Origin of the sequence: Escherichia sp. KTE159, assembly GCF_000408805.1 — a bacterium.
Taxonomy (GTDB): domain Bacteria; phylum Pseudomonadota; class Gammaproteobacteria; order Enterobacterales; family Enterobacteriaceae; genus Escherichia; species Escherichia marmotae.
Window position 1 is genome coordinate 471,898 of record NZ_KE137292.1, and the last position, 57,671, is coordinate 529,568.

A 57,671-nucleotide genomic window follows, 5' to 3' on the forward strand; every position below is an offset into this window, starting at 1 on the left:
TAGGGGGGCTGTATCGTCGAGAATGCGCCCCGGCAAATTGGCTGCTAATGCATGTTCTTAATACACTGAAATTGCAGAACATGAAATTTTGCTGGCATTTCGCGCATTATTATCCTCGGATGAGGAACGATTTAAGCAGTCCACCTGGCAGCGATTCATTCATCAATTAAATCATTGCTCAATGGAATAGATTGATAAGTTACGCTGGTTGCTGTGCAGGATAACCATGAATGCTGCCTATTTATCTTTCGAGTATGTAGTGTTATTAGCAGAAAGAGTGCGGTGGTTGCAGGAGGAAAATGCCGGGATAATAGACGAAAAAGAACTGGAATCCTTTTTATATGCCATTGCCAGGGGTAATGTTTTTAACTTCCAGACCATCCTGTATTTACCCGTTGCATTCTCCATTTAGTTGGCTGATAAAAATCTTAATGTGCGGGAAGCTCTGCAAGTAATTCTTCCGCATTTTTATAATGTTGTTCCGCTGCCAGTTTCAACCATTTGCGGGCTTCATAATTATTGACGTTTATGCCTGTGCCGTTTCTGTAGATCAAACCCAATGTGTATTGTGCATGAACATACCCTTGTTTAGCGGCTTCTTTATACCAGAGAATTGCTTTACGGGTATCGGGTTTGACTCCCAGCCCTTTCAGGTAGATCCACCCTAGTTTGCTCTGCGCGCGCGGATTTTCCTGTTCCGCCGATTGCTCATACCAGTACCTCGCCATTGCATAATCCAGCGGTTTACCATTACTACCATGAAGATAAAATTCGCCAAGGCGATATTGCGATGTTGAGTGACCATGAATGGCGGAAAGTTCCGTTGCTGCCGTGGTAAACGGAAGGCTGCCCGGTGCGCTTAAATAATCAAAGACATAATTCGCCATAGCTTTATCGCGCAAGGTCGTTTTCTTAGGTTGGCTAATACAAGTGATTGCCGCAACTATAAATATTGTGAATATAAAATATATTTTTTTGTTCATTTATCAATGCTTCGATTTTCTTTTTATTTTGAAAGCGTCAAGTTTATACTCATCATTAATAAAAAAGTAGTCAGTTAATGTACTTAAAGGATTGTTAATAAATGGATAAGGATGAACAACACCTTCTATTTGCGCTTTCTACGCCAATGGAAATTCTTAATCAGGGATGCAAGCCTGCACACGACTCGCCAAAAATGTATACCGGAATAAAAGAATTTGATCTCTCATCATCCTGGGGAATAAATAATCGTGATGATTTAATTCAGACTATTTACCAAATGACTGATGATGGCCACGCGAATAATTTAGCTGGTTTATATTTGGCATGGCATCGCTCTTCCCCTGATGAGTGGAAAGCATTAATTGCTGGTGGCCCCGAACGCGGGTTGATTTATACCCAATTCGTTGCCCAAACCGCTATGTGCTGTGGGGAAGGGGGAATCAAAGCCTGGGATTATGTTCGGATGGGGTTTTTGTCGCGCGTCGGTGTACTCAATAATTGGCTGACAGAAGACGAAAGTTTATGGCTGCAATCGCGCGTTTATGTTCGGGCACACTATTACTATCACAGTTGGATGCACTATTTTTCCGCCTATTCGTTAGGGCGTCTCTACTGGCAATCCTCCCAGTGTGAAGACAACGCTTCGCTACACGAGGCGCTAACCCTGTACAAATACGATAGTGCCGGAAGCCGAATGTTTGAAGAACTGGTGGCAGGAAGCGATCGTTTCTATGCCACGCTTCCCTGGCGGCCATTAACTGTTCAGCCTGAATGCCCGGCAACGCTTAAGGATGTGAGCGACCTATGAAAACATGTTGGCAAATTCTCGAAATCGAAAGCACAACGCAAATTGATATTATCCGTCAGGCTTATCTTGCTCGCTTACCGTTGTGTCATCCCGAAACCGATCCGCAAGGGTTTAAAGCATTACGTCAGGCCTATGAAGAAGCGCTGCGACTGGCGGTAAATTCTGTAGAAGAATCAGTTGATGAAAAGAGCAGCACCGCAGTTGAACATGAAGCACTGAGCGCATTCAGGGCATTACTGAATTCAGAAAGTGAACGTTTTCAGCCCTCCGCCTGGCAGAAATTTATTCAGCAATTAAATAACTACAATATGGAAGAGGTGGATCAATTACGCTGGTCGCTGTGCGCAATCGCCATAGAAGCGCGATACCTTTCATTAAATTGCGCTTCTTTGCTGGCCGGGCGTTTGAACTGGCATTCATTTAGTGACAGCGAAGGAATGGATGAAGAAGAGCGGGAGGCTTTTCTTGAGGCTATTCAGGCTGGGGATTGTTTCGATTTTCTTAGCCTTCTGGAATACCCCGTCGCGTTACAAAACCAGACTATTGAGTATTACTTCGCGCTGGAACGCTGCTGTCGTTACCATCCTGACTATGTTACTGCGTTTTTAGCGATGGAGGGTCCGTGGTTCATTCCTGATGATGCGAAGTTACATCGCAAACTGTTGCGCTGGTACAGCTCGGTGCAAACAGGTATGGCGGAACTCATTCCTGTGGCTCAACAGTGGCAAGCGGAAGAACCAGAAAGCGAAGATGCCCGTTATTACCAGTGTGCACAACGGTTGTACAGCGGCGAGGGGGAAAGCCTGCTTGCCGATCTCTGTGCATACTGGGAGAGTCATTCATCGACGCAAGCGGATAATTTGTTGTTGCAGTGGAGTGCGCAACATTGCCCGGATTATTTCGCGCTGTTAGTGATGGTTATCGAAGCGCAGAGCATGGTTGATGCACAAGGTAAGCCGCTGAAATATGTTCCAGGCGAGAGCGCCCGAACACGGCTTTTGTGGGCGCAAATATTACATAGCGGTAAATTATCGTCTTTAGGGCAATCATTTATTGAATCGCTGTTTTATAAGCGCAAAGCATGGGCGTGGTGGAAATCAAAAGTCGGTAGCGAGACAGAGCAAGATTCACCGTTACTGAATCTGTATCAGGTAGCGGAACAGGTTGTGCTGGAAGCGTTTCCGAAACAAGAGAAGCTGGCCCGCCTGAAGGCGCGGCTGGAATGCGGAGAAGCACATCCGTTAGAAGCGATTATCACTCGTATGCTGTTGACAAAAGTGAAGCTGGAGCCGGTGGATGAAGATGTCGATGAGCCAATACCTGAAAAACATGAAGAGAAGAATGATGAGATTGAAAAACCACAGAGCATTATCAGCATTATCAAAATCAGCTTAACGGTGCTGGTGATAGGTTATGCACTCGGCAAAATTGCGATGTTGTTCAGTTAGATGTGAGGCTAACGCATCCTATCCTTCAATGTCGGATGCGATGCTAACGCATCTTATTCGACCTACGGGTAGGCCGGATAAGGCGTTTACGCCGCATCCGGCAGCCGTGCTTAAGGGATCTCAATGGCCAGATAATCGCTCGCCCGCCGACGAACTTCATCGACGCGCGCTATGTCGTTTGACTGCAATGCCGCATCAAAATCGGCAATCACCCGGCCAATCTCTTCTCTTTCATCGCCCAGCGCTCGTGCCCATAACTCTTCCAGTTTGGCTTTAAAAGTTCGGTTAATAAGCATATCGCGCGGATAAATTTTTAATGCCGATAACCGCGCCCGACTCTCTTCTATTTGCTGCGCATTTAACGTCACCGGGCTGTGATTAATCACTCTGGACTTTACGTTACCATCTTCCAGAAGCACGTCAACTTCAAGCAATCCGTTGATATCATAGCTAAAACGAATATCGATAGACTGGTAAGCGCCGGTTTTTTTCAGCGGCACATCGAAGGACTCCACCAGAATATTGTTCTTAACTTTGTGGTTTTCCCCCTGGTAGACATTAACCGTAATTGAATCCTGCTCCGGGTGCATGGTCGAGTAAGTTTCTACACGCGATACAGGTACAGTCGTGTTTCGTTCAATAATCGGTGAGAAAATGCCGGAAACCCCCTGACGGTTTACTTCTACGCCCAAAGAGTAAGGGCAGATATCGGTGAGGATCACTTCTTCAATATCTTCACTGCGTAAGCGGCAGGCGGCCTGGATTGCTGCGCCCAATGCGACAATGGTGCTCGGATCGTAGCTTTGATACGGCAACTTGCCAAACAGACGTACCGCAATTCGCTGTACTAATGGCATTTGCGAAGCGCCACCAACCAGCACCAGACTGTCGATTTGACTCGGTTTCAAACGTGCATCGCGCAATGCCTGTTCGATAGGCACACGCAAGCGGTTGAGTAGCGGTAACCACAAATCTTCCAGTTCGTTCTCGTAAAATTCGCACTCCCGCGTTTCTTCCTGGTACTGCCAGTGAATGTGCAGCGGTAATTGATTGCCACATTTTGCCGCTTCTACACAGACATACAGCGCCGCCAGTTCACTTTCGTTGAGCGTGTTTTTAGCCACTGCGGCGCGTTTTAACACTTCATCCACCAGCATATGAGTAAAATCTTCGCCACCAAGGAAGTTGTCGCCAGCGGAGGCGTGAACTTCAATCACCGGCGTGGCGTATTCGAGCACCGTGACGTCAAACGTGCCGCCTCCGAGATCAAAAACCAGCGAGCGGGTGTTTTGTTGCGTATGCAGGCCATACGCCATCGCGGCTGCTGTGGGTTCATTAATTAAGCGTACTGCATTTAACCCGGCTAACTCCGCTGCTAAACGGGTATGCTTGCGTTGTTCATCGCTGAAATAAGCCGGAACGGAGATCACCACATCTTTAATCGGACGTTGCAGAAATTCTTCGGCATCTTCTTTTAATGAGCGTAATACCAAAGAGGATAGTTCTGGCGCGTTAAATGTGTCGCTGCCTAACCGCCAGTTGGTATTACTGCCCATTGCGCGTTTAAATAACGCTGCGGTTTTATCCGGATGCGAAGTGCGCCGTGATACAGCCGGTTTTCCGACCAGAATATGATTATTTTCATCCATGCTAATTATGGATGGTGTTAAATATTCACCGAATTTATTTGGAATTAATTGTGCGGCACCGCCTTTCCAGACGGCAATTAAACTATTGGTAGTACCGAGATCGATACCAATGGCGAGTTCTGCATTATCCATTGCATTTATATCTTGAAGGAAAAAGAGAGAGTCAGAGTAAGATCACCCCATTTTCACGTGGTGATCTTAATCAATGACGTGTATTAAGCGTAAAATTTCAGACGATCGGCCAGTAAATCAACAAAGCCCTGACGATCCACATCGACCATTATGGTGGTATTTGGTTTATTACCAGTGAGATAGTAATAATCAACAACCGTCATACCCTGAGTATATTTCCCTTGTGTTTCGACACCAACCCAGCGTTCAACGGTGGTAAACAGTTCAGGTTTTAGCAGCCAGGCGATGGTGCATGGGTCATGCAACGGTGCGCCGACAAAGCCCCATTTTTCGTCTTTGTGATATTCGAGGAAGAAATCCAGCAGTTCGGCAACGATGGTTGAAACAGGGTTACCAATAGCGCGGAAACGCTCGGTATCCTCAACGTGAATTTGCGCTTTGTGGGTGACATCCAGACCAGCCATCACCACCGGAATCCCTGACTGGAAGACAATTTCCGCCGCTTCCGGGTCAACGTAAATATTAAATTCTGCCGCTGGCGTCCAGTTACCGAGTCCCATCGCGCCGCCCATAATCACAATTTGAGCGATTTTGTTATGCAGCTCCGGGTGGCTGTTGAGCAACAACGCAACGTTAGTTTGTGGTCCGGTGGAAACTATCGTGACGGGTTCAGCACTTTCGCGCAGCGTTTTCGCCATCAGCTCCACCGCCGTGCAATTTTGCGGCGCAAACGCCGGTTCCGGCAATGCCGGGCCGTCCAGGCCGCTTTCGCCGTGCACATTGTCCGCGATAATCAAGTCACGCATTAACGGTTTTACTGCGCCACCAGCCACCGGAATATCGGTGCGATTAAGTAGGGTCAGCATACGCAGAACATTACGTAATGTTTTATCGGGCGTCTGGTTTCCGGCGGAGGATGTGATGGCTTTGACATCAAGCTCTGGTGAGGCGAGGGCGAGAACTATTGCGATAGCGTCATCATGACCTGGGTCGCAATCTAACAGAATTGGCAGTGCCATTGTTGCTCCTTGTTGTGTGCTTCTTTGCGACAAGGGTAACGCCGGGATGTAACAGATACGAGAGGCGAAACGATAAAGCGTGAGATGGCGCGCACTTGAGTATGCGCGCCTGACTTATTAGTGCAGTATTTTCGCGAGGAAGTCTTTTGCGCGGTCTGATTTCGGATCATCAAAGAACGCGTCTTTTGGCGAGTCTTCGACAATTTTACCTTCATCCATAAAGATCACCCGATTTGCTACTTTACGGGCAAAGCCCATTTCGTGGGTGACCACCATCATAGTCATTCCTTCATTCGCCAGCTCCACCATCACATCCAGCACTTCGTTGATCATCTCCGGATCCAGTGCCGATGTCGGTTCGTCGAACAGCATCGCAATAGGATCCATACATAATGCGCGGGCAATCGCTACACGCTGCTGCTGACCACCGGAAAGCTGCGCCGGAAACTTATTGGCATGCGCAGAAAGTCCCACGCGTTCCAGCAGTTTCAGGGCCTTTTCGCGGGCGGGCGCTTTATCGCGTTTAAGCACTTTTACCTGCGCCAGGGTCAGGTTTTCGATAATCGACAGATGGGGAAACAACTCAAAATGCTGGAACACCATTCCGACGCGGGAACGCAGCTTTGCCAGATCGGTTTTCTTATCGTTAACCACGATGCCATCAACGGTGATTTCACCTTGCTGCACCGGTTCGAGGCCGTTGACGGTTTTAATCAGTGTCGATTTACCGGAGCCGGACGGGCCGCAAACCACCACCACTTCGCCTTTTTTTACTTCGGTTGAGCAGTCGGTCAGCACCTGAAAGTGACCATACCATTTTGAAACATTTTTCAGGGTAATCATTATGCTGTCCTTCTTTTCAAGTAGCTGACCAACAACGATGCGCTAAGGCTAATGATGAAATAAACAAATCCGGCAAACAGGATCATCTCCACCTGCGTACCATCACGTTCACCAATGGTTGAGGCGGTACGGAAGAAATCGGCCAGAGATAACACATACACCAGCGAGGTATCCTGAAACAGGACGATGCCCTGAGTGAGCAGCAGCGGCACCATCGCACGGAACGCCTGCGGCAGAATAATCAGTTTCATCGACTGCCAGTGGGTCATTCCTAACGCCAGCGCAGCGCTCGACTGACCACGAGAAATACTTTGAATACCGGCGCGGATAATCTCGGAATAGTAGGCCGCTTCAAACATCGAAAATGCCACCATTGCAGAAATTAAGCGGATATCGGTTTTGGGTGATAATCCCAGCACGTTTTGCAGAAAACCCGGCACGATCAGGTAAAACCACAACAGAACCATCACTAACGGTATTGAACGGAACACGTTGACGTAGGCTTTGGCAAACCACGCCACGGGTGCAAAGCTGGACAGGCGCATTACCGCCAGCATCGTGCCCCACAAAATACCAATCACGACTGCCGTGATGGTGATTTTCAGGGTGATCACCAGCCCATCCAGCAGATACGGCAGGGAAGGAACGATTGAACTCCAGTCAAACTCGTACATTATTTGCCTCCCATGTTGCCGGGCAGGCGAACTTTACGTTCGACCAGCGTCATCACCAGCATAATAACGGCGTTAATCAGCACATACGCCAGCGTGATGGCGGTAAACGATTCCCAGGCGTGGGCGGAGTAATCGAGCAATTTTCCGGCCTGTGCTGCCATATCTACCAGACCAATGGTTGAGGCGATGGCGGAGTTTTTCACCAGGTTCATCATCTCAGAGGTCATCGGTGGGACGATAACACGATAGGCGTTAGGTAACAGAACATAGCGGTAGGCTTGCGGCAGCGTCAGCCCCATCGCCAGTGCGGCATTCTTCTGCCCTCGTGGCAGCGACTGGATCGCGGCGCGTACCTGTTCGCAAACACGAGCGGCAGTAAACAGCCCCAGGCAGAGCATGGAAGAAAGGAAAAACTGAATATTGGGATCCAGCTCCGCCTTAAACCACATGCCGATTTTTTCCGGCAGTAGTTCTGGGATCACCAGATACCAGGTAAAGAATTGCACAATCAGTGGCACGTTGCGGAACAGTTCGACATACAACGTGCCCAGACCGGAGAGAAAACGGTTTGGAACGGTACGTAAAATGCCGAATAACGAGCCGACGAGGAAAGCGATAATCCAGGCGCAGATCGACAGAGCGATAGTGACCTGAAAGCCGCTCCAGATCCAGCCGAGATAGGTGGTGTTGCCGAACGGGGCTTGTTGTAAAAAAATACCCCAGTTCCAGTCTATAGACATAAATCTACTCCAGAAAAAAAAGGGTAGCAGCGTTAACTGCTACCCTCGAAGATTGTTACCCAGCGTATTGCGGTTTTCAGGCCCGATGGGGAACGACCATCAGGCGTATAGTCTGTCCGTGCTACGTAACAATCGAGAGGGCTGAACTTTCCGCCCCTGGTTCTTGTAATTAGTTCAGTGCTTTGTCATTAGGTTCTTTGAACAGTGCTTTCATTTCGTCCGACAACTCGAAATTCATGTTCAGGTTTTTCGGTGGAATGGGGTTTTTGAACCACTTATCAAACCATTTTTCCGCTTCACCGGAGGTCTGCACCTGGGCGATGGTGTCATCCATCAGCTTTTTGAATTGCGGATCATCTTTGCGCAGCATGCAGCCGTAAGCTTCCTGAGACTGCGGTTTGCCGACGATTTCCCAGTTATCAGGCTTCTTCGCTTTCGCACGTTCACCGGCCAGCAGGGCGTCATCCATCATAAAGGCAACGGCACGACCGCTTTCCAGCGTGCGGAAAGAGTCACCATGGTCTTTGGCGCTGATGATGCGCATATTCATCTTCTGATCTTCATTCAGTTTGTTGAGCAGAACTTCAGAAGTGGTGCCGGAAGTGACTACTACGGCTTTGTCTTTCAGATCAGCAAAATCTTTAACATCGCCGCCTTTTTTGGTCAGCAGGCGCGTACCGACCACGAAAATGGTGTCAGAGAAAGCCGCTTGTTTCTGGCGTTCGAGGTTGTTGGTGGTAGAACCACATTCAAAATCGAAAGTGCCGTTTTGCAGCAGCGGAATACGGTTTTGTGAGGTGATCGGGATCAGTTTCACCTGCAGATCCGGTTTGTTGAGTTTCTTTTTCACTGCCTCGACAATGGCGTTGGAATAATCCTGAGAGTAACCCACCACTTTTTGCTGGTTGTCGTAATAAGAGAAAGGCACCGAAGATTCGCGGTGACCGACGACAATCACGCCGTTTTTGGCGATTTTGTCCAGCGTACTGCCTGCAGTCGGGGCAGTGTCTTCTGCCTGTGCCAGACCTGCGGAAAGCGCCAGGGCCAGGATTGCTGTGGCAGATTTACGTAATTGCATATCCAACTCCTTTATCTTCTGCGTTAAGAACGCATGGATACCCGTTGTGAGTGTTTGTGTTGTTATCATCTGCGACTTTATTGTGCAGTGTTGTGCTTGTTAGGTAACATTTAGTTTGTATAAATGTAAAGATATTGATGTTTTATTGTTTGTTTTTGCGAGATGCACCGCACCATTCCGAAGCAAAATTCTCAAAATGCACTCTTTTGGTGCTATCGGTGGATTGCTATGGTGCAACCTGGTTGTACCGACACCGGTTCAAGGTTTGCCTTGTATAACAAAGCAATAGATGTGCCAAAGTTGGATAGGGGAATTTTGTCATCCGGATAACGCATTGACGCCGCATCCGGTGAGCGTGCCGAAATACGTAATGTATTCCGGCACAATTAGAAGGGATTATTTACGTCGCTGACGGAGACTCATCAACACAGAGGCAAAACCAAACAGTGCCGTCAGCACCCACAGCGGCCAGTTGCCGGTACGTGCGTACGGTGTGAGTCCGGTAGTCGGCGTCACGTTAGTGGTTAATACTTCGCGGGTGAATTGCGGGATCATCGCCTGAACCTCACCCTGTGGGCCAATCACCGCCGTAATGCCGTTGTTGGTGCTACGCAGCAGCGGGCGCGCCAGTTCCAGCGCACGCATTCGCGCCATCTGGAAGTGCTGCCACGGGCCAATAGACTTACCAAACCATGCATCGTTGGAGATAGTCAGCAGATAGTCGGTATCCGGACGGAAGTTATCGCGCACCTGCTCGCCAAGAATGATCTCGTAGCAAATGGCTGCGGTAAGCTGAATACCATTCACGGACAGCGGCGGCTGGATATAAGGCCCGCGGCTGAATGACGACATCGGCAGATCAAAGAACGGCGCTAACGGACGCAGAATCGACTCCAGCGGGACAAACTCGCCAAACGGCACCAGATGGTTTTTGTTATAGCGATTGGTCGATTCATAGCTGTAAGGTGCACCTTTACCCAGCGTGATGATGGTGTTGTAGGTATCGTAGCGGTTCAGCTTATTGAGGCGCGCGTCGACAATCCCGGTGATCAGCGAGCTACCTTTTTCACGCAGCACGCCATCCAGCTCTTTGAGGAATGGTTGCTGATTCATTTCCAGATCGGTAATTGCTGACTCTGGCCAGATAATCAACGACGATTTACCCATCAGCGGTGCTGTCGCGTTGTAGTAAATCTTCAGCGTATTAAGAAGCTGGCTTTCATCCCACTTCAGTGATTGTGGAATATCACCCTGAACCATTGAAACCTGAATGGTTTTCTCCGGTTGCGGGGTAAACCACTGGATGTAACGCAGAGGGAAGGGGAGTGCAAACAGCACAACGGCCACCACCAGCGGACGCCAGTTGCGTTTGACCAGCGCCAGCGCCAGCAGACCACTAACCATCATCAGCAGGAAGTTAATGGCTTCCACGCCCATTATCGGTGCCAGCCCTTTTAACGGCCCGTCAATCTGGCTATAGCCGAACTGCAACCACGGAAAGCCAGTTAGCACCCAACCGCGCAGAAACTCGGTGACTTGCCAGAGGGCAGGGGCGGCAATCGTCACGCGCAGCCAGGTGGTTTTCGGCCACAGCCGCGCCAGAACACCAGCAAACAGCCCGGTATACAGCGAAAGATACGCCGCCAGCAGCACCACCAGGAAGATGTTTACCGGGCCTGGCATCCCGCCAAAGGTCGCGATGCTGACATATACCCAGTTAATACCGGTGCCAAACAGGCCAAATCCCCAGCAGAAGCCGATAGCGGCAGACTGAAGTGGGCGGCGGTTAAAGGTCAGAGCCTGAAGCCCCATCAGCGAAACAATCGCCGCAGGCCAGACGTCATAAGGGGAGAAGGCCAGCGTTCCGCAGGCACCGAATAATAACGCCAGCAGCAGGCGAATGCGCTGGCGTTCAAGTAATGAGGCAAAAGCCATGTAGTTATCTATCCAGTTTCGGTTTTATTCATCCAGCTTCGGCTGGGGTGAGTCATCCGGGATTTTGACATGAACCTGAATAATACGCCGACTGTCGGCCATCGCCACTTTGAACTGGTAACCGTCGATGTCGATGGTTTCGCCACGCGCCGGAAGATGCCCAAACGCCTGCATCACCAGACCACCGATGGTATCGACCTCTTCATCGCTAAAGTGGGTGCCGAACGCTTCGTTGAAATCTTCGATGGAAGCCAGCGCACGCACGGTCCAGGTGTGACGGCTAAGTTGACGGAAGTCGATATCATCTTCTTCGTCATACTCGTCTTCAATCTCACCAACAATCAGTTCCAGGATGTCTTCAATGGTCACCAGACCGGAAACACCGCCGAATTCGTCAATGACGATCGCCATGTGGTATCGCTGAGAGCGAAACTCTTTCAGCATCCGGTCTACGCGCTTACTTTCAGGAACGACAACCGCCTGACGTAACACTTTGTCCATGCTGAAGGCTTCAGCATCGCTGCGCATAAACGGCAGCAAGTCTTTCGCCATCAGAATCCCTTCAATGTGATCTTTATCCTCGCTGATCACCGGGAAACGCGAGTGGGCAGACTCGATGATGACATCAAGGCATTCATCCAGCGTCTGGTTGCGTTTCAGAGTAATCATCTGGGAGCGCGGGATCATGATGTCGCGAACGCGTTGGTCTGCGATGTCCATTACCCCTTCGAGCATATCGCGCGTATCTTCGTCGATAAGGTCGTTCTGCCCGGAATCACGGATCAGCGCCAGCAGTTCGTCACGGTTTTTCGGTTCACCGTGGAAAAGTTGGCTGAGTAACAGGGAGAAAAATCCCTTCTTGTTGCTTATCGTGTCACTACTGTGTGAATTGTCGTCGCTCATGGCGTCGTATGGGTTCTCATGTTAGTTAATCAAAACACCGTCGTTACTTACCAACGGCGGGGACGTCTGCCAGTCAAATGCCCGGCAAATTATTCTTTCTCGGCAATGTACGGATCCTCATAGCCCAGAGCAAGCATAATCTCTGTTTCGAGGGCTTCCATCTCTTCTGCTTCGTCATCTTCGATGTGATCGTAACCTAACAAATGCAGACTGCCGTGCACCACCATATGCGCCCAGTGCGCCTCCAGTGGTTTACCTTGTTCCTGCGCTTCTTTCTCAACCACCTGACGGCAGATAACCAGATCGCCCAGCAGCGACATCTCCATGCCAGGCGGCACTTCAAATGGGAAGGAAAGCACGTTGGTCGGCTTATCTTTACCGCGATAGGTCAGATTCAGACTGTGGCTTTCGGCGGTATCGACCAGGCGAATAGTCACTTCTGATTCTTCCTGAAACTGCGGGATCACCGCATTCAGCCATGTCTGAAACTGGCTCTCTTCCGGTAGCCCGGAATTATCTTCACAGGCCAGTTGTAAATCGAGGATCACCTGACTCATTTTTGTTCCTGTTCTTCACGCTTGCGCTCTGCCGCCAGCGCCGCTTTACGTTTTTGTTCGGCTTCTTCCCAGGCTTCATAGGCGTTAACGATACGCGCCACTACCGGGTGACGAACAACGTCTTCGCTGTGGAAGAAGTTAAAGCTGATCTCTTCGACATCGGCCAGCACTTCGATGGCGTGGCGCAGACCCGATTTGGTATTACGCGGCAGGTCGATCTGCGTGACGTCGCCGGTGATAACCGCTTTTGAGTTAAAACCGATACGGGTCAGGAACATCTTCATCTGTTCGATGGTGGTGTTCTGGCTCTCATCAAGAATGATAAATGCGTCGTTCAGTGTTCGACCACGCATATAGGCCAGCGGCGCGACTTCAATAACGTTGCGCTCAATCAGTTTCTCGACTTTTTCAAAGCCAAGCATTTCGAACAGCGCGTCGTATAGCGGGCGCAGATACGGGTCTACTTTCTGGCTTAAATCGCCGGGCAGAAAACCTAATTTTTCACCAGCTTCTACTGCCGGACGGGTCAGCAGAATACGACGGATTTCCTGACGTTCCAGCGCATCAACCGCCGCAGCCACAGCCAGGTAGGTTTTACCCGTACCCGCCGGACCCACGCCGAAGGTGATGTCATGGTCAAGAATATGGGCGATGTACTGCGCCTGGTTCGGTGTGCGTGGTTTAATGACCCCGCGTTTGGTCTTGATATTGACCGCTTTGCCGTACTCCGGCACGCTTTCCGCACTTTGTTCCAGCACTCGCGCTTCTTTAATCGCAAGGTGGATCTGCTCCGGTTCGATATCCTGGATCTGACCGCGCATTGGGGCAGTATCGACATACAGGCTGCGCAGAATGTCTGCCGCGGCAGTGACGCAAATCGGACGACCGGTCAGTTTAAAGTGGTTATCGCGGCGATTGATTTCGATGCCGAGACGGCGTTCGAGTTGCTTGATGTTGTCATCAAACGGGCCGCACAGGCTCAACAGACGCGCGTTGTCTGCTGGCTCCAGGGTGATTTCGCGAGTGTCTATGTTCAAACCGTTCCTCTTATTTGTATGCCGCCGGAAGCTGAACATTCACCGGCCTATAAGGAAATTATTCACGCCACAGGAAAAAGGCGCAAGCATTGCGATAAAAATGGGGATAAAGAGAGAAAAAACAAGGCCCACCGGAACGGCGGGCCTGAGAATTACGGCTGATAATAACCCACGCCAAGGTCGTTTTCTTTGCGGGTACGGGCAATCACTGATTCCGGAGCCTCTGCCACGCGCAGACCCATTTCCTCTTCGGTACGTACCACTTTACCGCGCAGGGAGTTCGGGTAAACGTCGGTAATTTCCACATCGACGAATTTACCGATCATATCCGGCGTGCCTTCGAAATTGACCACGCGGTTATTTTCGGTACGCCCGGAAAGTTCCATGATGTTCTTACGCGAAGTACCTTCCACCAGAATACGCTGGGTGGTGCCGAGCATCCGGCGGCTCCATGCCATCGCTTGCTGATTGATACGTTCTTGCAGAATATACAGACGCTGCTTCTTCTCTTCTTCCGGAACATCATCAACCATATCGGCGGCTGGTGTACCCGGACGTGCGGAGAAGATGAAGCTATAGCTCATGTCGAAATTGACGTCGGCAATCAGCTTCATGGTTTTCTCAAAGTCTTCGGTGGTTTCGCCAGGGAAGCCAACGATGAAGTCAGAACTGATCTGAATATCCGGACGCGCCGCACGCAATTTACGGATGATCGCCTTGTATTCCAGCGCCGTGTGGGTACGGCCCATCAGGTTGAGGATGCGATCGGAACCGCTCTGTACCGGCAGGTGCAGGAAACTCACCAGTTCTGGCGTATCGCGATAAACCTCGATGATATCGTCGGTAAATTCGATCGGATGGCTGGTGGTAAAGCGAATACGATCGATCCCGTCGATAGCGGCAACCAGACGCAGCAGATCGGCAAACGAGCCGGTGGTGCCGTCGTAGTTCTCACCGCGCCAGGCGTTCACGTTCTGACCGAGCAGATTGACTTCACGCACGCCCTGAGCGGCAAGCTGGGCAATCTCAAACAGAATATCGTCGGATGGACGGCTTACCTCTTCACCACGGGTGTAAGGCACCACGCAGTAGGTGCAATATTTATTGCAACCTTCCATGATGGAGACAAACGCGGTTGGTCCTTCGGCGCGCGGTTCTGGCAGACGGTCAAACTTCTCGATTTCCGGGAAGCTGATATCTACGACCGGGCTGCGGTTTCCGCGCACGGAGTTGATCATCTCCGGCAGACGGTGCAGCGTTTGCGGCCCAAAAATAATATCGACGTAGTGGGCGCGTTGACGAATGTGGTCGCCTTCCTGCGAAGCCACGCAGCCGCCAACACCGATAATCAGGTCCGGATTCTTCTCTTTTAACAGTTTCCAGCGACCCAACTGATGGAAGACTTTTTCCTGAGCCTTCTCGCGGATTGAGCAGGTGTTCAGCAGCAGCACATCCGCTTCTTCCGCCACGTCGGTCAGTTGATAGCCGTGGGTGGCATCCAGCAGATCGGCCATCTTCGATGAATCGTACTCGTTCATCTGACAGCCCCAGGTTTTAATATGGAGTTTTTTGGTCATCGACTTGCTCTTGCGAAATAGTAGCCAGGAATGCAGGGCGCATAGTGTAATGCTTTGCTGCCGTTGTGACCAGTATGAGCGTTATCAGCCCTTGGGGATAAAAATCCTGTAAACTTAAAGCATATTGCTAACAGGATGATTGACCATGACAAATCAACCAACGGAAATTGCCATTGTCGGCGGAGGAATGGTCGGCGGCGCACTGGCGCTGGGACTGGCGCAGCACGGATTTTCGGTAACGGTTATTGAACACGCTGAACCTGCGCCGTTTGTAGAGGACAGCCAGCCTGACGTGCGTATTTCAGCGATTAGCGCTGCGTCGGTATCATTGCTTAAAGGTTCAGGTGTCTGGGATGCGGTACAGGCTATGCGTTGCCATCCTTATCGCAGACTGGAAACGTGGGAGTGGGAAACGGCGCATGTGGTGTTTGACGCCGCTGAACTTAAGCTACCGTTGCTTGGCTATATGGTAGAAAACACCGTTCTGCAACAGGCGTTGTGGCAGGCACTGGAGACGCATCCGAACGTGACGCTACGTGTACCGGCCTCGCTGATTGCGTTGCATCGCGATAATGATCTTCAGGAGCTGGAGCTGAAGGGCGGAGAAGTGATCCGCGCGAAGCTGGTGATTGGTGCCGATGGGGCAAATTCACAGGTGCGGCAGATGGCGGGAATTGGCGTTCATGCCTGGCAGTATGCGCAGTCGTGTATGTTGATTAGCGTGCGGTGCGAGAATGATCCTGGCGACAGCACTTGGCAGCAGTTTACACCTGACGGGCCGCGTGCTTTCCTGCCGTTGTTTGATCACTGGGCGTCGCTGGTGTGGTATGACTCTCCGGCGCGCATTCGCCAGTTACAGAATATGAATATGGCGCAGTTACAGGCGGAAATCGCGAAACATTTCCCGTCGCGTCTCGGTTATGTGACGCCGCTTGCTGCGGGGGCGTTTCCACTGACGCGTCGTCATGCATTGCAATATGTTCAGCCAGGTCTGGCACTGGTGGGCGATGCGGCGCACACCATTCATCCGCTGGCGGGGCAGGGCGTGAATCTTGGTTATCGCGATGTTGATGCTCTGATTGACGTTCTGGTGAGCGCGCGCAGTCATGGCGAAGCGTGGGCCAGTTATCCAATCCTCAAGCGTTACCAGATGCGTCGCATGGCGGATAACTTCATTATGCAAAGCGGTATGGATCTGTTTTATGCCGGATTCAGCAATAATCTGCCGCCACTGCGTTTTGTACGTAATCTTGGTTTGATGGCGGCGGAACGTGCTGGCGTCTTGAAACGTCAGGCGCTGAAATATGCGTTAGGGTTGTAGCCTCACAACATTGCCGGATGCATGCCAACCGTAGGTCGGATAAGACGCGGCAGCGTCGCATCCGACTTCGTAGGGTAAGGCGTGCCAACATCGCATTCGATATTGAATAAACGCAGAAAAGCAAAAAGCCCGCCGAAGCGAGCTTTTTTAATGTGGCTGGGGTACGAGGATTCGAACCTCGGAATGCCGGAATCAGAATCCGGTGCCTTACCGCTTGGCGATACCCCAACAGGGTGCACTTACGATGTAAGCGTCTTGAATAAATTGGCTGGGGTACGAGGATTCGAACCTCGGAATGCCGGAATCAGAATCCGGTGCCTTACCGCTTGGCGATACCCCAACAGGGTGCACTTACGATGTAAGCGTCTTGAATAAATTGGCTGGGGTACGAGGATTCGAACCTCGGAATGCCGGAATCAGAATCCGGTGCCTTACCGCTTGGCGATACCCCAACAGGGTGCACTTACGATGTAAGCGTCTTGAATAAATTGGCTGGGGTACGAGGATTCGAACCTCGGAATGCCGGAATCAGAATCCGGTGCCTTACCGCTTGGCGATACCCCAACAAATTTTTTTGAACTTGCCGAACCTGTTCGACACATTCAGAATTTGGTGGCTACGACGGGATTCGAACCTGTGACCCCATCATTATGAGTGATGTGCTCTAACCAACTGAGCTACGTAGCCAGATTATTTCTTCGATGGCTGGGGTACCTGGATTCGAACCAGGGAATGCCGGTATCAAAAACCGGTGCCTTACCGCTTGGCGATACCCCAATAACCGGGCGGTGAACCGCTTACTCGAAGAAGATGGCTGGGGTACCTGGATTCGAACCAGGGAATGCCGGTATCAAAAACCGGTGCCTTACCGCTTGGCGATACCCCAATAACCGGGCGGTGAACCGCTTACTCGAAGAAGATGGCTGGGGTACCTGGATTCGAACCAGGGAATGCCGGTATCAAAAACCGGTGCCTTACCGCTTGGCGATACCCCATCCGTACAACGCTTTCTGGTGAATGGTGCGGGAGGCGAGACTTGAACTCGCACACCTTGCGGCGCCAGAACCTAAATCTGGTGCGTCTACCAATTTCGCCACTCCCGCAAAAAAGATGGTGGCTACGACGGGATTCGAACCTGTGACCCCATCATTATGAGTGATGTGCTCTAACCAACTGAGCTACGTAGCCATCTTTTTTTCGCGATACCTTATCGGCGTTGCGGGGCGCATTATGCGTATAGAGCCATGCAGCGTCAACCTCTTTTTCAAGGAAAATTGCTTGAAATTGACTGTTTGGTTAGGTTGCGAACAGCGTGGCGCTATATTCGTCAATTATTGTTTACTTTGTGTTTTTTCTACAGCCTGCAGCCATTCTTTTGTCATACGGGGTGAAATTCAGAATTCAACAATAGCGGCGGGAAATTAATCTATGAAATACTGACCCGTTGCAACAGGACAGAACAGGGATCGCTACGCCTGCATCTCTGCTACCACTTCAGGCGATTTATTGAGGGAATAATATGTTGCGTTTTATGACGGTGCTGGTCAGTGCTTTATTACTTATGCAATCGGCGTTTGCCGATACAACCCGACCGGAAATTGGTAAGTATGTCTTTGGTTATCGTGGTCAGGAAGGAGCAGTGGTCTGGATGATGCGAATTGGGCCGAAAGCGGAAAATGAAGCCCTTGTTCAGGTATCTCATGTTGATAATGACATCGATGGTCAGATTTTTCGCTGTAAAGTAAAAGCATTACAGGAAGGTGAGAAATCGTATACCGCTGTAATCAAGGGCGAATCTTTTGAGTTATTACGCCTGAAAGAGGGAAATGGAAGCCTGCATATCCCGGATGAATCGGCAGCCTGGTCAGTCGCCTACAGTAATGAGTTATCTGACAGCGATGTAGCAAATCCGGAACATTTCCTCACAGCCTATCAGAATCAACAAGTTCCCCAGTAACTGAAATTGCCCCGGATTTCTCCGGGGCATTATTACACGTCTTATTTATACGCCGACTGGTGAACACCGACTGCACGACCCGATGGATCGTCCATTTTCTTGAACGCTTCATCCCACTCAATCGCTTTGGCAGAAGAACAGGCAACGGACGGCCCCCCTGGTACGCACTCTGCGGCACTTGGGAGCGGGAACAGTTCTTCAAAGATTTCGCGATACAGATACGCTTCTTTTGAGGTCGGCGTATTGTATGGGAAGCGGAAGCGGGCCGTTTCCAACTGTTGATCAGAAACCTGCTGCGCCGCCACTTCTTTCAGAGTGTCGATCCAGCTATAACCGACGCCATCTGAGAACTGCTCTTTCTGCCGCCAGGCCACACTTGCGGGCAGATACGCTTCAAAACATTCACGCAGGATGTGTTTTTCCATCTTGCCGTTGCCGCACATTTTGTCCTGCGGATTAATGCGCATCGCTACATCAAGGAATTTCTTGTCAAGGAACGGCACGCGTGCTTCCACGCCCCAGGCCGACATCGCTTTGTTGGCGCGTGCGCAGTCATACATATGCAGGGCCAGCAGCTTACGCACCGTCTCTTCATGCAACTCTTTGGCGTTCGGCGCTTTGTGGAAATAGAGATAACCGCCAAATACTTCGTCAGAACCTTCACCGGACAGTACCATCTTAATGCCCATCGCCTTGATCTTACGCGACATTAAATACATCGGCGTTGAAGCGCGAATCGTGGTCACATCATACGTTTCAATGTGATAAATCACGTCGCGGATGGCATCGAGACCTTCCTGTACGGTGAAGTGAATTTCGTGATGCACAGTGCCCAGATGATTTGCCACTTCCTGGGCCGCTTTCAGATCCGGTGAACCAGGCAGACCCACGGCAAAAGAGTGCAATTGCGGCCACCAGGCTTCTGAACGTTCCTGATCTTCCACGCGGCGGGCGGCGTATTTTTTGGTGATAGCCGAAATAATTGAGGAATCCAGACCACCGGAGAGCAGCACGCCGTAAGGCACGTCAGACATCAGGTGGCTTTTAACGGAATCTTCCAGTGCCTGACGCAGCTCGTTTTTGTCGGTCACGTTATCTTTCACCGCATCGTAGTCGAACCAGTCGCGGTGATAATAAGAACGGATTTCGCCGTCCTGACTCCACAGATAGCTCCCTGCCGGGAACTCTTTAATGGTGCGGCAAACCGGCACCAGGGCTTTCATTTCTGAGGCCACATATAGCTGGCCGTGTTCGTCATAACCCATATACAGAGGGATGATCCCCAGATGGTCGCGACCAATCAGATATGCATCTTTTTCGCTGTCGTACAGGGCAAAGGCAAACATGCCCTGCAAATCGTCGAGAAATTCCGCCCCTTTTTCCTGATACAACGCGAGGATCACTTCGCAGTCAGATCCAGTCTGGAACTGGTAACGATCGCCATACTCAGCACGCAGCGCCTGGTGGTTGTAGATTTCCCCGTTCACTGCCAGTACGTGGGTTTTTGATTGATTGTAGAGAGGCTGCGCACCCGCGTTAACATCAACAATTGACAGACGTTCGTGGGCGAGAATTGCATTATCGCTGGCATAAATACCGGACCAGTCCGGGCCACGATGACGCATCAGGCGTGACAGCTCGAGTGCTTTCTTCCGCAGCTCAACTGCGTCTGTTTTGATATCGAATACGCCAAAAATTGAACACATAACCTTCTCCGTTAACCTGGTGTTTGCTGCTTGTTGTGTTTGCTTGTTTAAAAAAATGCCGCAAAGCAGCAATGTGCGCAAGAGATTTGGCGGTGAAAAAATAAAAAACGTAATGGTGATTGATGAATGGTGAAAAAGAGTGGGGTGTAGTGACCTGTTTATTGATGAATCGATAATTTTTAGCGGGTTTTATTGAATGGATATATTTTGCGGGGGGAGCAGAAACCAAATCGCTTACAAAGTGAGATTTGTTCATGCCGGATGTGGCGTGAACGCCTTATCCGGCCTACAAAATTATGAAAATTCAATATATTGCAGGAGCTGCGTAGGCCTGATAAGCGTAGTGCCTCAGGCAGTTTGGCGTTTGTCATCAATATCAACCACGTCCTGAGACGTGGTTGATTTTCAGATAACGTCGATTTCAGCGACTGATGGGTAAATCCAGCTAGGGCGGAACGGCATACTGTCGATATCGTCGAGCGACGAAACACCAGAGAGTACCAGAATCGTCTCCAGACCCGCCTGGAAGCCAGCCAGAATGTCGGTACGCAGGTTATCGCCAACAATCACCGTTTCTTCCGAGTGCGCCTGCATTTTGTTTAATGCTGCACGGATGATCCACGGGCTGGGTTTACCAACATAGAACGGTTTACGTCCGGAGATTTTCTCGATCCCCGCGCACAATGCGCCACAGGCCGGATAGAAACCACGTCCGTGAGTATCCGGGTTGGTGGCGATAAAACGTGCGCCGTTGGCGACGAAATACGCCGCTTTATGCATCATGTCCCAGTTGTATGAGCGCGTTTCGCCAACAATCACAAAGTCAGGATTAACATCGGTAATGGTAAAACCGGCTTTGTACAGTTCATGGATCAGCGCGCCTTCGCCCACTACATACGCTTTTTTGCCTTCCTGTCGACGCAGGAAATCGGCAGTTGCCATCGCGGAGGTATAAAACACACTGTCTGGCACATCGACACCCGCAGTGGCAAAGCGGTTTGCCAGGTCTTGCCCGGTCTGCGAAGGATAGTTGGTCAGCAACACCAGCGGCAGGCCTTTATCCATAATCCCGTGCAAAAACTCCGCTGCACCCGGTACGGCGACGTTATCGTGCATCAGCACGCCGTCGATATCGCAAATTACATTTTTAATGGTCATGGACTACCCAGAATATTGACAACAATAAGCGCCACTATAAAAGCACATTAATTTTCCAGCAAATGCTGGAGCAAAATACCGTTGAGCATGGCGCGTTTTACCAGTGCAAAAGCACCGATTGCTGAGCGGTGATCCAGTTCGGAACGCACTACCGGCAGATTAGTGCGAAACGCCTTCAACGCCTGGGTATTAATGCAGCTTTCAATGGCGGGCAGCAGCACTTTATCGGCTTCGGTGATCTCACCGGCAATAACAATTTTTTGCGGGTTAAATAAGTTGATGGCAATGGCGATGGTTTTACCCAGATGGCGACCGACATACTCAATCACTTCCGACGCCAGACTGTCGCCTTTGTTTGCGGCTTTACAGATAGTTTTGATGGTGCAGTCATCCAGCGGCACGCGGCTCTGATAGCCCTGCTTTAACAGATTCAACACTCGTTGTTCAATGGCGGCGTTGGCAGCGATAGTTTCCAGACAACCGAAATTTCCGCAGTGGCAGCGTTCACCCAGCGGTTCAACCTGAATATGGCCAATTTCACCAACGTTGCCGTTGCGGCCGATAAAAATGCGCCCGTTAGAGATGATTCCGGCACCCGTTCCGCGGTGCACGCGCACCAGAATGGAGTCTTCGCAATCCTGACTTGCACCGAAGTAGTGCTCTGCCAGCGCCAGACTGCGGATATCGTGACCGACAAAACAGGTCACTTTAAAACGTTCTTCCAGAGCCTCTACCAGCCCCCAGTTTTCCACCTGGATATGCGGCATGTAATGAATTTTGCCGCTGTCCGGGTCGACAAGCCCTGGCAGAATAACCGAAATGGCGATTAACTCTCGCAGTTTGCGCTGGTAGCCATCAATAAACTGGGCGATGGCGTTTAAGAGCGCATGTTCCAGCGTTTGCTGGGTACGCTCTGGCAGCGGGTAATGTTCTTCTGCCAGCACTTTGCTGCTGAGATCAAACAGGGTGATGGTAGCGTCGTGACGACCAAGTCGTACGCCGATAGCCTGGAAATTGCGGGTTTCGGTGACAATAGAGATTGCGCGGCGGCCTCCGGTGGAGGCCTGCTGATCAACTTCTTTGATCAACCCGCGTTCGATAAGCTGACGCGTAATTTTAGTTACGCTGGCGGGGGCAAGCTGGCTTTGTTCGGCAATCTGAATTCGCGAGATTGGCCCATGTTGGTCAATCAGGCGATAAACCGCCGCGCTGTTAAGCTGTTTTACGAGATCAACATTACCTATCTGAGCTTGTCCGCCTGGTGTCATACTTTCTCTTATTGAGTTACGACCTCGTTACCGTTAACGATGGTCCTGGTGATTTTAAAATCAGGTGTGAATGCGGTCAGGTTGGCCACTTTACCTGCGGCGAGAGTGCCGAGACGTTTCTCAACGCCAATTGCACGCGCCGGATAGAGCGACGCCATACGCAGCACTTCATCCAGTGCGATACCACAATGTTCGACCAGATTACGCACGCCTTCAATCATGGTTAAGGATGAACCACTTAACGTACCGTTCTCATCCACACAAAGTCCGTTGCGGTAGTATATTGTTTTACCCGCAAAAATGAACTGTTCAATATTGGCACCTGCTGGCGCAGTCGCATCGGTAACCAGACACAGTTTGTCGCCTTTCAGACGTTTGGCGTTGCGAATGTTAGCGTAATCAACGTGCAGGCCATCGGCAATAATACCGCAATAAATGTCAGCTTCGTCGAGGATCGCGCCCGCCAGACCCGGCTCACGCCCCGTAATATACGGCATCGCATTGTACAGATGGGTGGCAAAGGTAATCCCCGCGCGGAAACCGGCTTTCGCTTCTTTCAATGTGGCGTTGGAGTGACCGGCTGAAACCACAATACCAGCATTTGCCAGTTTACTGATCACTTCCGTTGGCACCATTTCCGGCGCTAGTGTGACTTTGGTAATAACATCGGCATTTTCACAAAGGAAATCGACCAGCGCGGCATCGGGCTTACGCACGAAATTCGGATTATGAGTGCCTTTTTTTACCAGATTCAGCCACGGACCTTCCAGATGCAGACCTAATGCCTGATTCGGATGTTTTGCCAGGTATTCGCGCATTACGCGCACACCCTGTTTCATCAGCTCATCGCTGGTGGTGATAAGCGTCGGCAGGTAGTTAGTACAGCCTGATTTCTCATTGGCTTTCTGCATGATTTCCAGCGTTTCCACGCTGACCGCTTCAGCAGTATCGTTGAACTGTACGCCACCGCAGCCGTTTAACTGCACATCGATAAAACCGGGGGAGAGAATGGCCCCGTTCAGTGAACGTTGTTCAATCTCTGGCGGCAGTTCCGCTACTGGACAGACGCTTTTAATCAGGCCATCAGCGATAACAACCGCATGGTCATCAAGAAATTCGTGGCCGGTAAAGATCCGGCCCTGGGTTAATGCATACATTCCGACCCCCGATATCAAAAATAATACAGCCCTGAACGAAACGTCAGGGCAGGGATAACAATTACAGACCTTTGATGTTTTCTGCTTCTAATTCATTGAAATATCTTAAAGTCTTAACTTTCAGCTCCATGGTCGAAGGTTCATCACACACCATGATCGCTTTCGGATGCAGTTGCAGACAGCTAATAGTCCACATGTGGTTAACGCAACCTTCAACGGCCGCCTGCAGTGCCAGTGCTTTCTGGCTACCCAGCACCAGAATCATCACTTCTTCGGCATCCAGCAGTGTACCCACACCGACGGTCAGCGCATATTTTGGCACCTGATTAACATCATTATCAAAGAAACGAGAGTTTGCGACGCGAGTGTCATGTGTCAGGGTTTTGATACGGGTGCGAGAGGCGAGAGAAGAGGCTGGTTCGTTAAATGCAATATGACCGTCGTTACCTACACCGCCCATAAACAGATGAATTTTACCGTAAGAGCGGATTTTTTCTTCATACTGGCGGCATTCGGCGTCGATATCCGGGGCGTTGCCATTGAGAAGGTTGATATTTTCTGCTGGAATATCAACGTGATCGAAGAAATTACGGTGCATAAAGCTGTAGTAGCTTTCCGGATGCTCTTTCGGCAGACCGACATACTCGTCCATGTTGAAAGTGACAACGTGCTTAAAGCTGACCTGGCCTGCTTTATGCATTTCGACTAACGCTTTATAGGTGGTCATCGGTGTGCCACCGGTCGGCAAGCCAAGCACGAACGGGCGATCGGCAGTCGGTTTGAACGCATTGATGCGATTGACGATATGGCGCGCAGCCCATTTGCCGACCTGTTCAGCAGTAGTCAGGGGGATCAGTCTCATTATTCACCTCGATAAGAAAAATTAAGCCGTTGGCGGATTTGGCATCTTTAAGCGTAACCTGGATTTGCGCAGACAGGCGTCAATCCGACCTGATTTTTTGAATGATAAAATAAGTTTTCTGGTTTAGCCAGTAAAAGGGAGTGATGATAACGATATTTGGTGACAAAACTCACAAAAGACACGCGTTTAATTTGCGGTACGAATTAATTTTTTACACACTCTGTAGCAGATGATCTAACAACCTGATTACAGAACATCGGCAGTACAGTTTGCAGCAAAATAAAAATACGGCTTTAAACAAGCCAAATAGGGTTCTCGTAGGGGGAATAAGATGAATATTTTAGGGTTTTTCCAGCGACTCGGTAGGGCGTTACAGCTCCCTATCGCGGTGCTGCCGGTGGCGGCACTGTTGCTGCGATTCGGCCAGCCAGATTTACTTAACGTTGCGTTTATTGCCCAGGCGGGCGGTGCGATTTTTGACAACCTTGCGCTTATCTTCGCGATCGGTGTGGCATCCAGTTGGTCAAAAGACAGCGCGGGCGCGGCGGCGCTGGCGGGGGCGGTCGGGTATTTTGTACTGACCAAAGCGATGGTAACCATCAACCCGGAAATTAACATGGGTGTTCTGGCGGGTATCATTACCGGTCTGGTCGGTGGTGCAGCCTATAACCGTTGGTCCGCGATTAAACTGCCTGACTTCCTGAGCTTCTTCGGCGGTAAACGCTTTGTGCCGATTGCCACTGGCTTCTTCTGTCTGGTGCTGGCAGCCATTTTTGGTTATGTCTGGCCGCCGGTGCAGCACGCTATTCATGCAGGTGGCGAATGGATCGTTTCTGCAGGCGCGCTGGGTTCCGGTATCTTTGGTTTCATCAACCGTCTGCTGATCCCAACGGGTCTGCATCAGGTGCTGAACACTATCGCCTGGTTCCAGATTGGTGAATTCACCAACGCGGCGGGTGCTGTATTCCACGGCGATATCAACCGCTTCTATGCGGGTGACGGCACGGCGGGGATGTTCATGTCCGGCTTCTTCCCGATCATGATGTTCGGTTTGCCGGGTGCAGCGCTGGCGATGTATTTTGCCGCGCCGAAAGAGCGTCGTCCGATGGTGGGTGGGATGCTGCTTTCCGTGGCTATCACCGCGTTCCTGACCGGTGTGACTGAGCCGCTGGAATTCCTGTTCATGTTCCTCGCTCCGCTGCTGTACCTCCTGCACGCACTGCTGACCGGCATCAGCCTGTTTGTCGCAACGTTGCTGGGTATCCACGCGGGCTTCTCCTTCTCTGCGGGTGCCATCGACTATGCGTTGATGTATAACCTGCCGGCCGCCAGCCAGAACGTCTGGATGCTGTTGGTGATGGGCGTTGTTTTCTTCGCTATCTACTTCGTGGTGTTCAGTGTGGTTATCCGCCTGTTCAACCTGAAAACGCCAGGTCGTGAAGATAAAGAAGACGAAATTGTTACTGAAGAAGCCAACAGCAACACTGAAGAAGGTCTGACTCAACTGGCGACCAACTATATTGCTGCGGTTGGCGGTAGTGACAACCTGAAAGCGATTGACGCCTGTATTACCCGTCTGCGCCTGACGGTGGCTGACTCAGCTCTCGTCAACGATGCGATGTGTAAACGTCTGGGTGCTTCTGGTGTGGTGAAACTGAACAAGCAGACTATTCAGGTGATTGTCGGTGCGAAAGCCGAATCTATCGGTGATGCAATGAAGAAAGTCGTTGCCCGTGGGCCGGTAGCAGCAGCGTCTGCTGAAGCCGCTCCGGCAACCGCTGCTCCGGCAGCAAAACCACAGGCTGTACCAAACGCAGTGTCTATCGTTGAACTGGTATCACCGATTACTGGTGATGTTGTGGCGCTGGATCAGGTGCCAGACGAAGCATTCGCCAGCAAAGCGGTGGGTGACGGTGTGGCGGTGAAACCGACGGATAAAATCGTTGTATCACCAGCCGCAGGGACTATCGTGAAAATCTTCAACACCAACCACGCGTTCTGCCTGGAAACCGAAAAAGGCGCGGAAATCGTAGTCCACATGGGTATCGATACTGTGGCGCTGGAAGGTAAAGGTTTTAAACGTCTGGTGGAAGAGGGCGCGCAGGTAAGCGCAGGGCAACCGATTCTGGAAATGGATCTGGATTACCTGAACGCTAACGCTCGCTCGATGATCAGTCCGGTTGTTTGCAGCAATATCGACGATTTCAGCGGCCTGGTTATTAAAGCCCAGGGGCACGTCGTAGCGGGTCAAACACCGCTGTTTGAAATCAAAAAGTAATCGGCTTTATGCCTGATGCGACGCTTGACGCGTCTTATCAGGCCCGTAGGTTGGATAAGACGCGTCAAGCGTCGCATCCAACAATGACAAGCGGTGGGGATCTTCTCTACCGCTTTTTTTTTCATCAATCATCCCCATAATCTTTGTTAGATTTTTCGATTTTCTCTAACTAACAGTTGTCAGCCTGTCTCGCTTATAAGATCATACGCCGTTATACGTTGTTTACGCTTTGAGGAATCCACGATGAGTGAGGCTGAAGCCCGCCCGACTAACTTTATTCGTCAGATCATCGATGAAGATCTGGCCAGTGGTAAGCACACCACAGTACACACCCGTTTCCCGCCGGAGCCGAATGGCTATCTGCATATTGGCCATGCGAAATCTATCTGCCTGAACTTCGGGATCGCCCAGGACTATAAAGGCCAGTGCAACCTGCGTTTCGACGACACCAACCCGGTAAAAGAAGATATCGAGTACGTCGAGTCGATCAAAAACGACGTTGAGTGGTTAGGTTTTCACTGGTCAGGTAACGTCCGTTACTCCTCCGATTATTTTGATCAACTCCACGCCTATGCTGTTGAACTGATCAATAAAGGCCTGGCATATGTTGATGAACTGACGCCAGAGCAAATCCGCGAATATCGTGGCACTCTGACGCAGCCGGGTAAAAACAGCCCATACCGCGACCGCAGCGTTGAAGAGAACCTGGCGCTGTTCGAGAAGATGCGTACCGGCGGTTTTGAAGAAGGTAAAGCCTGCCTGCGTGCGAAAATCGACATGGCATCGCCGTTTATCGTGATGCGCGATCCGGTGCTGTATCGCATTAAGTTTGCTGAACATCATCAGACCGGCAACAAGTGGTGCATCTACCCGATGTACGACTTCACCCACTGCATCAGCGATGCGTTGGAAGGTATTACCCACTCTCTGTGTACGCTGGAGTTCCAGGACAACCGTCGTCTGTACGACTGGGTTCTGGACAACATCACTATTCCTGTTCATCCGCGCCAGTACGAATTCTCGCGTCTGAATCTGGAATACACCGTGATGTCCAAGCGTAAACTGAACCAGTTGGTGACCGACAAGCACGTAGAAGGCTGGGACGATCCGCGTATGCCGACCATTTCCGGTCTGCGTCGTCGTGGTTATACCGCGGCTTCTATTCGTGAGTTCTGCAAACGCATTGGCGTGACCAAGCAGGACAACACTATTGAGATGGCGTCGCTGGAATCCTGCATCCGTGAAGATCTTAACGAAAACGCCCCTCGCGCAATGGCAGTTATCGATCCAGTAAAACTGGTTATCGAAAACTATCAGGGCGAAGGCGAAATGGTTACCATGCCGAACCATCCGAACAAACCGGAAATGGGTAGCCGCCAGGTGCCGTTTAGTGCTGAGATTTGGATCGATCGCGCCGATTTCCGCGAAGAAGCCAACAAACAGTACAAACGTCTGGTGCTGGGTAAAGAAGTGCGTCTGCGTAATGCTTACGTGATTAAAGCGGAACGGGTGGAGAAAGATGCCGAAGGCAATATCACCACTATCTTCTGTACTTACGATGCTGACACCCTGAGCAAAGATCCGGCTGATGGTCGTAAGGTCAAAGGCGTTATCCACTGGGTAAGTGCGGCACATGCGCTACCGGTTGAAATCCGTCTGTATGACCGTCTGTTCAGCGTGCCGAATCCAGGCGCTGCGGATGATTTCCTGTCGGTGATTAACCCGGAATCGCTGGTGATCAAACAGGGCTTTGCTGAACCGTCGCTGAAAGATGCGGTAGCAGGTAAAGCGTTCCAGTTTGAGCGTGAAGGCTATTTCTGTCTCGACAGTCGCCATTCCACTGCGGAAAAACCAGTATTTAACCGCACCGTTGGGCTGCGTGATACCTGGGCGAAGGTTGGCGAGTAACGTTAAGTTCCACTTTGCCGGATAAGGCGTCCACGCCGCATCCGGCATGAACAAAGTGCACTTCGTCAACAATCCCAAACGCCGCACTCAGCGGCGTTTTTTCTGCTTTTCTTCGCGAATTAATTCCGCTTTGTAATTTATCCATAAAACAAATTTAAAATCACCAGCCATAATTTAATCGAATGCGACTGCCTTCATCCCACTGGAAAGCCGCATATTTTTCTTCTACGCGCTCTCCTGGTACAAATTTAAACCTTGTAACAAAAATCATCAAAATATGTGCGGTTGCTCATGTTCTTACATTCTCGTTACAGAAAGAGATTGATAATTCGCGGCGCGAAAAATAGTCTGTTCCTGTAGTCAGCGAGACTTTTCTCAACGCTACTTTTTTAATTTTTTATTTTTTCGCTGTTCACCCTTGGTGCAGCAATTTATACGTCAAAGAGGATTAACCCATGCGTACGTTTAGTGGTAAACGTAGTACGCTGGCGCTGGCTATCGCCGGTGTTACAGCAATGTCGGGCTTTATGGCAATGCCGGAGGCTCACGCCGAAGGATTTATCGACGATTCAACCTTAACCGGCGGTATCTATTACTGGCAGCGTGAACGTGACCGTAAAGATGTTACCGACGGCGACAAATACAAAACCAACCTTTCTCACTCCACCTGGAACGCCAACCTCGATTTTCAGTCTGGTTATGCCGCGGATATGTTCGGCCTTGATATTGCTGCGTTTACGGCGATTGAAATGGCGGAAAATGGCGACAGTTCACACCCGAACGAAATCGCTTTTTCGAAAAGTAATAAAGCCTATGACGAAGACTGGTCAGGCGATAAAAGCGGTATAAGCCTGTATAAAGCAGCGGCCAAATTTAAATACGGTCCGGCGTGGGCGAGAGCAGGTTATATTCAGCCAACCGGTCAGACGCTGTTAGCGCCGCACTGGAGCTTTATGCCGGGTACTTATCAGGGCGCGGAAGCCGGGGCTAATTTTGATTACGGTGATGCTGGTGCGTTGAGCTTCTCCTACATGTGGACCAACGAATATAAAGCGCCGTGGCATCTGGAAATGGATGAGTTTTATCAGAACGATAAAACCACCAAAGTTGATTACCTGCACTCCCTCGGGGCGAAGTACGATTTCAAAAATAACCTCGTGCTGGAAGCGGCATTTGGTCAGGCTGAAGGGTATATCGATCAGTATTTTGCTAAAGCCAGCTACAAATTTGATATCGCCGGTAGCCCGCTAACTACCAGCTACCAGTTCTACGGTACGCGCGATAAAGTTGACGATCGCAGCGTCAACGATCTTTACGACGGCACCGCCTGGCTACAGGCGTTGACCTTTGGCTACCGGGCGGCTGACGTAGTGGATTTGCGCCTGGAAGGCACCTGGGTGAAAGCTGACGGTCAGCAGGGGTACTTCTTACAGCGTATGACCCCAACCTACGCTTCCTCTAACGGCCGCCTGGATATCTGGTGGGATAACCGTTCTGATTTTAACGCCAACGGCGAAAAAGCGGTCTTCTTCGGCGCGATGTATGATCTGAAAAACTGGAATCTTCCAGGTTTCGCCATCGGCGCTTCTTACGTTTACGCCTGGGATGCCAAACCCGCTACCTGGCAGAGCAACCCGGATGCGTACTACGACAAGAACCGGACTATTGAAGAGTCTGCATACAGCCTGGATGCGGTCTACACCCTTCAGGATGGTCGCGCCAAAGGTACGATGTTCAAGCTGCACTTCACCGAATACGATAACCACTCCGATATCCCGAGCTGGGGCGGCGGTTACGGCAACATCTTCCAGGATGAGCGTGACGTGAAGTTTATGGTTATCGCGCCATTCACTATCTTCTGATGTCCGACGCGGCAGGTTTTTCGCCTGCCGCACGTTTGAGGAATTTGCTATGAAGAAACTGATTCTCATCGCCATGATGGCATCGGGGTTGGTGGCCTGTGCGCAATCAACCGCGCCACAGGAAGATAGTCGTCTGAAAGAGGCGTACAGCGCCTGTATTAATACCGCACAAGGCTCGCCGGAAAAAATTGAAGCCTGCCAGAGCGTGTTAAACGTGCTGAAGAAAGAGAAACAACATCAGCAGTTTGCCGAGCAGGAAAGTGTGCGCGTGCTGGATTATCAGCAGTGTATTCAGGCAACGCAAACCGGTAATGATCAGGCGGTGAAAGCCGATTGTGATAAGGTCTGGCAGGAAATTCGCAGTAATAACGCTACGCAGTAAAAAACAAAAAGCGAGAGCTGTAACTCTCGCTTTTCTTATTTCTCTTTATAAAAAAGCCAACCCGCAGGTTGGCTTTTTCTCGTTCAGGCTGACTTAATTGCCTTCGTGCGCGTGCTCATCTTCGCGGCAATCGCCTTCGGCGCAGTGACCGTAAAGATAGAGACTATGGTTAGTCAGGCGAATGCCGTGTTTTGCGGCAATTTCACGCTGACGCGCTTCGATAGATTCATCACTAAATTCGATAACCTTGCCGCAATCGAGGCAGATCAGGTGATCGTGGTGATGTTGCTGGGTCAGTTCAAATACGGATTTACCGCCTTCAAAATTGTGGCGGGTGACGATACCGGCGTCGTCAAACTGGTTCAGTACGCGATATACGGTAGCCAGACCAATTTCTTCACCCATATCGATCAGACGTTTGTACAAATCTTCCGCACTGACGTGATGGTTGTCCGGCTCCTGAAGAACTTCCAGGATTTTTAAGCGTGGAAGCGTTACTTTCAGGCCAGCTTTCTTTAGGGCGGTATTGTTATCAGTCATGCGGAATCTGTCCTGTTACTAAGCGATTCACTTCATTAAAAGAAGTGACAGAATTTGCTCTTGAGATAATGCGTATCATTATAGAATTGCCATGCCTAAATGAAAACTACAAGTCCCTGACAAATATTGTTAATAAAAACGTGGCTTAGCTTACATTTACATCGGTAAGGCCACTTCAACACTGGAACATTGTACAGGTACAACGGCAAAAGTTACAAATTTGTAGCAATTATTTTGATTGGCATTATCTATTAATACGGCGTAGACATGAGTCTACGCCGCATCACATCAGGCGTTGATAATTTCGTCGAGATGCAGCTCTTCAGAAATTTGTTTCACCCATTTTTCCACGCGTTCGGCGGTTAGTTCCGGCTGACGGTCTTCGTCGATAGCCAGACCGACAAAGTGGTTGTCATCCGCCAGACCTTTTGAGGCTTCGAAATGGTAGCCCGCAGTTGGCCAGTGACCAACGATGGTAGCACCACGCGGTTCGATGATGTCACGGATAGTGCCTAACGCGTCGCAGAAATATTCTGCGTAATCTTCCTGGTCGCCACAGCCAAACAGTGCAACCAGTTTACCATTGAAATCAATCTCTTCGAGAGTCGGGAAGAAGTCGTCCCAGTCACACTGCGCTTCGCCGTAGTACCAGGTTGGGATGCCCAGCAGCAGAATGTCATAAGCTTCCAGATCTTCTTTGCTGCTTTTTGCAATGTCATGGACATCGGCAACGTCTTTACCAAGCTGTTTTTGAATCATTTTTGCGATATTTTCGGTATTACCGGTGTCGCTGCCGAAAAAGATGCCAGTGATAGCCATGAGTGAAATAACCTCTTGAAACTTATTGAAATGGGGGTGGCAAATTGCCCACGGATAAAGGCAATCATAGCAGAACAGGCAGTCTTGCGGAATCAGCAAACTCGCAGGACTGCACACTGTGCTACACGATTTTTTTGTCCAACTTCAAGTTACATGGGCTGTAACCCGAATTATTTGAGTAAAGGATGGGATCAGACGATGCCCTGACTACGCAGCGCCGCGAGTTGTTGCATCAACATCTCTTCGATCAGTTCGCTACGGCTCATATTACGCGACTCTGCCAGCTCGTTCAGCGCCTCGACAGCTTCTGCATTCAGCTTCAGTTCGACACGCTTAAGACCACGTACTTTGTCGCGTTTTAGCTGGTTGCGTTTATTAATACGCAGCTGTTCATCGCGCGAAAGCGGATTGGTTTTCGGTCGTCCCGGTCGACGCTCGTGCGCGAACAGATCTAATGTCGTACGGTCCGTTTGTTCTTTGGCCATGATCTTGGTGACTTCGGGGGAAACAATCAGCCAGGCGTCTGCCCGGATGGATAGCGCGCCATAATACATCAGCGCGATGAGTCACGCCAACGCCCACGCGCGGAAAGCGACGCAGACGCTGGGTTTTTAATCAGTTGCATTAATCATTGAGATAGCGGCGGATGGCGCGCAGCACTGCATCAGGTTTTTCTGCGTGTACCCAGTGACCCGCACCTGCAATCACATGCGCCCGTGCCTGCGGAAATTGCGCCAGTAAATCATCACGATATTGTTCAGTAACATACGGCGAATTACCACCGGGGATAAATAGGGCGGGGTGATCCCACGCCGGGATTTTCTCCCAACCCACAATATGCGGATACTGATCCCACAACACCGGCACGTTAAAACGCCATTCGCCGTCAACGTAGGATTTCAACAGAAACTGAATCACCCCTTCTTCATTCAGATGCTGACGCATCACCGTCGCCGCCTGTTGACGTGTTTGTGCGTCAGATTCGCTGACCGCGTTGATGGCCGCGAAAATCTCATCATGACGGCGCACGTGATAATCGACGGGCGCAATATCGATTGCCACCAGTTTATCGATGCGATCGGGGGCCAGCGCGGTGAGCGCCATTACTGCTTTGCCGCCCATTGAGTGGCCAATAAATGTCGCCTTATCGATCTGCTGCGCATCCAGCGTATCCAGCAGATCCTGCGCCATCGCCGGATAATTCATCACAGGATCGCGCGGTGAAAGTCCGTGGTTACGCATATCCACCTGGATGATATCGTGGTCGCTCACCAGGTCACGTGCCAGCACGCCGAGGTTGTCGAGACTACCAAACAGACCATGAACAAGGACGATGGGAGAATTATTGTGCTGATTTTGTGTAGATTGCGCGCGGATATTCAATTTCATGGCAAAGTTCTTTTTTTCGCGAAGTCGGGTTAGGGTATTATGTTGACCATTGTGCCACAGGGCTGCAACAAATAAGGTTTAATCCGAGTTTTTCTGCAAGCCAGGCTTGACGCTATCCGCTGCCGGGATTTATTCATATACTCCTGGCGACTTGTATTCAGCTAAGACACCGCACTGGATTAAGATGAAAACGATTGAAGTTGATGATGAACTCTACAGCTATATTGCCAGCCACACTAAGCATATCGGCGAGAGCGCATCCGACATTTTACGGCGTATGTTGAAGTTTTCCGCCGCATCACAGCCTGCTGCTCCGGTGACGAAAGAGGTTCGCATTGCGTCGCCTGCTATCGTCGAAGCGAAGCCGATCAAAACGATTAAAGACAAAGTACGCGCAATGCGTGAACTTCTGCTTTCCGATGAATACGCAGAGCAGAAGCGTGCGGTCAACCGCTTTATGCTGCTGTTGTCTACACTATATTCTCTTGACGCCCAGGCGTTTGCCGAAGCAACGGAATCGTTGCACGGTCGCACGCGCGTTTACTTTGCGGCAGATGAACAGACGCTGCTGAAAAATGGTAATCAGACCAAGCCGAAACACGTGCCAGGCACGCCGTATTGGGTGATCACCAACACTAACACTGGCCGTAAATGCAGCATGATTGAACACATCATGCAGTCGATGCAATTCCCGGCGGAATTGATTGAGAAGGTTTGCGGGACAATTTAAAACAACGTTGCAGATAAAGGACAAAGCAATGGCAATCCACAATCGTGCAGGCCAGCCTGCACAACAGAGTGATTTGATTAATGTCGCCCAACTGACGGCGCAATATTATGTACTGAAACCAGAAGCAGGGAATGCGGAGCACGCGGTGAAATTCGGTACTTCCGGTCACCGTGGCAGTGCAGCGCGCCACAGCTTTAACGAGCCGCACATTCTGGCGATCGCTCAAGCGATTGCCGAAGAACGTGCGAAAAACGGCATCACTGGCCCTTGCTATGTGGGTAAAGATACTCACGCCTTGTCCGAACCTGCATTCATTTCCGTGCTGGAAGTGCTGGCAGCAAACGGGGTTGATGTCATTGTGCAGGAAAATAATGGCTTCACTCCGACACCTGCCGTTTCCAATGCCATTCTGGTTCACAACAAAAAAGGTGGCCCGCTGGCAGATGGTATCGTGATTACGCCGTCCCATAACCCGCCGGAAGATGGTGGTATCAAATACAATCCGCCAAATGGTGGCCCGGCTGATACCAACGTCACCAAAGTGGTGGAAGACAGGGCCAACGCACTGCTGGCCGATGGCCTGAAAGATGTGAAGCGTATCTCCCTTGACGAAGCGATGGCATCCGGTCATGTGAAAGAACAAGATCTGGTGCAACCGTTCGTGGAAGGCCTGGCCGATATCGTCGATATGGCGGCGATTCAGAAGGCTGGCCTGACGCTGGGTGTCGATCCGTTGGGTGGTTCCGGTATCGAATACTGGAAGCGCATTGGCGAGTATTACAATCTCAACCTGACCATCGTTAACGATCAGGTCGATCAGACTTTCCGCTTTATGCACCTCGACAAAGACGGCGCGATCCGTATGGACTGCTCCTCTGAGTGTGCGATGGCGGGTCTGCTGGCACTGCGTGATAAGTTCGATCTGGCGTTTGCTAACGATCCGGATTATGACCGTCACGGCATCGTTACTCCGGCAGGTTTGATGAATCCGAACCACTACCTGGCAGTAGCGATCAATTACTTGTTCCAGCATCGTCCGCAGTGGGGCAAAGATGTTGCCGTCGGTAAAACGCTGGTTTCTTCTGCGATGATCGACCGTGTGGTCAATGACCTGGGTCGCAAGCTGGTAGAAGTACCGGTAGGTTTCAAATGGTTTGTGGATGGTCTGTTTGACGGCAGCTTCGGCTTTGGCGGCGAAGAGAGCGCGGGCGCTTCGTTCCTGCGTTTCGACGGTACGCCGTGGTCAACTGATAAAGACGGCATCATTATGTGTCTGCTGGCGGCGGAAATTACTGCCGTCACCGGCAAAAACCCGCAGGAACACTACAACGAGCTGGCAAAACGCTTTGGTGCGCCGAGCTACAACCGTTTGCAGGCAGCAGCAACTTCCGCACAGAAAGCGGCGCTGTCTAAGCTGTCTCCGGAAATGGTGAGCGCCAGCACTCTGGCAGGCGACCCAATCACCGCGCGTCTGACCGCTGCGCCGGGCAACGGTGCTTCTATCGGTGGTTTGAAAGTGATGACCGACAACGGCTGGTTCGCCGCGCGTCCGTCAGGCACGGAAGACGCATACAAGATCTACTGCGAAAGCTTCCTTGGCGAAGCACATCGTAAGCAGATCGAGAAAGAGGCGGTTGAGATTGTTAGCGAAGTTCTGAAAAACGCGTAATCATATAAAGTAAGAAAAAAGGGCGGTCGGAAGATCGCCCTTTTTTACTTATGACCGCCTGATACGCTACGCTTATCAGGCCTACGAGAATGGTGCAATATATTGAATTTTCACTATTTTGTAGGCCGGATAAGGCGTTTTCGCCGCATCAGACAAATAACACCCTAAAGCATAAACCGATACCCAATACCGGTTTCAGTAATAAAATGGCGAGGTCGGGCCGGGTCTTGTTCCAGTTTTTGTCGCAGATGCCCCATATAAATCCGCAAATAGTGACTGTGTTCGACCGCATTTGGCCCCCATACCTGGTTGAGTAACTGGCGCTGGGTAAGCACTTTCCCGGCGTTGTTGAGCAACACAGCCAGCAGGCGGAACTCTATCGGCGTCAAATGCACTTCTTCCTCGCCGCGATGGATCACGCGGGCGGCCAAATCAACGGTCACATCGGAAAATGTCACCACCGGATCGGGCGCGGCGGTGGCGGAGTGGCGGCGTAACGCGACGCGTAGACGAGCCTGCAATTCACCAATGCCAAACGGTTTACTCAGGTAATCATCAGCTCCGGCATCCAGCGCGGCGATTTTGTCGCTCTCTTCGCTACGTGCGGAAAGCACAATTACCGGCACCGCGCTCCACTGGCGCAGGTCGCGGATAAACTCAATTCCATCGCCATCGGGCAGGCCGAGATCGAGAATAATCAAATCCGGCTTACGGGTTGCCGCCTCCAGCAGCCCACGTTGCAGTGTTTCGGCCTCAAAGACGCGCATACCGTCGCCCTCCAGCGCTGTGCGCAGAAAGCGACGAATAGCCTGTTCATCTTCAACAATCAGAACGTTTGTCACATATCCTCATGAAATTCTTCAAGTTCAGGAGCGGTTTGCTGAGGAAGTGTAACACGAAAACAAGCGCCACCTTCCGGTCGGTTGAATGCGATGATCGTACCACCGTGTATTTCTACAATCGCCCGACAAATTGCCAACCCAAGCCCGACGCCCGGCACTGCTGACTCTTTATTCCCGCGGGCAAATTTATCAAAAATCGTCCGTTCCTGACCTTGTGGAATACCGGAGCCGTTATCCCAGACATCCAGTTGTAGTTGCTCTCCCTCGACATGGGCATCAATACCAATTTCAGCCTGCGTTCCCGCGTACTTCACCGCATTCTCCAGCAGATTAATCAGCACCCGCTCAAACAGTGGCCCGTCGACGTGGATCAAGGTCAGCGGTTCAGGCAGAGAGAGGTTGATGAGTGACGATAAACCTGGCTCCAGCATTTGCAGCGCACTGCCGACGACTTCTTCCAGCGTTAACCACTCTTTCTTCAAATTAAAGCCGCCGGACTGAATTCGCGCCATATCCAGCAAGTTATTTACCAGTCGGGTCGTGTTCAGCACATGCTGGCGAATTTCGTTGGCCTGGCGAGCGTGCGGAGAACCTTCGCTTGCCAGATCAAGCGTTAAGATTTCTGCCTGACCAAACAGCACCGTAAGCGGGGTGCGTAAATCGTGAGACAGCGCCGCCAGCAGCGCGTTGCGGATCTGTTCACGCTCGCTGGCCATCCGCGCCTGTTCTTCGCTGGCGGTCAGCATCAGGCGCTCAAGAGCATTGGCCACTAACAGCGTAAACGTTTCCAGCAGGCGCTGTTGTTCCGGGATCATCAACTGGCGCAAATTTCCCGGTTCCACCACCACCAGTCCGTAGGTTTTCTCGCCGCTTTTTAACGGCAAAATCTGGTACGGCACGCCGGGTAAAGTGTCGGTGCCCGCACCCGCAGGCAGACCTTTATCAAAGCTCCAGCGGGCGATAGCATCGTCCCACGGCGTCATCCCCTGCGGATGTGTTAGCGGCAGTAATATACCGTTGTCATCAGGTAACAACACCTGACTGCGGGCATGAAAAGTAGAAGCAATAAACTGCTCGCTGGTGGCGGCGATATCCTGGGGACTGCGGCCTACCGCCAGCGTTTTTGACATCTCATATAAGTGTCGCGTGCGTTGCTCGCGGTAACGGGCTACCCGCGCCTGGTAACGCACGCCAGCGGTAAGGTTCCCGATCACCAGCCCGACGGTTAACATCACCGTGAAGGTCAGCAGATACTGCACATCAGAGACGGCGAGCGTGCCGCGTGGGGCGATAAAAAAGAGATCGAAACTCACCACGTTAATGACGGTGGCAACCACCGAAGGCCAGCGACCATAAAAAAGTGCCACCACCACCACGCCCAACAGATACAGCATCACCAGGTTAGCGGCATCGAAGGCCATCAGCCACTGCATGGCAATTAAAGTGATAACGGCGCATAACGCGGCGGCAACCACGCAGCCCTGAATTTGCACCCGCCATTTGTCTTTAAAAGAGCGGCTATCCGGCGCGTTATTAATTGTGCGCGCAGGTGGTTCATCAAGCGCGACCAGTACCTGATCGAGGTCGGGGGCGATGCGCGCCAGTCGGTCGGCAAAGGTTTCCCGACGCCACCAGCGGCGCGAGGCCGGGCGACCGAGAATTATCTTGCCGAGATTATGCTCCCGGGCATAACGCACTACGGCTTTTTCTTCTGCCGGATCAGAAAGTGTTGCTGTCTCTGCGCCTAACTCCTGCGCCAGACGCAGGGCGCTGAGAATGGCTCGACGTTTTTTCTCCGGTAAGCGGTGCAGGGCAGGGGTTTCAACATATACAGCGTGCCAGACGCTCCCCAGCCTTGACGCCAGCCGCGCCGCCGCCCGAACCAGTTTTTCGCTGCCCGTATTATGCCCAATACATAAAAGGATCGCGTCGCGCGTGTGCCAGACTTTCTCTTCGCCAGGACTCCCCCGCCAGGCGCGCATTTGCTCATCTACGCGATCGGCAGTACGGCGCAGCGCCAGTTCGCGCAGGGCAATCAAATTGCCTTTGCGGAAAAAATGTTCAATGGCGCGCTCAGCCTGCCCGGCAATATAGACTTTGCCTTCTTTCAGTCGCTGGCGCAGATCGTCCGGAGGCAGGTCCACCAGCACCACGTCGTCGGCGGCATCGAAAAAAGGATCGGGCACGGTTTCCCGTACCTGAATTCCGGTGACGCCACTGACCACATCGTTCAGACTTTCCAGATGCTGAACGTTGACGGTAGTGAAAACATCAATGCCTGCTTCCAGTAGCTCTTCGATATCCTGCCAGCGTTTAGGATGACGGGAACCTGGCGCATTACTGTGCGCCAGTTCATCCATTAATATCAGCGCCGGACGGCGGGCGAGGGCGGCATCGAGATCAAACTCGCTGATATGCCGCCCACGGTACGCCTGGCGTTTCAGTGGCAGAACAGCCAGACCTTCCAGCATTGCGGCGGTATCTTTCCGCCCGTGGGTTTCTACCACGCCAACCACAATATCCAGCCCTTGCGCCCGCAGTCGCTGGGCTTCCGCCAGCATCGCCCAGGTTTTCCCGACGCCCGCACAGGCACCGAAGAAAACTTTTAGCTTTCCGCGATGTGGCGCGGCAGTTTGTTCCAGCAGACGGTCGGGGTCGGGACGTAAGGGTTCGTTATTCATCAAGCTTATCCAGCGCCAGATTGAGTTCGACAATGTTGACGACCGGCTGGCCGATATATTTCACCAGCGGTTGTTGGCTGTATTTTGCGACCAGTTGTGTGAGCTGTTCAACGCTGAGATTACGCGCTTTCGCCACCCGTGGGATCTGCCAGGTCGCCGCTTGCGGGGTAATGTTATTGTCCAGCCCGCTTGCCGAAGCCGTGACCAGTTCAACCGGAACGCTCGCGCTGGCATCCGGGTTAGCGGCTCGTAAAGCAGCAACGCGTGCAGCTATTTGTTTATTCAGCGCCGGATTACTGACCGCCAGATTGCTCCCGCCAGAAGCCTGTGGATTATAGGGCATTTCTGCCGTTGCCGACGGGCGGCCATGAAAATAGCCGTTATCGGTAAAATTCTGCCCGATTAATGCCGAACCGCGCACTGTATCACCTTCACGGATCAACGAACCGTTGGCCTGCCAGGGAAACCACCATTGCCCAAGCAGGGTGGTTAGCAGCGGGTAAACGCCGCCAGTAATCAATAACAGAAAGAGAAAAGTTGAGAATGCCGGACGTAATCCACGCATGGTAAACCTCACACCAGACCGCAAACGGTCAGCAGTAAATCAATGACTTTGATACCGATAAACGGCACCAGCAGCCCACCCATACCGTAAATCCATAAGTTACGGCGCAACATGGCAGAAGCGGTAAGCGGTTTATAACTCACGCCTTTTAATGCCAGGGGAATCAAAAAGACGATAATCAAGGCATTGAAAATAACTGCACTGAGAATGGCGGAGTCGGGCGAATGCAGGCGCATGATGTTCAGCGCATTCAACTGCGGATACGTTGCCGCGAACGCCGCCGGAATAATGGCGAAGTATTTCGCCACATCGTTGGCAATGCTGAAGGTCGTAAGCGAACCACGGGTCATCAGCATCTGTTTGCCAATATGCACCACCTCGATCAACTTGGTCGGATTGGAGTCGAGATCCACCATATTGCCCGCTTCTTTCGCCGCCTGAGTGCCGGAGTTCATCGCCACCGCGACGTCGGCTTGCGCCAGCGCTGGGGCATCGTTGGTGCCGTCGCCAGTCATTGCCACCAAACGGCCTTCCGCCTGGTACTGACGAATCAACGCCAGCTTGGCCTCTGGTGTCGCTTCGGCAAGGAAATCGTCGACGCCCGCTTCCGCTGCAATGGCGGCGGCGGTCAGACGGTTATCGCCGGTAATCATCACCGTTTTAATGCCCATTTGGCGCAGTTGGGCGAAACGCTCTTTAATGCCACCTTTGATGATATCTTTCAGCGCAATAACGCCCAGCACGCGAGAACCTTCCACCACTACCAGCGGCGTGGCACCCTGACGCGCAACCTGATCGACTTTTTGGTCGACATCGGCAGGGAAGTGGCTACCGTTAGCCTCGACATGACGGCGAATGGCATCGACAGAACCTTTACGGATCATGCGGTTATCAATGTTGATCCCACTCATCCGGCTTTGCGCAGTAAAGGGTACAAAGGTGGCATGGAGCGACTGCACATCGCGCTCGCGCAGGTTAAAACGCTGCTTGGCGAGGATCACAATACTGCGGCCTTCCGGCGTTTCATCGGCCAGCGAAGCCAGTTGTGCTGCGTCGGCCAGCGTTTTTTCCTCCACGCCCTGCGCGGGGATAAACTCTGATGCCTGGCGGTTACCGAGGGTGATGGTGCCGGTTTTATCCAGCAGCAGGACGTCCACGTCGCCCGCAGCTTCAACTGCACGTCCGCTGGTGGCGATCACATTCGCGCCCAGCATCCGGCTCATCCCGGCGACGCCGATAGCTGACAGCAAGCCGCCGATAGTTGTTGGGATCAGACAGACCAGCAGCGCTACCAGTACCGTCACGCTGACTGCGTTACCGCCCCAGGCGGTAAATGGCCATAGCGTTGCGGTTGCCAGTAAAAAGACGATGGTCAGGGCAATCAGGAGAATGGTCAGGGCAATCTCGTTCGGCGTTTTGCGTCGTTGTGCGCCTTCCACCATCGCGATCATCCGATCCAGAAACGTCTCGCCGGGGTTAACGCTGCACTCAATTACCAGCCAGTCAGAAAGAATACGCGTGCCGCCAGTGACGGAGGCAAAATCGCCGCCGGACTCACGGATCACCGGTGCCGATTCCCCGGTGATGGCGCTCTCATCGACCGATGCGCCACCTTCAATAACTTCACCATCGCAAGGGATAATATCGCCCGCTTCTACCAGCACGATGTCGCCTTTACGCAGTTGATCGGCCGGAACTTTGTCTACCACAGCACCATATTTCGGCTCGCGCAGCTTGCGAGCAAAGGCGGTTTTTTTCACCCCTTTCAGACTGTTGGCCTGCGCTTTACTGCGGCCTTCCGCCAGCGCCTCTGCGAAATTGGCGAACAGCACGGTGACCCAAAGCCAGCCACTAATTGCCGCGCTAAATAGCGCATTGCCGGGCATCGCACCGCTCACCATCGCGATACTAATAAAGGTGGTCAGCAGACTGCCGATCCAGACGATAAACATCACCGGATTGCGCCATTGCGCCTGCGGACTTAATTTTTTCACCGCTTCTTTCAGCGCCTGGGCGACAAGTGTTGGTTCGAATAGCGCCAGTTGTTTACGACTCATATTCAGTGCTCACTCAATATCATCAGGAGAGATATTCCGCCACCGGACCAAGCGCCAGGGCAGGGATAAAGGTCAGTGCGCCAACCAGCAACACGGTGCCGATTAACAGGCCAATAAACAGCGGGCCGTGCGTTGGCAGTGTACCGGAGCTGGCGGGTTGGCTCTTTTTACTCACCAGCGAACCGGCAATCGCCATCACCGGGATAATCACCCCGAAGCGCCCGACAAACATGCAGAACGCCAGTAAGCAGTTCCAGAACGGTGAGTTGGCGCTTAATCCGGCAAAGGCACTGCCGTTGTTGTTGGCGGCGGACGACACGGCGTACAGCACTTCGCTAAAACCATGCGGGCCAGGGTTGAGCATGGCGCTACGTCCGGCATCGGTCATCATCGCCAGCGCCGCGCCCATCAGCACCAGCGTTGGGGTAACCAGAATCGCCAGCGCGGTCAGTTTCATCTCGCGCACGTCGATTTTTTTACCCAGATATTCCGGCGTGCGACCAATCATCAGCCCGGCAATAAACACCGCCAGCAGGACGAACAGCATCATGCCGTAAAGGCCAGAACCCACGCCGCCGAATACCACTTCACCAATTTGCATCAACCACATCGGCACCATGCCGCCGAGAGCGGTAAACGAATCATGCATCGCAATCACTGCGCCGCAGGAAGCCGCCGTAGTCACGACCGCAAACAGGCTACTGACCAGTACGCCAAAACGGCTCTCTTTACCTTCCATATTGATGCTGCTGTCTGCGCCCAGCGCCAACAGATGAGGATTACCCTGAATTTCTGCCCACATCACCACGGCCACGCAGATGACAAAAATCACCGACATTGCCCACAGCAACATGCGCCCCTGACGACGATCGCCCGCCACTTCGCCAAAGGCAAAGCAAAGCGCCGTTGGGATCAAGAAGATCGCCAGCATTTGCACGAAGTTGGTCAGTGCAGTCGGGTTTTCAAACGGATGCGACGAGTTGGCATTAAAGAAACCACCGCCATTAGTACCGAGCATCTTGATCGCTTCCTGAGAAGCCACCGGCCCCATCGGTAACAATTGCTGTGCCCCTTCAACGGTTGTCACAGCCTGATAAGGCAGAAAGTTTTGCAGCGCACCTTGTTGAATAAAAAACAGGGCGATCAACAACGCCACTGGGGCTAACACCCATAACGTGATGCGTAACAGATCGACCCAGGCATTGCCCAGTGTGCTCATGCTCTGGCGGGTAAACGCGCGGATGAGGGCGAAAATCACCGTAATCCCGCTGGCGGCAGAAAGAAAGTTTTGTACCGTTAAGCCCGTCATCTGACTGAAATAGCTCAACGTTGTTTCGCCGCTGTAAGACTGCCAGTTGGTGTTGGTGACAAAGCTGACAGCAGTATTCAGCGCCAGATCCCACGACAAACCCGGCAGTTGCTGCGGATTAAGCGGCAGATAGTGCTGACCGACCAGCATGAAAAACAGCACCGTCAGTCCCAGCAGGTTCAGGCAGAGAATGGCAGACAGATACTGCTTCCAGTTCATCTCACGGTCAGAGACGCCAAGTGCGCGAAAGAGTACGCGTTCAACGCCTGCCGTACCGGGAAGAGGAATATCATTAATCAGCCGTGCCAGCCCGCTGCCTAAAGGGCGTGCCAGCACCATCAGCACCAGTAAAAACGTGGCGATCAGTAAGAACCCTTGCGCAGCCATCAGAACGCCTCCGCATTGATCAGGGCATAAACCAGATAACCCAGTAATAAAAACACCAGCAACACGCCGGTTATCACGCCTGCACTCACAGTGCACCTCCAGTGGCCTAAAAGTGATACCGGAAGGGTAGAATTGTGGCTGCAAAGATTTCGCAAAAATCTGCGGGCGGGGTGTAAAAAAAGTATAAAAATGGCAAAAGCCATGATTTAACTAATGGTTAGTATCATTTTAACTTTTGTGTAACTTAATTACACGGTGAATGTAAATAAACCATCAATAAGCAAAAATAAGTGGTCGGATGAGTAGTAAAATTACACAAAAGGCGGTACTATTTTCATCAGATAAACGAATTCATTTTTCCGGTGTCATTCACCGGGTAGATACAAAAAAAGGGGGAGAAAAGTATGGAACTCTATAAAGAATATCCTGCATGGCTTATCTTTTTACGCCGTACTTATGCGGTTGCAGCGGGCGTTCTGGCGCTGCCTTTCATGCTTTTCTGGAAAGACCGCGCCCGCTTTTACAGCTACCTGCACCGCGTCTGGTCGAAAACCAGCGATAAACCGGTGTGGATGGATCAAGCCGAAAAGGCAACCGGTGATTTTTACTGATTGCTAGCACATTTAAGCCCGCCTTGTATACGGGGCTGGCTTAGGCGTTCTGTATCAACGGATCTCATGACGCCTTCATTTCATCACTGTTTTATCTTCAAGTTTCGCTAGTACCCTTTTAAAAGGGTGACTCAGAATGCGGTTATCCTCATTGTCTCTCTAAGCGGCTCTATCGTCAGAAATCTCTGGTTAGGTTGGATACCCCATTACACTCTTTCCTGTAACTTCAGTGTAAAGTGAGAAAGTCGCTATCACTTTTGCTCACTCCAGCATCTAAATAAATTCCGAATTTTGCTATTAATATCGCTACTTCAATAAAAGTAGATAGTAAAAAGAGTAATATATACTTTATTGATATATTAAGAATAATTCATTGTTAATGAATCTAATGCGATAAGGTGTATTGGTGTTAATAAAAAGATATTGTATTTTTAGTTGATAATTAAAAACACACAATATTTCAGCCTTTTCTATGTAAGAACTCAATTTTATAAGGTATCCATTTTTATATGGAGGCGGTAGCGTGTCTGTTGTTGGTGGTTTTATTTACACGCTGAATATAATTGAATTATCGAATATATAACTATGTATCCGTTCCAGTCGTCGTAACTATTGATAATTATTTGATATTCTTAGTGATTGTTGCTGGAAAGATAAAAATGAGCGACAAAGCAGCAATAGACGTCACCTTCATGACTAAAAAATAAATAAAAACCCATCAAAAAATAATTCGTTTATTAAAAAGGACTCATGCCATTATGACGGAATATTACCTCAATGAGACAGTTATAACTTTCACCGGGAATATTATTCAGGACAGTACCATTAATATGTTGCGGCTCAGCAATCCCGACGCCGCACTCATTATCAGCCGGGGTCAGATGCAGGAAGGAGACGAATTAGCCTCTCAGGTTGAACAGCAAATGAAAAAGCTGGAAAAGCAGGTCAGGGAACTGCACCACACGCCCGTGCAGGTGACCCGCGTGGGGATTAATGACGCTGAGGAAGGGCTGGAGATACAGAGCCAGTTTCTCCGGGGGAACGAGCAGGTGTATCAGTGTCAGGTGGCATTTGTATTGCCGGGTGAGCGGGTCATGATGGCCTTCACTTACGCCAGAACCACACCGCTGACCCCGGCAGACATGACGCGTTGGGCTGAAATTAAAAAGAATCTGCGCTTCAGGATACGGCAGGAAACCAGGACGCATTAATCACACAGGGAACGGGACATGGAAGATGCATTCTGGGCGGCGAGGCAGGGTGATGCCCTGCTGCATACGTCGTTTATGGCAGATGTGCTGGGGGCGGTGCTGGAAGTGGCCGCAAATGTCGTTATTGATGCCCTCATTGTCGGCGCAACCTCGTTACTGGCGGCGTCAGTAGGGATCACGATGGGGTGCACGGCTGTCTTGCTGACCGGTTTTGTGGCGGGTGTGGCGATGGTGTACACCGGCGTGACAGAAACGGTCAGCGAAGCCTGTTCAGACCTCGCAGATATGCTTTTCCCGCCTCAGATTGAAGGTTACATCCTCACCGGCTCTGGTGACACATTGATCAACAGCAAACCTGCCGCGCGGGCAGCGGCCACAGCGGCATCGCGGCAGGAGATTGAGGCACAGGAAGCGCAGGCGAAGGCGGAACAGGAAGAAGCGCAGCGTCAGGAGGACGCCAGAACGTTCCGGGATGTGGCCGGGGAATATCTGGAAATGGCGGGGGCAATAGCCCTGGCGGTTCATCCGGTGACTGGACCTGTTCTGATGTCCCGGGCGCTGCATGACCAGCTCAGTACGGAAGAAGGGCGTTCTGAGATGGTGGATGGCGTGACACATTTTGTGTCGGAACTATGGCAGCCCACCGTGGCCAGTGCGGCACCTGGCTCCACCCCGACCCCTGACGATAAAATCGACTGCCATAAACATCCTTCCTCACTGACTCAGTTACTCGCACAAAAAAAAGCCGCCTTTCTGGATGACCCTCTGGGAACGGCCCTTAACCTGTTGAGTCCGGACGGTCTGCTGGAAACCGCCTTTCAGGGAGTGAATGCGGTTATTGGTAGTATCAGTAATCTGTTCAAAGGTGATGACGAACCGCCCGCGGCGGAATATATCGCGGAAGGTGCGCGGGATGTGCGTGTCAACAGTCAGCCAGCGGCACGCAGCGGGGCACGCTGTACCTGCGAGGCCAGGGTGGTGAATGCGCCGGGGGACGGGGCGTTTGTGTCACCGGATGTCCGCATTGGCGGTCCGTTACTGGTGGTCAGGGATATCAGAAGCGGCAGGTCGCAGATAACCCTGGTGGCAACCGTGGCGCTGATGTTTCTTCGCCCGGGCAAAATGCTTTCTAAAATCGCCTGTTTTGCTGCCGGTATCGGGATGAGCATGATGACGCAGAAGGCCATCAGCGCCCTCCCGCATCCGGTCAACGCCGCCACCGGGGCCAAATACCTGGCTGATGATGATGACTTCGATTTCAGCCTGCCGGGCCACTTTCCGCTGGACTGGCAGCGTGTGTACAGCAGTCGTGACGAACGCACGGATGGGATGTTCGGTCAGGGCTGGAGCGTGATGTATGAAGTCAGCCTCGAGCGCACACCGGGTAACGCGGACGAAAACTGCATGACCTTTGTGGCGGGTATGGGGCGACGGCTGGATATGGAAGCCGTGCTGCCGGGGAGCGGTTTTTACAGCCCCGGTGAAGGACTGGCAGTACGGCGTGGTGAGCAGGGGCACTGGCTTATCAGCAGCGATGATGGACATTTTTTTCTGTTTGAAGCCGACCCGCATCACCCGCAGCGCCAGCGGCTGAAAATGCTGGGCGACCGTAACAGCAACTGTCTGAATCTGTACTACGACGACCGGGGGCGCATCACTGAAATCCGCGGCGAACAGCAGCGTCCGAGCATCCGTCTGTATTACGAACTGGCGGCGCATCCCCGGCGGGTGACACAGATTTATCAGCATTTCCCTGATACTGCACCTTTACTGCTGCGTCGTTACAACTATGACGAGGCTGGCCACCTGAACGGCGTGTACGACAGCACGGGGCACCTGTTGCGTGAGTTTGCTTACGACGAAAACCACTGCATGACGCTGCACCGGCAGCCCGGCGGCGAAGGGTATTATTACCAGTGGGGCTGGTATGAAGGGCCGGATGATGCAGGCTGGCGCGTGACGGGCCACCATACCGACAGTGGCGCACGATACCGTCTGGACTGGCGGATGGCTGAACGTGTGGTATGTGTGACAGACGGGGCGGGCCGGACACGCTTTCATCAGTGGGATGCGCAGAATCAGGTGACGGCGTACCAGGACGAAGCCGGGCAGGTGATGACGTTCCGCTGGAGCGACGAAGAACGACTGCTGCTGGGGATGACCGACGCTCAGGGCGGCAAATGGCGCTATGTGTATGACCGCCTGGGGCATATCACGGAGACGCACGACCCGCTGGGGCGGGTGGCACAGACACAGTGGCACCCGGTGTGGCACGAACCGGAAACGGAAGTGGATGCAGCGGGGAACAGCTGGCGCTGTGAGTACGATGAACGCGGCAATCTTCTTGTCGTGACCGACCCGCTGCAACAGAACACCCGGTATCAGTATGACCGCCACGGCCAGGTGGTACAGATAACCGATGCCCGTGGGGGGAATAAATACCTTCAGTGGAACGAAGACGGGCAGCTCACGCGGCATACGGATTGTTCCGGCTCGCAGACGACCTGGTTCTACGACGAACGCACGCGGCTGATACGGATGACAGACGCGCAGAGCCACAGCACACGCTACGGGTATGACGACAACGGTCACCTGGTGGAGGTGATACTGGCGGACGGCCGCTCGGTGAATTACCAGTCAGACGCGGCTGGCAGGCTGGTAAAGTACACCAGCCCGATGGGGAGGATAACGCGCTGGCAACGCGACGGGCAGGGCCGGGTGCGCAGCCGGACGGACTCAATGGGGCGCAGGACGGCGTTCGGGTACGACGCTTACGGGCGGCTGACCCGGCTGACAAACGAGAACGGAGAAAGCTATCAGTTCCGCCACGATGTGCTGGACCGTCTGGCGGAGCAGATAAACCCGGACGGTTGCCGCCAGGCGTACCGTTACAACGCGCTGAACGCGGTCACGGAAGTGGTGTTCACCGGGGACCGGGGCGGTGAAATCCGTCACCGGCTGGCGCGCGATGCGGCGGGCCGGCTCACGGCAAAAGAGACAGCAGAAAGCCGTACAGAATACATCTATGATGCGGCAGACCAGCTACTGGAAATCCGCCGCCAGCGGTCGGATGCCGGGGAAACGGATGCACCGGAGATTATCCGCTTCAGTTACGACAGACTGGGACGGATGCTGACCGAGGAGACGGCGCAGGGCGTCTTAACCCATCAGTACGATGAACTCAGCAACCGGACTGCCACCACCTTTCCGGACGGCAGAACGCAGCGCCATCTGTATTACGGGAGTGGACATCTCCAGCAGATAAATCTGGACCGGGAGGTTATCAGTGAGTTCACGCGTGACGCCCTGCACCGTGAGGTGCTCAGAAGTCAGGGGCGGCTGAGCACGCGGCAGCTTTACGACCCTGCCGGGCGACTGAAGCGCAGGGAGACATACAGCGGGATGCGCGGGGTGGTGCCGGAGACGTTCACGGACCGGCAGTACAGCTACAACGGTCAGGACGAACTGCTGAAGACGCGGCACAGCCGGCGGGGGGAAAAGGATTACTTTTACGACCCGACGGGGCACATCACGGCGTGCCGTTCGGAGGATGAGGGGTATCTGGCGAGCTGGCAGTACGACGCGGCGGGAAACCTGCTGGGGAGGCGTGCGGGGGAAAGGGCCACGGCAGAAAACAGCGTGGTGCCGTTCAACCGGCTGCTGTCTTACCGTGGTGTGCACTATCGTTATGACGAACACGGCCGGGTGGTGGAAAAGCAGGGCCGGAGCGGAACGCAGAGTTACCGTTATGATGCGGAACACCGGATGGTGGAAGTGACGACAGCGCGGGGAACGTACCGGTATGTGTACGATGCGCTGGGGAGGCGGACGGAAAAACAGCACATCAGCCCTGACGGTAAACCGTACAACCGGACAAAATTTTTATGGGACGGGATGCGGCTGGCGAAGGAGAGCAGGCCGGAGGGGATAAGCCGCCTGTATATCTACAGCGACCAGGGGAGTTATGAACCGCTGGCGCGGGTGGACAAGGCGGGCAAAGAGGGACCGAACCGGATACTGTATTTTCACACAGATGTGAACGGCGCGCCGGAAGAGATGACGGACAGTGACGGGAAAATCGTGTGGGAGACGGGGTATCAGGTCTGGGGTAACACGATACAGGAGAAGGACCACGGCAGGGTGGAACAGAACCTACGTTACCAGGGGCAGTACCTCGACAGGGAAACGGGGCTGCACTACAATCTGCACCGTTACTATGATCCGGATGTCGGGCGGTTCATAGTAACGGATCCGATAGGGCTGCTTGGTGGAATAAACCTCTATCAGTATGCACCGAATCCGCTGGGGTGGATAGATCCATTAGGTCTGAAATGTGGCCCAATGGTGAAGAAAGTTAATGGACGTAATCCTAGCAATAGTGCATATGCAGGAAGAATATATCCAGCAAGTAAGTTACCTGTTGATATAAGAGGTAAATACCCCCATGGTGTCCCATTTAACCATGCTGGTTTCCCTGATTTTTCACGTTATTCGATTAAAAATACCCGTATAGAATTAGGTTCTTCTAGAGATATAGATTTTGCTAGGGCTGATAGAGCCGCTGGGTATGGTCCGGGGAATCCTCGGCCTGAAGGATATACTTGGCACCATCATCAGGACTCAGGATATATGCAATTAGTTCCATCTGATATTCATGATGCAGTAAGACATACTGGTGGTATTGCAACAGGAAGAGGAAATTAATATATGATTACTATCATAAATGCTAAAGACCCAGCGACTTCAGAAAGCATATCTGATTTTGAAGGGAAAATCGGATCAAAGTTGCCGGATGACTATAAAAATTTCTTACTAAAATATAATGGTGGTCAGCCTTTACCTAATTCATTTAAATTCTTTTCCAATAAAGAAGATGGATCTTCGGTTGATAGATTTCTCAGTTTAGGAAAGGAAAAGAATAGTAATTTATTAAAATATTACAATAACTACAAAGATAGGATCCCTTCTGATTTTTTTCCTATAGCCCATGATGCTGGAGGTGATTTAATACTCATGGGACCAAATTCTGATGATAATAAAATTTATTTTTGGGACCATGAAATTGAAGCTGATGAAGGAGATATACCAGATATGAGTAATGTATATTTAATCAGTCAATCGTTTTCTATTTTTATAAATAGTCTCTATGAAGTTGAGATCTAAGTTTAACAGCCGGGAACGGTTCTTTTTGCCTTTGGACTGACCCCATAAAGTTGGACAGTTCATGTTAAGCGGCTTTCAGGGTCTGGGTTCGGTATTCTACCGGACTCAGGCCTTTTAATTTCAGGCTGATCCGCTCGTTGTTATAATAATGGATATAGCCAGGGAAAGATCACGTAACGCAGCTTTTTTGTACTAAATAATTCGCACTAAATGTTCAATAATTGAGATATCCCTTATTACCTAAAGCTATTTTTCATTGCTTATACATGATCAAATACTCCTTACATAATTAAGGAGAACAAAATAGAACTTAAAAAATTGATGGAACATATTTCTATTATCCCCGATTACAGACAAGCCTGGAAAGTGGAACATAAATTATCTGATATTCTACTGCTGACTATTTGTGCCGTTATTTCTGGTGCAGAAGGTTGGGAAGATATAGAGGATTTCGGGGAAACACATCTCGATTTTTTGAAGCAATATGGTGAATTTGAAAATGGTATTCCTGTTCACGATACTATTGCCAGAGTTGTATCCTGTATCAGTCCTGCAAAATTTCATGAGTGCTTTATTAACTGGATGCGTGACTGCCATTCTTCAGATGATAAAGACATCATCGCAATTGATGGAAAAACGCTCCGGCACTCTTATGACAAGAGTCGCCGCAAGGGAGCGATTCATGTTATTAGTGCGTTCTCAATAATGCACAGGCTGGTCATCGGACAGATCAAGACGGATGAGAAATCCAATGAGATCACAGCTATCCATGAACTTCTTAACATGTTGGATATTAAAGGAAAAATTATCACAACTGATGCGATGGGGTGCCAGAAAGATATTGCAGAGAAGATACAAAAACAGGGAGGTGATTATTTATTCGCTGTAAAAGGAAATCAGGGGCGGCTTAATAAAGCCTTTGAGGAAAAAATTCCACTGAAAGAATTAAATAATCCAGAGCATGACAGTTACGCAATTAGTGAAAAGAGTCACAGCAGAGAAGAAATCCGTCTTCACATTGTTTTCGATGTCCCTGATGAACTTATTGATTTCACGTTTGAATGGAAAGGGCTGAAGAAATTATGCGTGGCAGTCTCCTTTCGGTCAATAATAGCAGAACAAAAGAAAGAGCCCGAAATGATAGTCAGATATTATATCAGTTCTGCTGATTTAACCGCAGAGAAGTTCGCCACAGCGATCCGAAATCACTGGCACGTGGAGAATAAGCTGCACTGGCGTCTGGACGTGGTAATGAATGAAGACGACTGCAAAATAAGAAGAGGAAATGCAGCAGAATTATTTTCAGGGATACGCACATCGCTATTAATATTTTGACGAATGATAAGGTATTCAAGGCAGGGTTAAGACGTAAGATGAGAAAAGCAGCCATGGACAGAAACTATCTGGCGTCAGTCCTTGCGGGGAGCGGGCTTTCGTAATCTTGCCCTGGTTATTGGGGCCAGTGAGGGTAAAGAATCTCAATGGGTTCGAGTTGAACTTAGCGATGGGAAAATACATGGGCATCCCATATCACTCGATGAATTCCGAAGGCTAACAACACCATGAACATTGATTTCTTAGGAAAAAAAGGGAATGTTGTTTTTAATGACTTTTCCCTGAAGCAAAGTATCCCTCTTAATGAACAGCGAGATGAACTTAAGGAAGATATGCTCCAGGTTGAATATCCAGGTGGGTATCTTTTGGATGTTGGGTGGCGACCATCTTTTGATATAAATGGGAAGTTTTATATTTGTTTAATAAAGGATTTTGATTGGGATATTCCCATTTATAATGGCTCTGCGAAAGATATTGTCTCATTATTATTTGAAATTAACCAAGCTATAAATAAACTTTAAAAAATCTGGGAGGAAAATTAAATCTTCCCGGCTTTTTATTATTTAATTCTCGTTTAGCACACTAAACGCCCCATCACACATTCCTACAACAGGATTAACTCCACAAATCTCATTTCCCATCGTCTACACTTACTCCTGTAAACCGTTCAGGAGCAGTAATGGATCACCAACTATTAGATGACAGCCCCCTTATCCGCATTTTTGCTTTGCATGCGTTACACAATCTCAAAGAGCGAGGCTTAACGCGCGGGGCGCTTCTCGATTATCACAGCCGCTATAAACTCGTCTTTCTGGCTCATTCCCAGCCTGAGTACCGCAAACTTGGCCCGTTTGTGGCTGATATTCACCGGTGGCAAAATCTGGATGACTATTACAACGAATATCGCCAACGCGTAATTGTTTTGCTTTCTCACCCCGCCAACCCGCGCGATCACACCAACGTTTTGATGCACGTTCAGGGTTATTTTCGCCCGTACCTTGATTCTACAGAACGCCAGCAACTGGCTGCGCTTATCGACAGTTATCGCCGTGGCGAGCAGCCTCTTCTTGCGCCGCTGATGCGTATCAAACACTATATGGCGCTTTATCCTAACGCCTGGCTTTCAGGGCAGCGTTATTTCGAACTTTGGCCGCGTATTTTTAACTTGCGCTATGCAGGAGTTTTATGACCACCCATCTGGTCTGGTTCCGCCAGGATTTACGTCTGCACGATAATCTGGCGCTGGCGGCTGCCTGTCGCAATCCGTCTGCACGCGTGCTGGCGCTGTATATTGCTACACCTCGTCAGTGGGCGACGCATAATATGTCGCCGCGTCAGGCTGAATTTATCAATGCTCAACTTAATACACTGCAAATCATGCTGGCGGAAAAAGGCATTCCCTTGTTGTTTCATGAAGTGGATGATTTTGCCGCCAGCGTTGAAATGGTTAAACAGGTGTGTGAGGAAAACCGCGTAACCCATCTGTTTTATAACTATCAGTACGAGGTGAACGAGCGAGCGCGGGATGCCCTGGTTGAGAAAACGTTGCATAACGTGGTGTGTGAAGGATTTGACGGCAGCGTGATCCTGCCACCGGGCGCGGTGATGACCGGCAATCATGAGATGTACAAAGTTTTTACTCCGTTTAAAAATGCCTGGCTGAAACGGCTGCGGGAAGGGATACCGGAGTGCGTCGCTGCACCAAAAGTTCGTAGTAGCGGATCGATAGCGCCCCCGTCATCCATTACGCTGAATTATCCCCGTCAGTCTTTCGACACAGCGCATTTTCCGGTGGAAGAAAAAACGGCGATTGCACAATTACGCCAGTTTTGCCAGAGCGGTGCCGGAGAGTATGAGCAACAAAGAAATTTTCCGGCAGTGGAAGGCACCAGCCGTTTGTCCGCCAGCCTGGCCACGGGAGGATTATCGCCTCGTCAGTGTTTGCATCGCCTGCTGGCAGAGCAACCGCAGGCACTGGAGGGCGGGGCGGGTAGCGTCTGGCTTAATGAGCTGATCTGGCGCGAGTTCTACCGCCATCTGATGACGTATCACCCCTCGCTGTGTAAACATCGCCCGTTTATTGCCTGGACCGATCGCGTCCAGTGGCAGAGTAACCCCGCGCATTTAAAGGCCTGGCAGGGAGGCAAGACCGGCTATCCGATTGTTGATGCTGCCATGCGCCAGCTTAATGGCACTGGCTGGATGCATAACCGTCTGCGGATGATTACTGCCAGTTTTCTGGTGAAAGATTTGTTGATCGACTGGCGCGAAGGCGAGCGATATTTTATGTCGCAACTGATTGATGGTGATTTGGCTGCCAATAACGGCGGCTGGCAATGGGCGGCTTCTACCGGAACTGATGCCGCGCCGTATTTCCGTATCTTTAACCCGACAACTCAGGGCGAGAAATTTGACCGCGAAGGTGAGTTTATCCGCCAGTGGTTACCGGAACTGCGCGATGTGCCGGGGAAATTGGTGCATGAGCCGTGGAAATGGGCGGAGAAAGCAGGCGTGAAGCTGGATTATCCGCAACCGATTGTTGATCACAAAGAAGCGAGAGTACGAACGTTGGCAGCGTATGAGGCTGCGAGGAAGTGGAAATAACAGACGCGTCAGGCAATCGTGCCCGGATGCCGGATGCCGGATGCCGGATGCCGGATGCCGGATGCCGGATGCCGGATGCCGGATGCGGCGTGAACGCCTTATCCGGCCTACTAAATAGTGCAAAATCAATATATTGCAGGGGACTCCAGGCCTGATAAGACGCGTCAGCGTCGCATCAGGCACCGGTGTTGACTTATTAAGACTCCAGCGCCAGCGCACGGTTTCTGAACTTAAGCGCCTGGTACAGCCAAATCATCAGTACCAGCCCCACACAAGCCAGCGCACCCCAGGTGATTTGATCGAACACTTCAATATATGCATTGATGGAGTAGTTGATCGCCCCGGAAGCATCAAACGAAGCTTGCGATGTCTGATCGGCAATGACCCCTGCCAGATAGTTGGCAATCGCGCCAGAAAGCAGCATATAAATGCCGGTTAATACACCGGTCACGCCGGGGATTTCAATGCGTGTAATTTGCGACATGGCAACCGGGTCGATAAACAGTTCGGCAAAGCCCATCACCGCCAGCCCCAGCACCATCAGTGGCAGAGAAGAGTGACCATACATTGCAGACCAGCGGGCACTTAAGGCCAGAATGCAGAATCCGGCACTCATCAGGCCGAGGCCAAGTGCAAATTTCCCCCAGATGCGCACGGTACGATTACCCGCGACACTCTCTTTTACGACCCACGCCAGGAACACACCGCACAGCATCACGGCAAAGGCATTAATCGACTGGAACATGGCGGTCGGAACGGTGTAACCAAAAATATCGCGGTTAACGAAACGGTCGATATAAAGGCTGATTGAACTGCCGCCCTGCTGTGCAAAGGCCCAGAACAACATGCTGAAGAAGGTAAGAGTGACAATCAGCCCCAGCTCTTTACGCTGTTTCTGGTTTTCTGCTTTGCGATAAATTTTTGCCAGCACGCCAAGACCAATGATAGTGGCGACAATTAAGGCGTAAACCGACCACTCTTTCCAGAACAATACGGTAATCAGTGCAGGCGTTGCGACCAGCAGAACCAGCAGCCATCCCCAGTTTGGCAGGAGAACGTTTTTCGCACACAGCACCTCTTTGTTAACGCCGCGGGTATGAGCGAAATGACGATTGCCACATAAGAAGATAACCAGCCCGGCGATCATCCCAACCGCAGCCAGGCCAAAGCCCATTGCCCAACTGTACTCTTGCTGGGCATAACCGCAGGCGATAGGTGCGATAATAGAACCCACGTTACCCGCCGCATACATCAGCGAGAAACCGCCATCACGACGTGGATCGGTTGGCTCGTAGAGTTCACCTAGCAGGCAACTGACGTTAGATTTAAACAGGCCATAGCCGCAGACGATAATCGCCAGCGAGAGATAAAGGAATGTCGGGTGGATTTCGCTGGCACCCAGCACCAGATGCCCGATCGCCATCAACAACGCCCCCAACATCACTGCCATGCGGTTGCCGAGAACCTTATCCGCGAGGAAACCGCCAAGGATCGGCGTGACATACACCAGCGAACAGTAGGCGCTGAATAACGCGTAAGCGTGAGTATCGTTGTATTTCAGTTGGTTAGTGAGATAGAGAATCAGCAGGGCACGCATGCCGTAGAAGCTAAAATATTCCCAGATTTGTAGCGCGACAACGTAGTAGATAGCGCGCGGCTGTGATGCGTGTTTATTCATAATAATTCCGCGGTTGGATGCGACACCACGTAATAGTTGCGTGGCGTGCGTGTGTTTCTTTAAAGTTAAAACCTTGAAACAGATCTGATTATTTATGCAATATGCTGTCTGTTTGCATAAATATACATGAACTATGGCGTGGCGAGATAAACAATTTGCGTCTTTTGGCGGTGTGTTTGTTTCTTAATATGTCAAAAGATTGGCTATCGACGAACAGGCGAGGTAACGCTATGTTAACGGTGTAGCTATCAGAATACAGAAGGCGCGAAGATGAAAAACACTGAACTGGAACAACTGATTAACGAGAAACTGAACAGCGCGGCGATAAGTGATTACGCGCCGAATGGCTTGCAAGTGGAAGGCCAGGAGACGGTGCAAAAAATTGTTACCGGCGTCACCGCCAGCCAGGCGCTGCTCGATGAAGCTGTGCGTCTTGAGGCTGATGCGGTGATCGTGCATCACGGCTACTTCTGGAAAGGCGAATCGCCGGTGATTCGCGGCATGAAGCGTAACCGTTTGAAAACCTTGCTGGCGAATGACATCAACCTGTATGGCTGGCATCTGCCGTTGGATGCGCATCCGGAACTGGGCAATAACGCGCAGTTAGCGGCATTGTTGGGGATTACGGTAATGGGTGAGATCGAACCACTTGTGCCGTGGGGTGAACTGACGATGCCGGTGCCGGGGCTGGAACTTGCCTCGTGGATTGAAGCGCGTCTGGGACGCAAGCCGTTGTGGTGTGGCGACAACGGCCCGGAGGTGGTACAGCGCGTCGCCTGGTGCACGGGGGGCGGGCAAAGTTTTATCGATAGCGCCGCGCGTTTTGGCGTGGATGCTT

The 57,671-nt window shown here is 51.3% G+C and carries 47 protein-coding genes, 10 tRNA genes and 3 pseudogenes (1 of these 60 running past the window's edge); 20 read left to right on the forward strand and 40 right to left on the reverse strand.

Annotated elements, in window-relative coordinates; genetic code table 11:
* Positions 1-67 precede the first annotated feature (67 nt).
* Positions 68-400, forward strand: a pseudogene (locus tag A31E_RS26050) (J domain-containing protein); the annotation flags it as partial.
* A 28-nt stretch (positions 401-428) separates the two neighbouring features.
* On the opposite strand, the gene A31E_RS19130 reads toward A31E_RS26050, so the two are convergent.
* Positions 429-983: a tetratricopeptide repeat protein gene (locus A31E_RS19130; protein ID WP_016248462.1), complete on the reverse strand. Its 555-nt coding sequence runs from the start codon at positions 981-983 to the stop codon at positions 429-431.
* 101 nt (positions 984-1,084) lie between these two features.
* Here A31E_RS19130 and A31E_RS19125 point away from each other — a divergent pair, with 101 nt between their 5' ends.
* Entirely contained in the window at positions 1,085-1,792 is a 708-nt protein-coding gene (locus A31E_RS19125; protein ID WP_000356526.1) for a DUF1266 domain-containing protein, read from the forward strand.
* The gene (locus A31E_RS19120) at positions 1,789-3,240 is read left to right on the forward strand and encodes a co-chaperone (protein ID WP_016248463.1); all 1,452 of its coding nucleotides are present in this window, start codon (positions 1,789-1,791) and stop codon (positions 3,238-3,240) included. Before A31E_RS19125 ends, A31E_RS19120 begins: the two co-directional genes overlap by 4 nt.
* Positions 3,241-3,350: 110 nt before the next feature.
* Here A31E_RS19120 and hscC read toward each other — a convergent pair whose 3' ends face one another.
* The 11 genes from hscC to miaB form a co-directional block, all read right to left on the reverse strand.
* The gene (hscC, locus tag A31E_RS19115; RefSeq protein WP_016248464.1) at positions 3,351-5,021 is read right to left on the reverse strand and encodes a molecular chaperone HscC; all 1,671 of its coding nucleotides are present in this window, start codon (positions 5,019-5,021) and stop codon (positions 3,351-3,353) included.
* A gap of 83 nt (positions 5,022-5,104) precedes the next feature.
* Positions 5,105-6,040 (reverse strand): pyrimidine-specific ribonucleoside hydrolase RihA, encoded by a 936-nt coding sequence (gene rihA, locus A31E_RS19110; RefSeq protein WP_001515969.1) that lies wholly within the window; start codon positions 6,038-6,040, stop codon positions 5,105-5,107.
* A gap of 117 nt (positions 6,041-6,157) precedes the next feature.
* Complete coding sequence (gene gltL / locus A31E_RS19105) at positions 6,158-6,883, reverse strand: glutamate/aspartate ABC transporter ATP-binding protein GltL (protein WP_000631384.1); 726 nt, start codon at positions 6,881-6,883, stop codon at positions 6,158-6,160.
* Entirely contained in the window at positions 6,883-7,557 is a 675-nt protein-coding gene (gltK, locus tag A31E_RS19100; protein WP_000272808.1) for a glutamate/aspartate ABC transporter permease GltK, read from the reverse strand. The genes gltL and gltK overlap by 1 nt, the downstream gene beginning before the upstream one ends.
* Entirely contained in the window at positions 7,557-8,297 is a 741-nt protein-coding gene (gltJ, locus tag A31E_RS19095; RefSeq protein ID WP_000020950.1) for a glutamate/aspartate ABC transporter permease GltJ, read from the reverse strand. Before gltJ ends, gltK begins: the two co-directional genes overlap by 1 nt.
* Positions 8,298-8,466: 169 nt before the next feature.
* Positions 8,467-9,375: a glutamate/aspartate ABC transporter substrate-binding protein GltI gene (gltI, locus tag A31E_RS19090; protein WP_016248465.1), complete on the reverse strand. Its 909-nt coding sequence runs from the start codon at positions 9,373-9,375 to the stop codon at positions 8,467-8,469.
* A gap of 396 nt (positions 9,376-9,771) precedes the next feature.
* Entirely contained in the window at positions 9,772-11,310 is a 1,539-nt protein-coding gene (gene lnt / locus A31E_RS19085) for an apolipoprotein N-acyltransferase (RefSeq protein WP_016248466.1), read from the reverse strand.
* Between the two features lie 24 nt (positions 11,311-11,334).
* A complete protein-coding gene (corC, locus tag A31E_RS19080; protein WP_001278605.1) occupies positions 11,335-12,213 on the reverse strand; it encodes a CNNM family magnesium/cobalt transport protein CorC in 879 nt (292 codons plus the stop codon).
* A gap of 89 nt (positions 12,214-12,302) precedes the next feature.
* Entirely contained in the window at positions 12,303-12,770 is a 468-nt protein-coding gene (gene ybeY / locus A31E_RS19075) for an rRNA maturation RNase YbeY (protein WP_000084457.1), read from the reverse strand.
* Positions 12,767-13,807, reverse strand: a complete 1,041-nt coding sequence (locus tag A31E_RS19070) for a PhoH family protein (protein ID WP_024191850.1) — start codon at positions 13,805-13,807, stop codon at positions 12,767-12,769. The genes ybeY and A31E_RS19070 overlap by 4 nt, the downstream gene beginning before the upstream one ends.
* A gap of 152 nt (positions 13,808-13,959) precedes the next feature.
* Complete coding sequence (gene miaB, locus A31E_RS19065) at positions 13,960-15,384, reverse strand: tRNA (N6-isopentenyl adenosine(37)-C2)-methylthiotransferase MiaB (protein ID WP_001515972.1); 1,425 nt, start codon at positions 15,382-15,384, stop codon at positions 13,960-13,962.
* A gap of 145 nt (positions 15,385-15,529) precedes the next feature.
* Here miaB and ubiF point away from each other — a divergent pair, with 145 nt between their 5' ends.
* Positions 15,530-16,705 carry a 3-demethoxyubiquinol 3-hydroxylase gene (gene ubiF / locus A31E_RS19060; protein ID WP_000184597.1) on the forward strand — a complete coding sequence of 392 codons (1,176 nt, stop codon included), beginning with the start codon at positions 15,530-15,532 and terminating at the stop codon, positions 16,703-16,705.
* Between the two features lie 153 nt (positions 16,706-16,858).
* On the opposite strand, the gene A31E_RS19055 is transcribed toward ubiF, so the two are convergent.
* From A31E_RS19055 to A31E_RS19010, 10 genes are all read right to left on the reverse strand, one after another.
* A tRNA-Gln gene (locus A31E_RS19055) sits at positions 16,859-16,933 on the reverse strand.
* A 37-nt stretch (positions 16,934-16,970) separates the two neighbouring features.
* Positions 16,971-17,045: transfer RNA gene (locus A31E_RS19050), tRNA-Gln, on the reverse strand.
* Positions 17,046-17,082: 37 nt separating this feature from the next.
* Positions 17,083-17,157 (reverse strand) — tRNA-Gln (locus A31E_RS19045).
* 37 nt (positions 17,158-17,194) lie between these two features.
* Positions 17,195-17,269 (reverse strand) — tRNA-Gln (locus A31E_RS19040).
* A gap of 46 nt (positions 17,270-17,315) precedes the next feature.
* A tRNA-Met gene (locus A31E_RS19035) sits at positions 17,316-17,392 on the reverse strand.
* Between the two features lie 15 nt (positions 17,393-17,407).
* Positions 17,408-17,482, reverse strand: a tRNA-Gln gene (locus A31E_RS19030).
* Between the two features lie 34 nt (positions 17,483-17,516).
* Positions 17,517-17,591: transfer RNA gene (locus A31E_RS19025), tRNA-Gln, on the reverse strand.
* 34 nt (positions 17,592-17,625) lie between these two features.
* Positions 17,626-17,700: transfer RNA gene (locus tag A31E_RS19020), tRNA-Gln, on the reverse strand.
* 23 nt (positions 17,701-17,723) lie between these two features.
* Positions 17,724-17,808, reverse strand: a tRNA-Leu gene (locus A31E_RS19015).
* An 8-nt stretch (positions 17,809-17,816) separates the two neighbouring features.
* Positions 17,817-17,893, reverse strand: a tRNA-Met gene (locus A31E_RS19010).
* 331 nt (positions 17,894-18,224) lie between these two features.
* On the opposite strand from A31E_RS19010, the gene A31E_RS19005 reads away from it, so the two are divergent.
* Positions 18,225-18,662 (forward strand): hypothetical protein, encoded by a 438-nt coding sequence (locus A31E_RS19005; protein WP_016248467.1) that lies wholly within the window; start codon positions 18,225-18,227, stop codon positions 18,660-18,662.
* A gap of 41 nt (positions 18,663-18,703) precedes the next feature.
* On the opposite strand, the gene asnB is transcribed toward A31E_RS19005, so the two are convergent.
* The 5 genes from asnB to nagB form a co-directional block, all read right to left on the reverse strand.
* Entirely contained in the window at positions 18,704-20,368 is a 1,665-nt protein-coding gene (asnB, locus tag A31E_RS19000; RefSeq protein ID WP_000337102.1) for an asparagine synthase B, read from the reverse strand.
* A gap of 405 nt (positions 20,369-20,773) precedes the next feature.
* Positions 20,774-21,526, reverse strand: a complete 753-nt coding sequence (gene nagD / locus A31E_RS18995; RefSeq protein ID WP_000153129.1) for a ribonucleotide monophosphatase NagD — start codon at positions 21,524-21,526, stop codon at positions 20,774-20,776.
* 47 nt (positions 21,527-21,573) lie between these two features.
* Positions 21,574-22,794 (reverse strand): DNA-binding transcriptional regulator NagC, encoded by a 1,221-nt coding sequence (nagC, locus tag A31E_RS18990; RefSeq protein ID WP_000187581.1) that lies wholly within the window; start codon positions 22,792-22,794, stop codon positions 21,574-21,576.
* 8 nt (positions 22,795-22,802) lie between these two features.
* Positions 22,803-23,951 (reverse strand): N-acetylglucosamine-6-phosphate deacetylase, encoded by a 1,149-nt coding sequence (gene nagA / locus A31E_RS18985; RefSeq protein WP_001515973.1) that lies wholly within the window; start codon positions 23,949-23,951, stop codon positions 22,803-22,805.
* A gap of 61 nt (positions 23,952-24,012) precedes the next feature.
* A complete protein-coding gene (gene nagB, locus A31E_RS18980; protein WP_001237072.1) occupies positions 24,013-24,813 on the reverse strand; it encodes a glucosamine-6-phosphate deaminase in 801 nt (266 codons plus the stop codon).
* Between the two features lie 331 nt (positions 24,814-25,144).
* On the opposite strand from nagB, the gene nagE reads away from it, so the two are divergent.
* From nagE to chiQ, 4 genes are all read left to right on the forward strand, one after another.
* The gene (gene nagE / locus A31E_RS18975; protein WP_001023084.1) at positions 25,145-27,091 is read left to right on the forward strand and encodes a PTS N-acetyl glucosamine transporter subunit IIABC; all 1,947 of its coding nucleotides are present in this window, start codon (positions 25,145-25,147) and stop codon (positions 27,089-27,091) included.
* Between the two features lie 243 nt (positions 27,092-27,334).
* The gene (glnS, locus tag A31E_RS18970) at positions 27,335-28,999 is read left to right on the forward strand and encodes a glutamine--tRNA ligase (RefSeq protein ID WP_001287173.1); all 1,665 of its coding nucleotides are present in this window, start codon (positions 27,335-27,337) and stop codon (positions 28,997-28,999) included.
* Positions 29,000-29,454: 455 nt separating this feature from the next.
* Complete coding sequence (gene chiP / locus A31E_RS18965; RefSeq protein ID WP_001258812.1) at positions 29,455-30,861, forward strand: chitoporin ChiP; 1,407 nt, start codon at positions 29,455-29,457, stop codon at positions 30,859-30,861.
* A gap of 49 nt (positions 30,862-30,910) precedes the next feature.
* The gene (gene chiQ, locus A31E_RS18960; protein ID WP_001515975.1) at positions 30,911-31,243 is read left to right on the forward strand and encodes a ChiQ/YbfN family lipoprotein; all 333 of its coding nucleotides are present in this window, start codon (positions 30,911-30,913) and stop codon (positions 31,241-31,243) included.
* 93 nt (positions 31,244-31,336) lie between these two features.
* Here the strand turns inward: chiQ and fur are convergent, their stop codons facing one another.
* The 5 genes from fur to ybfF all read right to left on the reverse strand — a co-directional run bounded on the left by fur (position 31,337) and on the right by ybfF (position 33,991).
* Positions 31,337-31,783 carry a ferric iron uptake transcriptional regulator gene (gene fur / locus A31E_RS18955; RefSeq protein WP_000131707.1) on the reverse strand — a complete coding sequence of 149 codons (447 nt, stop codon included), beginning with the start codon at positions 31,781-31,783 and terminating at the stop codon, positions 31,337-31,339.
* On the reverse strand, positions 31,776-31,862 hold the full coding sequence (gene uof, locus A31E_RS0122205) for a fur leader peptide (RefSeq protein ID WP_010380762.1): 87 nt from the start codon (positions 31,860-31,862) through the stop codon (positions 31,776-31,778). Before uof ends, fur begins: the two co-directional genes overlap by 8 nt.
* A gap of 209 nt (positions 31,863-32,071) precedes the next feature.
* Positions 32,072-32,602, reverse strand: coding sequence for a flavodoxin FldA (gene fldA, locus A31E_RS18950; protein ID WP_001515976.1), 531 nt, complete (start codon positions 32,600-32,602; stop codon positions 32,072-32,074).
* Positions 32,603-32,793: 191 nt separating this feature from the next.
* Positions 32,794-33,087, reverse strand: coding sequence for a LexA regulated protein (ybfE, locus tag A31E_RS18945; RefSeq protein WP_001300829.1), 294 nt, complete (start codon positions 33,085-33,087; stop codon positions 32,794-32,796).
* A gap of 139 nt (positions 33,088-33,226) precedes the next feature.
* Positions 33,227-33,991 carry an esterase gene (gene ybfF, locus A31E_RS18940; RefSeq protein WP_001515977.1) on the reverse strand — a complete coding sequence of 255 codons (765 nt, stop codon included), beginning with the start codon at positions 33,989-33,991 and terminating at the stop codon, positions 33,227-33,229.
* A gap of 184 nt (positions 33,992-34,175) precedes the next feature.
* Between ybfF and seqA the strand changes: the two genes are divergently transcribed.
* Together seqA and pgm are read left to right on the forward strand one after the other, a co-directional pair.
* Positions 34,176-34,721 (forward strand): replication initiation negative regulator SeqA, encoded by a 546-nt coding sequence (seqA, locus tag A31E_RS18935; protein ID WP_001515978.1) that lies wholly within the window; start codon positions 34,176-34,178, stop codon positions 34,719-34,721.
* Between the two features lie 28 nt (positions 34,722-34,749).
* Positions 34,750-36,390 (forward strand): phosphoglucomutase (alpha-D-glucose-1,6-bisphosphate-dependent), encoded by a 1,641-nt coding sequence (gene pgm, locus A31E_RS18930; RefSeq protein WP_010380767.1) that lies wholly within the window; start codon positions 34,750-34,752, stop codon positions 36,388-36,390.
* A gap of 164 nt (positions 36,391-36,554) precedes the next feature.
* On the opposite strand, the gene kdpE is transcribed toward pgm, so the two are convergent.
* The 6 genes from kdpE to kdpF are packed head-to-tail and all read right to left on the reverse strand — an operon-like array spanning position 36,555 to position 44,320.
* A complete protein-coding gene (gene kdpE, locus A31E_RS18925; protein ID WP_000186070.1) occupies positions 36,555-37,232 on the reverse strand; it encodes a two-component system response regulator KdpE in 678 nt (225 codons plus the stop codon).
* A complete protein-coding gene (kdpD, locus tag A31E_RS18920; protein ID WP_016248468.1) occupies positions 37,229-39,913 on the reverse strand; it encodes a two-component system sensor histidine kinase KdpD in 2,685 nt (894 codons plus the stop codon). The genes kdpE and kdpD overlap by 4 nt, the downstream gene beginning before the upstream one ends.
* Positions 39,906-40,478: a K(+)-transporting ATPase subunit C gene (gene kdpC, locus A31E_RS18915; protein ID WP_001515981.1), complete on the reverse strand. Its 573-nt coding sequence runs from the start codon at positions 40,476-40,478 to the stop codon at positions 39,906-39,908. The genes kdpD and kdpC overlap by 8 nt, the downstream gene beginning before the upstream one ends.
* A gap of 8 nt (positions 40,479-40,486) precedes the next feature.
* Positions 40,487-42,535 (reverse strand): potassium-transporting ATPase subunit KdpB, encoded by a 2,049-nt coding sequence (kdpB, locus tag A31E_RS18910; RefSeq protein ID WP_016248469.1) that lies wholly within the window; start codon positions 42,533-42,535, stop codon positions 40,487-40,489.
* Between the two features lie 22 nt (positions 42,536-42,557).
* Positions 42,558-44,231 (reverse strand): potassium-transporting ATPase subunit KdpA, encoded by a 1,674-nt coding sequence (kdpA, locus tag A31E_RS18905; protein ID WP_016248470.1) that lies wholly within the window; start codon positions 44,229-44,231, stop codon positions 42,558-42,560.
* Positions 44,231-44,320, reverse strand: coding sequence for a K(+)-transporting ATPase subunit F (gene kdpF, locus A31E_RS0122215; protein ID WP_001272653.1), 90 nt, complete (start codon positions 44,318-44,320; stop codon positions 44,231-44,233). Before kdpF ends, kdpA begins: the two co-directional genes overlap by 1 nt.
* 315 nt (positions 44,321-44,635) lie before the next feature.
* On the opposite strand from kdpF, the gene A31E_RS18900 reads away from it, so the two are divergent.
* From A31E_RS18900 to A31E_RS18885, 4 genes are all read left to right on the forward strand, one after another.
* Complete coding sequence (locus A31E_RS18900; RefSeq protein WP_000424791.1) at positions 44,636-44,842, forward strand: YbfA family protein; 207 nt, start codon at positions 44,636-44,638, stop codon at positions 44,840-44,842.
* Between the two features lie 758 nt (positions 44,843-45,600).
* Positions 45,601-46,053: a DcrB-related protein gene (locus tag A31E_RS18895; protein ID WP_000141610.1), complete on the forward strand. Its 453-nt coding sequence runs from the start codon at positions 45,601-45,603 to the stop codon at positions 46,051-46,053.
* An 18-nt stretch (positions 46,054-46,071) separates the two neighbouring features.
* The gene (locus tag A31E_RS18890) at positions 46,072-50,757 is read left to right on the forward strand and encodes an RHS repeat-associated core domain-containing protein (protein WP_016248471.1); all 4,686 of its coding nucleotides are present in this window, start codon (positions 46,072-46,074) and stop codon (positions 50,755-50,757) included.
* A 3-nt stretch (positions 50,758-50,760) separates the two neighbouring features.
* Positions 50,761-51,216, forward strand: coding sequence for an SMI1/KNR4 family protein (locus A31E_RS18885; protein WP_016248472.1), 456 nt, complete (start codon positions 50,761-50,763; stop codon positions 51,214-51,216).
* A 64-nt stretch (positions 51,217-51,280) separates the two neighbouring features.
* Here A31E_RS18885 and A31E_RS23885 read toward each other — a convergent pair.
* Positions 51,281-51,373: pseudogene (locus A31E_RS23885) on the reverse strand (IS3 family transposase); the annotation flags it as partial.
* Between the two features lie 146 nt (positions 51,374-51,519).
* On the opposite strand from A31E_RS23885, the pseudogene A31E_RS0122220 reads away from it, so the two are divergent.
* The 4 genes and pseudogenes from A31E_RS0122220 to phrB all read left to right on the forward strand — a co-directional run bounded on the left by A31E_RS0122220 (position 51,520) and on the right by phrB (position 55,155).
* Positions 51,520-52,655 (forward strand): annotated as a pseudogene (locus tag A31E_RS0122220) (ISAs1 family transposase).
* Positions 52,656-52,778: 123 nt separating this feature from the next.
* Positions 52,779-53,072, forward strand: coding sequence for a hypothetical protein (locus A31E_RS18880; RefSeq protein ID WP_016248474.1), 294 nt, complete (start codon positions 52,779-52,781; stop codon positions 53,070-53,072).
* 158 nt (positions 53,073-53,230) lie between these two features.
* On the forward strand, positions 53,231-53,740 hold the full coding sequence (locus A31E_RS18875; RefSeq protein ID WP_000350026.1) for a YbgA family protein: 510 nt from the start codon (positions 53,231-53,233) through the stop codon (positions 53,738-53,740).
* Positions 53,737-55,155 carry a deoxyribodipyrimidine photo-lyase gene (phrB, locus tag A31E_RS18870; protein WP_016248475.1) on the forward strand — a complete coding sequence of 473 codons (1,419 nt, stop codon included), beginning with the start codon at positions 53,737-53,739 and terminating at the stop codon, positions 55,153-55,155. The genes A31E_RS18875 and phrB overlap by 4 nt, the downstream gene beginning before the upstream one ends.
* A 196-nt stretch (positions 55,156-55,351) precedes the next feature.
* On the opposite strand, the gene dtpD is transcribed toward phrB, so the two are convergent.
* Positions 55,352-56,833: a dipeptide permease DtpD gene (gene dtpD / locus A31E_RS18865; protein WP_001032669.1), complete on the reverse strand. Its 1,482-nt coding sequence runs from the start codon at positions 56,831-56,833 to the stop codon at positions 55,352-55,354.
* Positions 56,834-57,103: 270 nt separating this feature from the next.
* On the opposite strand from dtpD, the gene ybgI reads away from it, so the two are divergent.
* Positions 57,104-57,671, forward strand: the 5' portion of a protein-coding gene (gene ybgI / locus A31E_RS18860; protein ID WP_000798885.1) for a radiation resistance protein YbgI. 176 nt of this gene lie beyond the right edge of the window; the window shows 568 of its 744 coding nt (coding positions 1-568); it begins with the start codon at positions 57,104-57,106; its stop codon lies off the right edge, out of view.

What these genes read in the sequence shown, in the direction of transcription:
- A31E_RS18885 (WP_016248472.1), top strand. Translation starts at nt 50,761, where the DNA reads ATGATTACTATCATAAATGCTAAAGACCCAGCGACTTCAGAAAGCATA.
- gltK (WP_000272808.1), bottom strand. Translation starts at nt 7,557, where the DNA reads ATGTACGAGTTTGACTGGAGTTCAATCGTTCCTTCCCTGCCGTATCTG.
- A31E_RS19125 (WP_000356526.1), top strand. Translation starts at nt 1,085, where the DNA reads ATGGATAAGGATGAACAACACCTTCTATTTGCGCTTTCTACGCCAATG.
- A31E_RS18895 (WP_000141610.1), top strand. Translation starts at nt 45,601, where the DNA reads ATGACGGAATATTACCTCAATGAGACAGTTATAACTTTCACCGGGAAT.
- A31E_RS19130 (WP_016248462.1), bottom strand. Translation starts at nt 983, where the DNA reads ATGAACAAAAAAATATATTTTATATTCACAATATTTATAGTTGCGGCA.
- ybeY (WP_000084457.1), bottom strand. Translation starts at nt 12,770, where the DNA reads ATGAGTCAGGTGATCCTCGATTTACAACTGGCCTGTGAAGATAATTCC.
- rihA (WP_001515969.1), bottom strand. Translation starts at nt 6,040, where the DNA reads ATGGCACTGCCAATTCTGTTAGATTGCGACCCAGGTCATGATGACGCT.
- A31E_RS19005 (WP_016248467.1), top strand. Translation starts at nt 18,225, where the DNA reads ATGTTGCGTTTTATGACGGTGCTGGTCAGTGCTTTATTACTTATGCAA.
- gltJ (WP_000020950.1), bottom strand. Translation starts at nt 8,297, where the DNA reads ATGTCTATAGACTGGAACTGGGGTATTTTTTTACAACAAGCCCCGTTC.
- uof (WP_010380762.1), bottom strand. Translation starts at nt 31,862, where the DNA reads ATGATACGCATTATCTCAAGAGCAAATTCTGTCACTTCTTTTAATGAA.
- ubiF (WP_000184597.1), top strand. Translation starts at nt 15,530, where the DNA reads ATGACAAATCAACCAACGGAAATTGCCATTGTCGGCGGAGGAATGGTC.
- A31E_RS19120 (WP_016248463.1), top strand. Translation starts at nt 1,789, where the DNA reads ATGAAAACATGTTGGCAAATTCTCGAAATCGAAAGCACAACGCAAATT.
- seqA (WP_001515978.1), top strand. Translation starts at nt 34,176, where the DNA reads ATGAAAACGATTGAAGTTGATGATGAACTCTACAGCTATATTGCCAGC.
- kdpD (WP_016248468.1), bottom strand. Translation starts at nt 39,913, where the DNA reads ATGAATAACGAACCCTTACGTCCCGACCCCGACCGTCTGCTGGAACAA.
- miaB (WP_001515972.1), bottom strand. Translation starts at nt 15,384, where the DNA reads ATGACCAAAAAACTCCATATTAAAACCTGGGGCTGTCAGATGAACGAG.
- hscC (WP_016248464.1), bottom strand. Translation starts at nt 5,021, where the DNA reads ATGGATAATGCAGAACTCGCCATTGGTATCGATCTCGGTACTACCAAT.
- gltL (WP_000631384.1), bottom strand. Translation starts at nt 6,883, where the DNA reads ATGATTACCCTGAAAAATGTTTCAAAATGGTATGGTCACTTTCAGGTG.
- asnB (WP_000337102.1), bottom strand. Translation starts at nt 20,368, where the DNA reads ATGTGTTCAATTTTTGGCGTATTCGATATCAAAACAGACGCAGTTGAG.
- A31E_RS18880 (WP_016248474.1), top strand. Translation starts at nt 52,779, where the DNA reads ATGAACATTGATTTCTTAGGAAAAAAAGGGAATGTTGTTTTTAATGAC.
- nagD (WP_000153129.1), bottom strand. Translation starts at nt 21,526, where the DNA reads ATGACCATTAAAAATGTAATTTGCGATATCGACGGCGTGCTGATGCAC.
- glnS (WP_001287173.1), top strand. Translation starts at nt 27,335, where the DNA reads ATGAGTGAGGCTGAAGCCCGCCCGACTAACTTTATTCGTCAGATCATC.
- corC (WP_001278605.1), bottom strand. Translation starts at nt 12,213, where the DNA reads ATGAGCGACGACAATTCACACAGTAGTGACACGATAAGCAACAAGAAG.
- kdpA (WP_016248470.1), bottom strand. Translation starts at nt 44,231, where the DNA reads ATGGCTGCGCAAGGGTTCTTACTGATCGCCACGTTTTTACTGGTGCTG.
- dtpD (WP_001032669.1), bottom strand. Translation starts at nt 56,833, where the DNA reads ATGAATAAACACGCATCACAGCCGCGCGCTATCTACTACGTTGTCGCG.
- A31E_RS18875 (WP_000350026.1), top strand. Translation starts at nt 53,231, where the DNA reads ATGGATCACCAACTATTAGATGACAGCCCCCTTATCCGCATTTTTGCT.
- A31E_RS18890 (WP_016248471.1), top strand. Translation starts at nt 46,072, where the DNA reads ATGGAAGATGCATTCTGGGCGGCGAGGCAGGGTGATGCCCTGCTGCAT.
- fldA (WP_001515976.1), bottom strand. Translation starts at nt 32,602, where the DNA reads ATGGCTATCACTGGCATCTTTTTCGGCAGCGACACCGGTAATACCGAA.
- nagE (WP_001023084.1), top strand. Translation starts at nt 25,145, where the DNA reads ATGAATATTTTAGGGTTTTTCCAGCGACTCGGTAGGGCGTTACAGCTC.
- fur (WP_000131707.1), bottom strand. Translation starts at nt 31,783, where the DNA reads ATGACTGATAACAATACCGCCCTAAAGAAAGCTGGCCTGAAAGTAACG.
- kdpC (WP_001515981.1), bottom strand. Translation starts at nt 40,478, where the DNA reads ATGCGTGGATTACGTCCGGCATTCTCAACTTTTCTCTTTCTGTTATTG.
- A31E_RS18900 (WP_000424791.1), top strand. Translation starts at nt 44,636, where the DNA reads ATGGAACTCTATAAAGAATATCCTGCATGGCTTATCTTTTTACGCCGT.
- lnt (WP_016248466.1), bottom strand. Translation starts at nt 11,310, where the DNA reads ATGGCTTTTGCCTCATTACTTGAACGCCAGCGCATTCGCCTGCTGCTG.
- ybfE (WP_001300829.1), bottom strand. Translation starts at nt 33,087, where the DNA reads ATGGCCAAAGAACAAACGGACCGTACGACATTAGATCTGTTCGCGCAC.
- gltI (WP_016248465.1), bottom strand. Translation starts at nt 9,375, where the DNA reads ATGCAATTACGTAAATCTGCCACAGCAATCCTGGCCCTGGCGCTTTCC.
- ybfF (WP_001515977.1), bottom strand. Translation starts at nt 33,991, where the DNA reads ATGAAATTGAATATCCGCGCGCAATCTACACAAAATCAGCACAATAAT.
- nagC (WP_000187581.1), bottom strand. Translation starts at nt 22,794, where the DNA reads ATGACACCAGGCGGACAAGCTCAGATAGGTAATGTTGATCTCGTAAAA.
- pgm (WP_010380767.1), top strand. Translation starts at nt 34,750, where the DNA reads ATGGCAATCCACAATCGTGCAGGCCAGCCTGCACAACAGAGTGATTTG.
- phrB (WP_016248475.1), top strand. Translation starts at nt 53,737, where the DNA reads ATGACCACCCATCTGGTCTGGTTCCGCCAGGATTTACGTCTGCACGAT.
- nagB (WP_001237072.1), bottom strand. Translation starts at nt 24,813, where the DNA reads ATGAGACTGATCCCCCTGACTACTGCTGAACAGGTCGGCAAATGGGCT.
- kdpB (WP_016248469.1), bottom strand. Translation starts at nt 42,535, where the DNA reads ATGAGTCGTAAACAACTGGCGCTATTCGAACCAACACTTGTCGCCCAG.
- nagA (WP_001515973.1), bottom strand. Translation starts at nt 23,951, where the DNA reads ATGTATGCATTAACCCAGGGCCGGATCTTTACCGGCCACGAATTTCTT.
- chiP (WP_001258812.1), top strand. Translation starts at nt 29,455, where the DNA reads ATGCGTACGTTTAGTGGTAAACGTAGTACGCTGGCGCTGGCTATCGCC.
- chiQ (WP_001515975.1), top strand. Translation starts at nt 30,911, where the DNA reads ATGAAGAAACTGATTCTCATCGCCATGATGGCATCGGGGTTGGTGGCC.